The sequence below is a fragment of the Geodermatophilus sp. Leaf369 genome (assembly GCF_001424455.1).
Taxonomy (GTDB): domain Bacteria; phylum Actinomycetota; class Actinomycetes; order Mycobacteriales; family Geodermatophilaceae; genus Klenkia.
The window spans coordinates 57,672-114,432 of the sequence record NZ_LMQA01000001.1; the positions used below are offsets into that span (position 1 = coordinate 57,672).

General features: G+C 74.6%; 58 protein-coding genes and 1 pseudogene (2 of these 59 only partly in view). 10 read left to right on the forward strand and 49 right to left on the reverse strand.

The annotated features are described in order from the left end of the window. Positions 1-170, forward strand: the 3' end of a protein-coding gene (gene malQ, locus ASG36_RS00265; protein WP_055757907.1) for a 4-alpha-glucanotransferase. 1,675 nt of this gene lie to the left of the window's left edge; the window shows 170 of its 1,845 coding nt (coding positions 1,676-1,845); the start codon falls outside the window, past its left edge; the stop codon is at positions 168-170. Between the two features lie 38 nt (positions 171-208). Beyond that, positions 209-547 (forward strand): hypothetical protein, encoded by a 339-nt coding sequence (locus ASG36_RS00270; protein WP_235494434.1) that lies wholly within the window; start codon positions 209-211, stop codon positions 545-547. Here the strand turns inward: ASG36_RS00270 and ASG36_RS00275 are convergent. Then, positions 534-1,193 (reverse strand): dihydrofolate reductase family protein, encoded by a 660-nt coding sequence (locus ASG36_RS00275; protein ID WP_055757910.1) that lies wholly within the window; start codon positions 1,191-1,193, stop codon positions 534-536. The genes ASG36_RS00270 and ASG36_RS00275 overlap by 14 nt on opposite strands. 66 nt (positions 1,194-1,259) lie before the next feature. After that, positions 1,260-2,495, reverse strand: a complete 1,236-nt coding sequence (locus tag ASG36_RS00280; protein WP_235494436.1) for an MFS transporter — start codon at positions 2,493-2,495, stop codon at positions 1,260-1,262. A gap of 80 nt (positions 2,496-2,575) precedes the next feature. On the opposite strand from ASG36_RS00280, the gene ASG36_RS00285 reads away from it, so the two are divergent. Together ASG36_RS00285 and ASG36_RS00290 are read left to right on the forward strand one after the other, a co-directional pair. Next, positions 2,576-3,532, forward strand: a complete 957-nt coding sequence (locus ASG36_RS00285; protein ID WP_055757913.1) for a WcbI family polysaccharide biosynthesis putative acetyltransferase — start codon at positions 2,576-2,578, stop codon at positions 3,530-3,532. Next, positions 3,529-3,954 carry a hypothetical protein gene (locus ASG36_RS00290; protein ID WP_055757916.1) on the forward strand — a complete coding sequence of 142 codons (426 nt, stop codon included), beginning with the start codon at positions 3,529-3,531 and terminating at the stop codon, positions 3,952-3,954. The genes ASG36_RS00285 and ASG36_RS00290 overlap by 4 nt, the downstream gene beginning before the upstream one ends. Here the strand turns inward: ASG36_RS00290 and ASG36_RS00295 are convergent. From ASG36_RS00295 to ASG36_RS00305, 3 genes are all read right to left on the reverse strand, one after another. Further along, entirely contained in the window at positions 3,935-5,077 is a 1,143-nt protein-coding gene (locus ASG36_RS00295) for a glutathione-independent formaldehyde dehydrogenase (protein ID WP_055757919.1), read from the reverse strand. The genes ASG36_RS00290 and ASG36_RS00295 overlap by 20 nt on opposite strands. Before the next feature lie 179 nt (positions 5,078-5,256). Beyond that, positions 5,257-5,589, reverse strand: coding sequence for a YnfA family protein (locus ASG36_RS00300; protein WP_055757922.1), 333 nt, complete (start codon positions 5,587-5,589; stop codon positions 5,257-5,259). Further along, a complete protein-coding gene (locus ASG36_RS00305) occupies positions 5,586-5,978 on the reverse strand; it encodes a GntR family transcriptional regulator (RefSeq protein WP_055757927.1) in 393 nt (130 codons plus the stop codon). Before ASG36_RS00305 ends, ASG36_RS00300 begins: the two co-directional genes overlap by 4 nt. Before the next feature lie 37 nt (positions 5,979-6,015). On the opposite strand from ASG36_RS00305, the gene ASG36_RS00310 reads away from it, so the two are divergent. Continuing rightward, positions 6,016-6,867, forward strand: a complete 852-nt coding sequence (locus ASG36_RS00310) for a DUF998 domain-containing protein (RefSeq protein ID WP_235494438.1) — start codon at positions 6,016-6,018, stop codon at positions 6,865-6,867. On the opposite strand, the gene ASG36_RS00315 is transcribed toward ASG36_RS00310, so the two are convergent. Together ASG36_RS00315 and ASG36_RS00320 are read right to left on the reverse strand one after the other, a co-directional pair. Then, positions 6,864-8,075 carry an amidohydrolase family protein gene (locus tag ASG36_RS00315; RefSeq protein ID WP_235494440.1) on the reverse strand — a complete coding sequence of 404 codons (1,212 nt, stop codon included), beginning with the start codon at positions 8,073-8,075 and terminating at the stop codon, positions 6,864-6,866. The two genes, ASG36_RS00310 and ASG36_RS00315, sit on opposite strands and share 4 nt — an antisense overlap. 25 nt (positions 8,076-8,100) lie before the next feature. Next, positions 8,101-9,978 carry a PucR family transcriptional regulator gene (locus ASG36_RS00320; protein ID WP_235494441.1) on the reverse strand — a complete coding sequence of 626 codons (1,878 nt, stop codon included), beginning with the start codon at positions 9,976-9,978 and terminating at the stop codon, positions 8,101-8,103. Between the two features lie 268 nt (positions 9,979-10,246). On the opposite strand from ASG36_RS00320, the gene ASG36_RS00325 reads away from it, so the two are divergent. Both ASG36_RS00325 and ASG36_RS00330 read left to right on the forward strand, forming a co-directional pair. Beyond that, complete coding sequence (locus ASG36_RS00325) at positions 10,247-11,239, forward strand: DUF2877 domain-containing protein (RefSeq protein ID WP_055757933.1); 993 nt, start codon at positions 10,247-10,249, stop codon at positions 11,237-11,239. Positions 11,240-11,380: 141 nt separating this feature from the next. Continuing rightward, the gene (locus ASG36_RS00330; protein ID WP_235494443.1) at positions 11,381-12,613 is read left to right on the forward strand and encodes an MFS transporter; all 1,233 of its coding nucleotides are present in this window, start codon (positions 11,381-11,383) and stop codon (positions 12,611-12,613) included. 72 nt (positions 12,614-12,685) lie between these two features. Here the strand turns inward: ASG36_RS00330 and hisG are convergent, their stop codons facing one another. The 12 genes from hisG to def are packed head-to-tail and all read right to left on the reverse strand — an operon-like array spanning position 12,686 to position 24,711. Then, positions 12,686-13,549, reverse strand: a complete 864-nt coding sequence (hisG, locus tag ASG36_RS00335; RefSeq protein WP_055757936.1) for an ATP phosphoribosyltransferase — start codon at positions 13,547-13,549, stop codon at positions 12,686-12,688. 25 nt (positions 13,550-13,574) lie between these two features. Further along, complete coding sequence (locus tag ASG36_RS00340; RefSeq protein WP_055757938.1) at positions 13,575-13,859, reverse strand: phosphoribosyl-ATP diphosphatase; 285 nt, start codon at positions 13,857-13,859, stop codon at positions 13,575-13,577. Beyond that, the gene (ribH, locus tag ASG36_RS00345; protein ID WP_055757941.1) at positions 13,856-14,368 is read right to left on the reverse strand and encodes a 6,7-dimethyl-8-ribityllumazine synthase; all 513 of its coding nucleotides are present in this window, start codon (positions 14,366-14,368) and stop codon (positions 13,856-13,858) included. Before ribH ends, ASG36_RS00340 begins: the two co-directional genes overlap by 4 nt. Then, positions 14,365-15,669: a bifunctional 3,4-dihydroxy-2-butanone-4-phosphate synthase/GTP cyclohydrolase II gene (locus ASG36_RS00350; protein ID WP_055757944.1), complete on the reverse strand. Its 1,305-nt coding sequence runs from the start codon at positions 15,667-15,669 to the stop codon at positions 14,365-14,367. The genes ribH and ASG36_RS00350 overlap by 4 nt, the downstream gene beginning before the upstream one ends. Continuing rightward, a complete protein-coding gene (locus ASG36_RS00355; RefSeq protein WP_055757947.1) occupies positions 15,666-16,274 on the reverse strand; it encodes a riboflavin synthase in 609 nt (202 codons plus the stop codon). Before ASG36_RS00355 ends, ASG36_RS00350 begins: the two co-directional genes overlap by 4 nt. A gap of 1 nt (position 16,275) precedes the next feature. After that, positions 16,276-17,403: a bifunctional diaminohydroxyphosphoribosylaminopyrimidine deaminase/5-amino-6-(5-phosphoribosylamino)uracil reductase RibD gene (gene ribD / locus ASG36_RS00360; protein WP_235494445.1), complete on the reverse strand. Its 1,128-nt coding sequence runs from the start codon at positions 17,401-17,403 to the stop codon at positions 16,276-16,278. Next, positions 17,400-18,077 carry a ribulose-phosphate 3-epimerase gene (gene rpe / locus ASG36_RS00365; protein WP_055757950.1) on the reverse strand — a complete coding sequence of 226 codons (678 nt, stop codon included), beginning with the start codon at positions 18,075-18,077 and terminating at the stop codon, positions 17,400-17,402. The genes ribD and rpe overlap by 4 nt, the downstream gene beginning before the upstream one ends. A 9-nt stretch (positions 18,078-18,086) precedes the next feature. After that, the gene (gene acs / locus ASG36_RS00370) at positions 18,087-20,024 is read right to left on the reverse strand and encodes an acetate--CoA ligase (protein WP_055757953.1); all 1,938 of its coding nucleotides are present in this window, start codon (positions 20,022-20,024) and stop codon (positions 18,087-18,089) included. Next, positions 20,021-21,736 carry an alpha/beta-hydrolase family protein gene (locus tag ASG36_RS00375; RefSeq protein WP_055757956.1) on the reverse strand — a complete coding sequence of 572 codons (1,716 nt, stop codon included), beginning with the start codon at positions 21,734-21,736 and terminating at the stop codon, positions 20,021-20,023. The genes acs and ASG36_RS00375 overlap by 4 nt, the downstream gene beginning before the upstream one ends. 52 nt (positions 21,737-21,788) lie before the next feature. Continuing rightward, the gene (locus ASG36_RS00380) at positions 21,789-23,231 is read right to left on the reverse strand and encodes an RsmB/NOP family class I SAM-dependent RNA methyltransferase (protein WP_082522687.1); all 1,443 of its coding nucleotides are present in this window, start codon (positions 23,229-23,231) and stop codon (positions 21,789-21,791) included. Next, entirely contained in the window at positions 23,228-24,211 is a 984-nt protein-coding gene (fmt, locus tag ASG36_RS00385) for a methionyl-tRNA formyltransferase (protein WP_369794072.1), read from the reverse strand. Before fmt ends, ASG36_RS00380 begins: the two co-directional genes overlap by 4 nt. Next, complete coding sequence (def, locus tag ASG36_RS00390) at positions 24,154-24,711, reverse strand: peptide deformylase (RefSeq protein WP_055757958.1); 558 nt, start codon at positions 24,709-24,711, stop codon at positions 24,154-24,156. Before def ends, fmt begins: the two co-directional genes overlap by 58 nt. A gap of 65 nt (positions 24,712-24,776) precedes the next feature. Here def and ASG36_RS00395 point away from each other — a divergent pair, with 65 nt between their 5' ends. Next, complete coding sequence (locus ASG36_RS00395; protein WP_055757962.1) at positions 24,777-25,283, forward strand: hypothetical protein; 507 nt, start codon at positions 24,777-24,779, stop codon at positions 25,281-25,283. 1,674 nt (positions 25,284-26,957) lie between these two features. Here the strand turns inward: ASG36_RS00395 and ASG36_RS23035 are convergent. The 15 genes and pseudogenes from ASG36_RS23035 to pyrR all read right to left on the reverse strand — a co-directional run. Beyond that, positions 26,958-27,251: pseudogene (locus ASG36_RS23035) on the reverse strand (primosome assembly protein PriA); the annotation flags it as partial. A gap of 44 nt (positions 27,252-27,295) precedes the next feature. Beyond that, positions 27,296-28,501: a methionine adenosyltransferase gene (gene metK, locus ASG36_RS00405; RefSeq protein WP_055757968.1), complete on the reverse strand. Its 1,206-nt coding sequence runs from the start codon at positions 28,499-28,501 to the stop codon at positions 27,296-27,298. 118 nt (positions 28,502-28,619) lie between these two features. After that, entirely contained in the window at positions 28,620-29,840 is a 1,221-nt protein-coding gene (gene coaBC / locus ASG36_RS00410; protein WP_055757971.1) for a bifunctional phosphopantothenoylcysteine decarboxylase/phosphopantothenate--cysteine ligase CoaBC, read from the reverse strand. Positions 29,841-29,976: 136 nt separating this feature from the next. After that, entirely contained in the window at positions 29,977-30,240 is a 264-nt protein-coding gene (gene rpoZ / locus ASG36_RS00415) for a DNA-directed RNA polymerase subunit omega (RefSeq protein WP_014741310.1), read from the reverse strand. Between the two features lie 57 nt (positions 30,241-30,297). Further along, positions 30,298-30,840, reverse strand: a complete 543-nt coding sequence (gene gmk / locus ASG36_RS00420) for a guanylate kinase (RefSeq protein WP_055757974.1) — start codon at positions 30,838-30,840, stop codon at positions 30,298-30,300. Between the two features lie 65 nt (positions 30,841-30,905). Continuing rightward, a complete protein-coding gene (gene mihF, locus ASG36_RS00425) occupies positions 30,906-31,232 on the reverse strand; it encodes an integration host factor, actinobacterial type (RefSeq protein ID WP_055757977.1) in 327 nt (108 codons plus the stop codon). Between the two features lie 351 nt (positions 31,233-31,583). Beyond that, the gene (locus tag ASG36_RS21685; RefSeq protein WP_055757980.1) at positions 31,584-31,862 is read right to left on the reverse strand and encodes a hypothetical protein; all 279 of its coding nucleotides are present in this window, start codon (positions 31,860-31,862) and stop codon (positions 31,584-31,586) included. Continuing rightward, the gene (gene pyrF / locus ASG36_RS00435) at positions 31,859-32,689 is read right to left on the reverse strand and encodes an orotidine-5'-phosphate decarboxylase (RefSeq protein ID WP_055757983.1); all 831 of its coding nucleotides are present in this window, start codon (positions 32,687-32,689) and stop codon (positions 31,859-31,861) included. The genes ASG36_RS21685 and pyrF overlap by 4 nt, the downstream gene beginning before the upstream one ends. Beyond that, positions 32,686-33,684 carry a dihydroorotate dehydrogenase gene (locus ASG36_RS00440; RefSeq protein WP_235494447.1) on the reverse strand — a complete coding sequence of 333 codons (999 nt, stop codon included), beginning with the start codon at positions 33,682-33,684 and terminating at the stop codon, positions 32,686-32,688. The genes pyrF and ASG36_RS00440 overlap by 4 nt, the downstream gene beginning before the upstream one ends. After that, the gene (locus tag ASG36_RS00445; protein ID WP_235494449.1) at positions 33,681-34,640 is read right to left on the reverse strand and encodes a dihydroorotate dehydrogenase electron transfer subunit; all 960 of its coding nucleotides are present in this window, start codon (positions 34,638-34,640) and stop codon (positions 33,681-33,683) included. Before ASG36_RS00445 ends, ASG36_RS00440 begins: the two co-directional genes overlap by 4 nt. Then, positions 34,637-37,957 carry a carbamoyl-phosphate synthase large subunit gene (carB, locus tag ASG36_RS00450; protein ID WP_055757985.1) on the reverse strand — a complete coding sequence of 1,107 codons (3,321 nt, stop codon included), beginning with the start codon at positions 37,955-37,957 and terminating at the stop codon, positions 34,637-34,639. The genes ASG36_RS00445 and carB overlap by 4 nt, the downstream gene beginning before the upstream one ends. Then, positions 37,944-39,059, reverse strand: a complete 1,116-nt coding sequence (carA, locus tag ASG36_RS00455) for a glutamine-hydrolyzing carbamoyl-phosphate synthase small subunit (protein ID WP_055757989.1) — start codon at positions 39,057-39,059, stop codon at positions 37,944-37,946. Before carA ends, carB begins: the two co-directional genes overlap by 14 nt. Next, positions 39,056-40,339, reverse strand: a complete 1,284-nt coding sequence (locus ASG36_RS00460) for a dihydroorotase (RefSeq protein WP_055757992.1) — start codon at positions 40,337-40,339, stop codon at positions 39,056-39,058. Before ASG36_RS00460 ends, carA begins: the two co-directional genes overlap by 4 nt. Then, positions 40,336-41,253 carry an aspartate carbamoyltransferase catalytic subunit gene (locus ASG36_RS00465; protein WP_055757995.1) on the reverse strand — a complete coding sequence of 306 codons (918 nt, stop codon included), beginning with the start codon at positions 41,251-41,253 and terminating at the stop codon, positions 40,336-40,338. The genes ASG36_RS00460 and ASG36_RS00465 overlap by 4 nt, the downstream gene beginning before the upstream one ends. Beyond that, complete coding sequence (pyrR, locus tag ASG36_RS00470; RefSeq protein WP_055757997.1) at positions 41,250-41,846, reverse strand: bifunctional pyr operon transcriptional regulator/uracil phosphoribosyltransferase PyrR; 597 nt, start codon at positions 41,844-41,846, stop codon at positions 41,250-41,252. Before pyrR ends, ASG36_RS00465 begins: the two co-directional genes overlap by 4 nt. 225 nt (positions 41,847-42,071) lie before the next feature. Here pyrR and ASG36_RS00475 point away from each other — a divergent pair, with 225 nt between their 5' ends. Further along, a complete protein-coding gene (locus ASG36_RS00475; RefSeq protein WP_082522689.1) occupies positions 42,072-42,617 on the forward strand; it encodes a transcriptional regulator in 546 nt (181 codons plus the stop codon). A 54-nt stretch (positions 42,618-42,671) separates the two neighbouring features. Here the strand turns inward: ASG36_RS00475 and nusB are convergent, their stop codons facing one another. The 15 genes from nusB to ASG36_RS00550 form a co-directional block, all read right to left on the reverse strand. After that, the gene (gene nusB, locus ASG36_RS00480; protein WP_055758000.1) at positions 42,672-43,079 is read right to left on the reverse strand and encodes a transcription antitermination factor NusB; all 408 of its coding nucleotides are present in this window, start codon (positions 43,077-43,079) and stop codon (positions 42,672-42,674) included. Positions 43,080-43,082: 3 nt separating this feature from the next. Then, positions 43,083-43,643, reverse strand: a complete 561-nt coding sequence (efp, locus tag ASG36_RS00485) for an elongation factor P (RefSeq protein ID WP_055758002.1) — start codon at positions 43,641-43,643, stop codon at positions 43,083-43,085. Beyond that, positions 43,644-44,723, reverse strand: coding sequence for a Xaa-Pro peptidase family protein (locus ASG36_RS00490; protein WP_055758006.1), 1,080 nt, complete (start codon positions 44,721-44,723; stop codon positions 43,644-43,646). Beyond that, positions 44,723-45,157, reverse strand: coding sequence for a type II 3-dehydroquinate dehydratase (aroQ, locus tag ASG36_RS00495; protein ID WP_055758009.1), 435 nt, complete (start codon positions 45,155-45,157; stop codon positions 44,723-44,725). The genes ASG36_RS00490 and aroQ overlap by 1 nt, the downstream gene beginning before the upstream one ends. After that, on the reverse strand, positions 45,154-46,230 hold the full coding sequence (aroB, locus tag ASG36_RS00500) for a 3-dehydroquinate synthase (RefSeq protein WP_055758011.1): 1,077 nt from the start codon (positions 46,228-46,230) through the stop codon (positions 45,154-45,156). The genes aroQ and aroB overlap by 4 nt, the downstream gene beginning before the upstream one ends. Beyond that, the gene (locus ASG36_RS00505) at positions 46,227-46,769 is read right to left on the reverse strand and encodes a shikimate kinase (protein ID WP_055758014.1); all 543 of its coding nucleotides are present in this window, start codon (positions 46,767-46,769) and stop codon (positions 46,227-46,229) included. Before ASG36_RS00505 ends, aroB begins: the two co-directional genes overlap by 4 nt. Then, positions 46,766-47,947 carry a chorismate synthase gene (aroC, locus tag ASG36_RS00510; RefSeq protein WP_055758017.1) on the reverse strand — a complete coding sequence of 394 codons (1,182 nt, stop codon included), beginning with the start codon at positions 47,945-47,947 and terminating at the stop codon, positions 46,766-46,768. Before aroC ends, ASG36_RS00505 begins: the two co-directional genes overlap by 4 nt. 36 nt (positions 47,948-47,983) lie before the next feature. Continuing rightward, positions 47,984-48,616, reverse strand: a complete 633-nt coding sequence (locus ASG36_RS00515; protein WP_055758019.1) for an A24 family peptidase — start codon at positions 48,614-48,616, stop codon at positions 47,984-47,986. A 4-nt stretch (positions 48,617-48,620) separates the two neighbouring features. After that, complete coding sequence (locus ASG36_RS00520; protein WP_082522690.1) at positions 48,621-49,427, reverse strand: shikimate dehydrogenase; 807 nt, start codon at positions 49,425-49,427, stop codon at positions 48,621-48,623. Further along, entirely contained in the window at positions 49,424-51,220 is a 1,797-nt protein-coding gene (gene mltG, locus ASG36_RS00525) for an endolytic transglycosylase MltG (RefSeq protein WP_055758027.1), read from the reverse strand. Before mltG ends, ASG36_RS00520 begins: the two co-directional genes overlap by 4 nt. Next, positions 51,217-51,711 carry a Holliday junction resolvase RuvX gene (gene ruvX / locus ASG36_RS00530; RefSeq protein ID WP_055758030.1) on the reverse strand — a complete coding sequence of 165 codons (495 nt, stop codon included), beginning with the start codon at positions 51,709-51,711 and terminating at the stop codon, positions 51,217-51,219. Before ruvX ends, mltG begins: the two co-directional genes overlap by 4 nt. After that, positions 51,708-54,377 (reverse strand): alanine--tRNA ligase, encoded by a 2,670-nt coding sequence (alaS, locus tag ASG36_RS00535; protein WP_055758034.1) that lies wholly within the window; start codon positions 54,375-54,377, stop codon positions 51,708-51,710. Before alaS ends, ruvX begins: the two co-directional genes overlap by 4 nt. A 63-nt stretch (positions 54,378-54,440) precedes the next feature. After that, a complete protein-coding gene (locus ASG36_RS00540) occupies positions 54,441-54,746 on the reverse strand; it encodes a hypothetical protein (RefSeq protein ID WP_055758038.1) in 306 nt (101 codons plus the stop codon). Next, the gene (locus ASG36_RS00545) at positions 54,746-55,162 is read right to left on the reverse strand and encodes a DUF948 domain-containing protein (protein WP_055758041.1); all 417 of its coding nucleotides are present in this window, start codon (positions 55,160-55,162) and stop codon (positions 54,746-54,748) included. Before ASG36_RS00545 ends, ASG36_RS00540 begins: the two co-directional genes overlap by 1 nt. A 95-nt stretch (positions 55,163-55,257) precedes the next feature. Continuing rightward, the gene (locus tag ASG36_RS00550) at positions 55,258-56,595 is read right to left on the reverse strand and encodes a replication-associated recombination protein A (protein WP_055758044.1); all 1,338 of its coding nucleotides are present in this window, start codon (positions 56,593-56,595) and stop codon (positions 55,258-55,260) included. Positions 56,596-56,659: 64 nt separating this feature from the next. On the opposite strand from ASG36_RS00550, the gene ASG36_RS00555 reads away from it, so the two are divergent. Then, positions 56,660-56,761, forward strand: the beginning of a protein-coding gene (locus ASG36_RS00555; RefSeq protein ID WP_055758048.1) for an aldo/keto reductase. The gene runs 768 nt beyond the window's last position; only the first 102 of its 870 coding nucleotides appear in the window; its start codon is at positions 56,660-56,662; the stop codon falls past the right edge of the window.

A 56,761-nucleotide genomic window follows, 5' to 3' on the forward strand; every position in this document is an offset into this window, starting at 1 on the left:
CGGCCACCCTGGACGACGCGCTGGCCGTCGAGCGGCGGCCCAACGTGCCCGGTGCGATGGAGCGGCCGAACTGGCGGCTGCCCCTCCCGGTGCCGGTCGAGGAGCTCGCCGGGCACCGCGGGGTGCGCTCCGTGGCACGCGCGCTCGGCACGGGAATTCCACCGTTGTAGTTCGAACACCTGTTCGAGGGACGTGCCATGCTGTCCTCATGGCCGGTGGGATGAACCTGGGACGACGGGGGCCCTCGCTCGCCGAGCGGGCGGCGAGCTCGGGCGTGCCGCCCTCGACGGCGCCGTCCACGCTGCGCGGCGGGCTGGGCGGTCCGGTGCGCGAGCAGCTGCCCGGCCGGCCCGCGGGCGCCGGGCACGGCCGGCACTGCTGGGTGCGCGACCCACCCGACGCCCCGGGCATCTGGCCGGGCCTGCTGGTCGAGTGGCGCCAGCGCGAGGACGGCTGGCACGGCCGGGTCGCCTACGCGGTGGTCGGCGAGCACGGACCGGTGCTGGTGGAGGCCTGGCTGTCGGCCGAGCAGCTCAAGCAGGGCTGACCCGGCGCCAGAACAGGTGGTGCACGGCCAGACCGGACGGGCTGGGCACCTCCTCGTGGTGGAACCGGTCCTCCAGCTCAGCCGGGGACCCCCACAGTCGGCTGCCGCCGCCCAGCACGACCGGGGAGACCGCGACGTGCAGCTGGTCGACCAGGTCGGCGTCCAGGAAGGCACGGACCGTCTGCGCCCCTCCCCCCAGCCGGACGTCGCGACCACCGGCGGCCTCGAAAGCCAGCGCCAGCACCTCGGCCGGCGTCCCGGACACGAAGTGGAACGTCGTGTCCGCCAGGGTGAACGAGGGCCGCTCGTGGTGGGTCATCACGAAGACCGGGGTGTGGAACGGCGGGTCCTCGCCCCACCAGCCCTGCCACGCGTGGTCGGTCCACGGACCGCGGTGCGGGGCGAACTTGTTCCGGCCCATGATCTCGGCACCGATGCCGTTGCCGAAGTCGCGCACCAGCCGGTCGTCCAGTCCGCGGCTGCCGTCGGGGCGGGACATGCCGGGCATGCTCGCCGTCCCCAGTGCCCAGGCCATCAGCTCGCCGGGGTCGGCGTGGCCGAACGGCCGCTCCAGGCTCTGCTCCTCCCCCGCCGCGTAGCCGTCCGCGGAGACGGTCAGGTTCTGCACCCGCACCAGCTGTGTCATCGGTCCTCCGTGTCCTGGGGTCTGTGTCGAGGAGGACCCTCGCGCACCCCCGGACTCATCGGGGACTCAGCGCGCGTGCGGGTCCAGCGAGCGGGTGCGGCCCAGCGCCAGGGTGAGCAGCAGGGTGGCCAGGGTGAAGCCGCCGGCCAGCAGGGCGACCGCCGTCCAGCCCGAGCCCTGCCAGGCCCGCCCGGCGAGCGTGCCGCCGACCGAGGACCCCACGTAGTACCAGAACGAGTACAGCGAGGCGGCCTGCCCGACCGGCCGCCCACCCAGGGACGCCCGGGCGGCCACCCACGCGCTGCCCACCGCGTGTGCGGAGAAGAACCCCACGGTCAGCACGCACAGCCCGAGCACGAAGCACCACAGCGGCTCCAGCAGGGTCAGGGCCAGCCCGCCGCCCATCACCACCACCGACACCGGGACGACGAGGCGCCGGCTGGTCCGGTCGGCCAGCCACCCCGCGGTGGGCGAGCTGGCCGAGCCCAGCAGGTAGGCCAGGAACACCAGCGAGGCCAGCGACGGCGTCAGGTCGTAGGGCGGGGACTCCAGCCGGAAGGTGCCGGCGTTGTAGACCGCGACGAACGCGGCCATCAAGAACGCCGCGACCGCGTAGAGCATGAGCAGCGCGGGATCGGTGAACACGCTGCCCAGCGAGCGCAGCAGCGACCCCTGCCGGTCGACGGGCACGAAGCGGCGCGCCGGGGGCAGCAGCAGCCGGACGGCGACAGCGCAGCCCACCCCGAGCACCGCCACCCCGCCCAGGGCCAGCCGCCAGCCGCCGAGGTCGGTGAGGAACCCGCCCAACAGCCGTCCGGTCAGCCCGCCGATGGCGTTGCCGGCGATGAACAGCCCGATCGCCCGCGAGCTGACCGTGGGGTGCAGCTCCTCCCGGAGGTAGGCCACCCCGACCGAGGAGAGCCCGGCCAGGGCGAACCCCTGGAACCCGCGCAGCACGAGCAGCAGCTCCCAGGTGGGGGCCAGCGCGATGAGCACGGCCAGCACCGCCGAGGTGGCCAGGCTCAGCTGGAGGATCCCGGTCCGGCCGCGCCGGTCGGACACCGGCCCGAGCACCAGCAGGCCCACCGCGAGCGACACGGTGGACACCGAGATCGACAGCGTCGACCCGGCGGGACTGACGTCGAAGGCGCGCGCCAGCTCGGGCAGCAGCGCCTGCGGCTCGTAGAGCATCGCGAAGGTGGCCAGGCCGGCGAGGAACACCGACAGGGACGCACGCTGCAGCCCGCGGTCCCCCGCCCGGTGCCCGTCCGGCAGCTGCGGGGTCGACGGGGTCGCAGGCACGTGCCCCACCTTCTGTCAACGACCGGCCCCGGGGCCAGCCGGGGTCGGCGATGTCACGTCCGGACCCTCATGCTGGGTCGGTGACGACACACGAGGTCGAGGCACCGTCGGTCCCCGAGCACCTGCGCCGCTGGTCCGAGCTGGACCCGGACACCGTCGAGCCGGGCAGCGTCGGGTTCGTCTGGGGCAACTGCCAGGCCGAGTCGATCCGCCGGATGGTCGCCCCGGCCGGCGCCGGGCACGGGGTGGAGTTCGTCCGGCTGCCCCCGGTGTTCGAGATGGACGAGGCCGAGGTCGGCCGGCTGCACGCGCTGATGGGCGTGGCCGGGGTGCTGGTCACCCAGCCGGTGAAGGACGAGTACCGGGTGCCCGGCTGCGGCAGCGAGCAGCTGGTCGCGCTGCTGCCGGCCAGGGCCCGCGTCGTCCGGGTGCCGACGACGTACTACGAGGGCCTGTTCCCCTGGCAGGTGCACGCCCACGACGAGGCCGGCGCCCGGGTGGACGCCCCGCTGACCGACTACCACGACCTGCGGCTGCTCGACGCCGCCGTCCGCGGCTGGTCCACCGAGCAGGCGGTCGCCCGGATCGAGTCGCACGAGGCCACCGGGGACGGCGTGCGGGACCTGGCCGCCCGCTCCCAGGCCGAGCTGCGCCGGCGCAACGCCGACCTCGACGTGGACACGACCGACGCGGTCGTGGCCGGGGGCGCCGAGGCGATGTGGACGGTGAACCACCCGGCGAACGCCACGCTGCACGCGGTCGGCGCGGGGGTGCTCGACACGCTGGACTGGGCCGTGGAGCCCGCCGTCCCCGAGCACCAGATGCTCGGCTCGAGCCTGTCGCCGCTGGACGCCGCCGTCCTCACCGCCCTGGACCTCGACCCCACGGCGGCGCGCCCGGGCTGGTCGCTGGCCGGCCGGGACGTGCCGTGGGCCGAGATCGCCGACGCCCAGCTCGCGCTGTACGCCGCGCAACCGGGCGTGGCCGAGCGGGCGGTGGCCAGGTACGCCGACAGGCTCACGTCGCTGGGCCTGTGACGCCGCGGCTGACCGCCGCCGACATCGCCTGCTGGGTGCTGAAGTCCGCCCGGCTCCCCGACCTGATGGCCGAGGGCTGGGTGCCGGGCGGTGAGGTGGAGCTGGCCCGCTGTGTGCGGCCCTCCTACCGGCTGGACCTGGTGGAGCCGGGCCAGCCGGTCCTGCTGTGGTGCAGCGGCCGGCTCGATCCCGGCGTGCACGCGACGGGGACCGTCGCCGGGCCCGTGGAGGGCTCCGACGACGGTCCCGTCGTGGTCGTGCGGTGGCGCCGCCTGGCGACGCCGGTGCCCCGCGAGGCGCTGCTCACCGACCCGGTCGCCCGGACCGCCGAGGTGGTCCGGATGCCGGCGGGCAGCAACCCGTCGTGGCTCTCACCGCCCCAGTGGCAGGCGGTACGCGCGCTCAGCCCTTCGTGGGGTTGAGGACGACCTTCGTCCAGCCCTGGTCGCGGGCGTCGAAGTGCCGGTACGCCTCGGGCGCTTCGTCCAGACCCAGGTTGTGGCTGACCAGCTTCGAGGGCTGGGCCTTGCCCTGGTGGATGAGCCGGGCCAGCGCGCGGTTGTAGTTCTTCACGTTGGCCTGGCCGTTGCCGACCGTCTGGCCCTTGAACCAGAACTTGCCGTAGTCGAAGGCCAGCTGGCCCTTCTTGGCGAGCTCGTCGGAGGCACCCGGGTCCTCGGGCAGGAACAGCCCGACCACGCCGATGGTGCCGGTGGCCTTCACGACCTCGACCAGGCCGTTCATCGTCATGTTGGGCTGCTCGACGCCCTGGCTGTCGTGCGCCTGGTAGCCGATCGCCTCCACGCCACGGTCGGTGCCGCGGCCCTTCGTGGCGTCCTTGATCTGCTCGATCGGGTCGCCCTTGCTCGAGTTGATCCCGATCGCACCGAACTCCTCGGCCAGCGCGAGACGCTCGGCCAGGTGGTCGATCACGTAGACCTCGCTGGCGCCCTGGAGCACCGCCGAGTAACCGGCCATCAGGCCGACCGGGCCACCGCCGTAGACGGTGACCGAGTCACCGGGAGCGACCTTCGCGAGCCGGGTGCCGTGCCAGCCGGTGGGGAAGATGTCGGCCAGCATGACGTAGTCGTTCTCCTTCTCCACGCTGTCCTCGGGGAGCTGGAGGGCGTTGAAGTCGGCGAAGGGCACCCGCAGGTACTCGGCCTGGCCGCCGCTGTAGCCGCCCATGCCGGCGAACCCGTAGGCGCCGCCGGCGACGCCCGGGTTGACGGTGAGGCAGAAGCCGGTGCGGCCCTGCTCGCAGTTCTCGCAGAACCCGCAGCCGATGTTGAACGGCAGGACGACGCGGTCGCCGACGCTGAGCTTGGTCACGCCGGCCCCGACCTCGATCACCTCGCCGAGGTTCTCGTGCCCGATGACCATGCCGGTCTCCAGGTCGGTGCGGCCCTCGTACATGTGCAGGTCCGAACCGCAGATGTTGGTCGCGGTGATGCGGATGACGGCGTCGGTGGGATGCTCGACCTTCGCGTCGGGCACCTCCTGGACCGAGACGTCGTGGGGGCCGTTGTAGACGAGTGCGCGCATGGGGGTCCTCCGGGAGATCGGTGGGTGCGTCCGGGAGGGGGGCCCGGGTCTCGACCGCCTCGCCACCCACAGGGGTGGCATGCCGCCGGACGCATGTCGTGCACAACCGACATGCCCGGGGCGCCCGGGGGCTCAACCGTCCGGCAGCGGTGGGACTGCCGGGAGTCGCAACCGGCCGGTCAGCCCGAGCGGGGCGCGTACATGATCAGGCCCACCCCGACCAGGCAGACCAGCGCGCCGGTGACGTCCCAGCGGTCGGGCCGGAACCCGTCGGCCACGGCCGCCCACACCAGCGAACCCACGATGAAGACCCCGCCGTAGGCGGCCAGCACCCGCCCGAAGGTCCCGTCCGGCTGCTGGGCGGCAGCCAGCCCGTACAGCCCGAGAGCGACCACCCCGGCCCCGATCCAGAGCCAGCCGCGGTGCTCGCGCACGCCCTGCCAGACCAGCCAGGCGCCGCCGATCTCCAGCACCGCCGCCAGGACGAACAGCGCGATCGAGCGGACGGTCACCGGGCGGTCAGCGCGTCGTGCACGACGGCGAGCACCGTGGCGTCGTCCAGGTCGTCCGCCCGGGCCGCGGTCACCAGCCGGTTCGCCGCGGCGCGGAGCCGGGCGCGCGCCGGGTCGCCGTCCACCCCTGTGACCACCGTGCCGGCCCGCCCACGGCCCTCGACCAGGCCGTCGGTCTCCAGCTCGGCGTAGGCCCGGGCCACCGTGCCCGCGGCGATCCCCAGGTCGGCGGCCAGAGCGCGCACCGGGGGCAGCTTGTCCCCCTCGACGAGCCGGCCTGCGTGCACGAGGTCGGCCACCTGGGCGCGGACCTGCTCGTAGGGCGGGGTGCCGTTGCCGACGTCCACGGTCAGCTGCGCTGCCAGGTCGGGAGCGGGGTGGGCGGCCATGCGCACAGTGTGCCGCGCCCTGGGACCATGGCTCCTCGTGAGCGACAGCCCGGCACCGACCCCCGCCCCCACGACCTCGGTGAGCCGCACCCGCTACCTGGTCGGCTGCCTGGCCTGGCTGCTCACGCTGCAGTTCTTCGTGCTGGAGACCGTCGCGGTCAGCCGCTTCCCCGGGTACAGCCGGGTCGACCAGGTGATCAGCGACCTGGGCACCGAGACCTCCCCCGGCGCTGCGCTGATGAACGCCTCCTTCATCGCCCAGGCCGTGCTCATCGTCCTCGGCGCCGTGCTGCTGCTCCCGGCCCTCATCGGGCTGGGCGGCCGGCTGGCCACCGTGCTGCTCTCGGCGGCCGGGGTCGGCACGCTGCTGGTCGGGCTGTTCCCCTCCGACACCGGCGGCACGCTGCACACCGTCGGCGCGATCCTGTACCTGCTGGTGGGTGGCCTGGGGCTCATCGCGCTGGCCTACGGCATCCGGCCGCGTTCGGAGCCCGTCGGCACGGCCGTCGCCCTGCTCGGCCTGGTCGGCGTCATCGGCACGGTCTTCTTCGGCACCGGGGTGCACCAGCTGCTCGGCGAGGGCGGCACCGAGCGGCTGGCCGCCTACGTGCTGCCGGTGGCACTGGCGGTCACGGCCGTGCTCCTGTGGCGCCAGCAGGACGACTGGCGGGTCGCCACCCCCGACGGGGACGACGGCACGCTCACCCGCCGGCAGCGCCGCGAGCTGGAGCGGGCCGAGGCCTTCGACCGGGCCCGCGAGCGGGACGAGGCGCTGGAGGCCCTCGCCCGCAAGAAGGAGCAGGACCGGGTGGCCGCCACGGCCGAGGACACCGACGAGGACGACGACTTCGACGAGGACCGCGCCTGGCGCACCCCCCGCCAGCGCTAGCCCCCGAGGAGCACCCGTCCGCCGCGGACGACCACCCGCGGCGCGGCGTGCCGGGCCAGCAGGTCCACGGTCCGCTCGGCGTCGTGCACCAGCAGGTCGGCCGGGCCGCCCACCCGCAGCCCGTGGTCGGTCAGGCCCAGCACCCGGGCCGCCGACGTCGTCACCAGGTCGACGAGGGTCTCCAGCTGCGGGGCCGAGCGCATGTCCAGCAGGTGCGCGGCCAGGAACGCCACCTCCAGCAGGTTGTGCCGGCCGAACGGGTAGTAGGCGTCCTCGATGTCGTCCTGGCCGAGACCCACGGCCACCCCGGCGGCCAGCGCCCGCTCCACCGGCAGGGCCACCGACCCGGTGTGCGGGTCGCTCACCAGGCCCAGCCCGACCTCGCGGGCCAGCGCCAGGAACGCGTCCTGCCGGGCGGTGTCGTAGTGCCCGATCGCCCGGGCGTGGCAGGCCACCCCCCGCCCGCGCAGGCCGTGCCGGTCCATCGCGTGAACCAGCATCGTCGTGGTCGCGTAGGAGGGGTCGGGGGCGTCGTCGGTGAGCATCGCCACCCGGGTGCCCAGCCGGGCGGCCAGCGCGCACGCCCACTCGACGTGCGCGGCCTGGTCGTCCTCGCCGTCCTCGATCCAGGGGATGCCGCCGACCACGTCGGCCCCCAGTGCCATGGCCTGCTCGACCAGCTCGGCGGCGCCGGGGTCGCGCAGCAGCCCGTCCTGCGGGAAGGCCACCACCGAGACGTCGACCCGGTCGCGGAACTCCTCGCGGGCGGTGAGCACGGCCTGCACCCCGGCCAGACCGGCGGCGGTGTCGACGTCGGCGAAGGCCTGGACGTGCAGGACCCCGTGGGTGACCCCGAGCTCCAGGGCCTCGCGGACCCCGGGCAGCAGCGCCTCGACGGAGTACCGGTCCTTGACCGCGCTGGCCAGGTCGATGCTGGCCGCGGACTCCGCCATCCCGCCGGCGGTGTAGGCCTGCAGGGCGGCGTCCCCGATCCAGGGCAGCGTGCGCACCTTGTCCAGGTGCAGGTGACCGTCCACGAACGGCTCGGTCACCAGTCCGCCGGCGGCGTCCACCACCGGGACGCCGGTCGGGGGCGGCAGCTCCCCGGCCGGGGCCAGGGCGGTCACCCGCCCCCCGGCGGTGTGGACGTCGACCACCCGCCCGTCGCGGAGGCGGGCGGCGGTCACGACGAGGTCCGGGTTCAGCACGGGGGCATCCCACCCCACCCGTGTTTCAGAACTGCGTCAGGGCCTCCAGGCCGTCGTCGAGCACGAGCGGGCCGACCTCCACCGGCGGCCGGTGCGACTGGTCCAGCCCGCGCATCCGGGCCGCGTGCAACGCCAGCAGCAGGTTCAGCCGCAGCGTCGGGTCGGAGGTGAACGGGCCGAGCATCCGTTCCAGCTTCCCGATCCGGTACCGCATGGTGTTGTAGTGGAAGTGCAGCCGACGGGCGGACTCCGCGACGTTGAGGTTGGTCTCCAGCAGCACCCGCAGCGTGTCCCGCAGGTCGGCGGAGTCGGCGTCGGAGGCGTCGGCCAGCGGGCCGAGCACCTCGTCGACGTAGGACCGCAGCTCGTTGCTGTCCGGGATCAGCGACAGCAGCCGGAACACCCCGAGCTGGTCGAAGTGCGTCGCGGTGGCCTCGCCGTGGATCTCCTGGCCGACCTGCAGGGCCCGCTGGGCCTGCTGGTGGGCGTCGCCCAGACCCGACAGGGAGGCGGCGGGGCGGCCGATCCCGGTGGCCAGCACCCGGCCGACCCGGCGCAGCCGGGCGTTGACCCGGCCGGTCACGGCCGAGACCAGGGCGGTGAGCTCGTCGGCGGTACGGCCGTCCAACGGCAGCACGGTCACGATCTCGGTGGCCAGACCCGCGACGGCGGCCCCGGCGACCTCGCCGTCGATCGCCGACCGCCAGCCGTCGGCCAGCCGGTCCAGCACGTCTAGGGCTCGGGTGGGGTCGGCGGAGGCGTCGGCGACGGTCTCGGTGGCGGTGACCAGGACGACGACCGGGCCGTCCAGCCGCCAGCCGAAGGACCGGGTGTAGGCAAGGGTCCGCTCGGTGTGCCCGACGGTGCCGCTGACCAGGCGGCGCACCAGGTCGCCCTGGAAGCGCAGCTCGACCGAGTGCACGGCCTGGTGCCGGATCTCCGACAGCGCCGCGATGACCGCGCCGCGCTCCAGCACCGCCCCGGCCCCGACCAGCATCGGTCCGCGCCGGTTGACCGCGACCAGCCAGCCGTGCCGCTGGTCCCCGGCCATGATCGGGGCCACCGCGTACTCACCCACCCCGCCGGGCAGCTCGTGGTGGCCCGGGACGAGCAGGATGCCGTCGGCCGGGGAGAGGTCGGCGTCGGCGAGCACGTCGGCCGGGGTGACGATGGCCTGGTCGGCCCGGTTCTCCGACAACCGCCGGGACGGCGCGAGGTCGGCGAACGCGTCGTCGGCGGCCGCGTCGAGCAGCCACAGCCAGTCCCGGACCTCGACGACGTCCTCGGCGGGGCCGGCGCTGGTGACGATCTCGCGGTCCGGCCCCAGTCCGAGCACCGCGGCACCGTCCAGGAAGGACGCGGCCTGGGTGGTGACCTCGGTCAGCCCCCCACCGGTGAGCGCGACGTCGATGAACTGGTTGTGCATCCGGTTGGCCAGGTCCAGCGCCTGGGCCTGCTTGCTCACGATCGCGCCGAAGACCTCGGCGACGACGAGGTCCAGCCGGGACGCCCGGGGCAGCGCGACCACGGGGAACCCGCGCCGGTCGGCCTCGGCACGCACCTCGGCGGGCACCGCCGGGGGTCCGTCGGCGTCCCGGTAGGCCAGCGCGGCGGTGCCGAGGGCCTGGAGCCGCTCGATCAGCGCCCGGCACTGGGCCGGGTCGGCCGGGGGCAGCCGGGCACCGAGGACGACCAGCACGTCCGGTCCGGCGCCGGCCAGCGGGTCGGCGGGGTCGTCGACGACGACCTGGCGGACCACCCGGCCGGCCCCGGAGGACCCGGCGACGAGGGTGCCGTCGGTGAGCGCGAGGAGCTGGGTGACCGACAGCCCCATGCTGTCCTCCAGGGCGGTCCGCTCACCGGGTGCGACCCGGGAGAGCACCGGCTCCAGCCGCTCCCGCACCTCACTCAGCGGAGCCGTCCGATGACCCATCGATGATGGCGTCACCCAGGACTCACGTTCTGTCACTGGTCGTCTCCCCCATGTCGCCACACCTGCCCCGATCAGGGGTGATCCTGTCAGAGCTGCCCGGTCTACCCGAACCATTCTTGGCGACTTCCGCCATACAGAGGCGCTCGACGCGCCGCATAGGTTCGAGACCCGGGCGGCGTCACCGTGCCCGGATGGTAGGCCGTGCCCCCGGCCGCCGGTCACCCACGGAGGGTCCTGCATGCGCACCGCCGACACCGTCGCCGCCCAGTCACCCCCGACGCGGCCCGGCCGGGCAGCGCGGGTGGGGGTGCCCACCTTCGCGCTCCCGCACGACTCGGCCCAGGCCACCGCCCGCACGGGCCGGCCGGCCCGCGGTCCCGGACCCACCGTCCCGGCCGCCGCCAGCACCGGCGTCGCCGAGCTGCTGCGCGGTCCGGTCCGCCAGGCCCGGGTGCTGCTCAGCGTCCCGGCCGCGGTCTACCTGTCGGTGACCACCCCGCAGGGCACCGACGTCGTGGGCGTGCTGACCTCCGACGCCGCCCGGCTGCCGCTGGGCCTGGTGCTCTCCCGGCCCTCCAACGGCCGTCCCCTGGTGTCGGTCCCGTCCGGGGCGCCGGCGACCGTGGGCGCCGGCCGGCTCACCGTCGGCGACCTGACCGTGTCCGCGGCCGCCTGGTGGGACCCCCGCCCGAAGCTGCCCGGTGCCACTCCGTCCCTGCTCCCCGAGGGCGTCCGCACGCTGCGCACCACCCTCTACGGCGACGGCCCGCACAGCTCCTTCACGCTCCCCGGCCTGCCCGGGGGGCCCAGCGGGCCGCTGGCCGCACTGCGCGGTGCCGTCCGCCGGGCCGACCTGGACGCCGCGCTGCGCACCGCGACCCGGCTCGTGGGTCTCGGCCCGGGCCTGACCCCCGCGGGGGACGACGTCCTCGCCGGCACCGTCGCCGGTCTGGTCCTGCTGGGCCACCCCGCCGCCGAGCGCTTCGGGGCCGGCGTGCACGCACTCGCCGCCGGCCGCACCACCGAGCTGTCCCGGGCGCTGCTCAAGCACGCCGCCGCCGGCCGGGTCAGCGGGGAGTTCGCCGCCGTGGTCCGCGGGCTGGTCGGGCACGGCGCGCTGGAGCCTGCGATCGCCACGCTGCTGACCACCGGGTCGACCAGTGGCCGTGCCATGGCGCTGGGCCTGTGCACCGCGATCGACCTGGCCGAACGGACCACCCGGGTCCGCTGAGGTGCGGCACCGCCGTGGTCATCCACGGCGGTGATGCCACGGGTCGGCGGATCTATTTCCGCCTCGATCCCCTGCTCTGCACACTCCTGCTCCAGTGATGCCGGTCACCGACGACCGGCACCCGACACCTGGAGCCAGCCCGTGTCCGAGACCATCGACGCCCCCGTCCCGGGGGCCGCGGCCATCGCCGTACCGGCCGCCACCGGTGCCCTGCACCCGGCGACCGGCCGCCCGGCGGGGCGCACCGAGATCGCCCTGCTCATGGCGGCCAGCTGCATGCCCATCCTGGGCGCGGTGCTGCTGTCCCCGGTGCTGCCCACCCTGCAGCGGGCCTTCGCCGACACCCCCGGGGTCGACGCGCTGGCGCCCCTGGTGCTCACCGCCCCGGCCCTGCTGATCGCACTGCTCGCCCCGATCGCCGGGCGGCTGGTGGACGCGGTGGGCCGCAAGCGGCTGCTGGTCGGCGCGCTCGCCGTCTACGCCGTCGTCGGCACCGCGCCGGTGCTGCTGGACTCCCTCCCGGCGATCCTGGCCACCCGGGTCGGAGTCGGCATCACCGAGGCCGCGATCATGACCTGCTGCACCACGCTGATCGCCGACTACTCCGCCGGTGCCCGCCGGGCCAAGCTCTTCGGCCTGCAGACCATCGTCACCACGCTGGCCGCCACCGTGTTCTTCGGCCTGGGCGGGGCGCTGGGCAGCAACGACTGGCGCACCCCGTTCTGGCTCTACCTGGTCGGCCTGCCGCTCGCCGCGCTGGCCGCCTGGCGGCTGTGGACCCCCACCGCCCCGGTGCGCACCACCGCCGACGCCGCCCTGCCGCCGCTCCCCTGGCGCCCGATGCTGCTGCCGCTGGGCGTGACCCTCGTCGGTGGCGTGGTCTTCTACACCCCGATCGTCGAGCTCTCCTTCGTTCTGGACGCCCTGGGCGTCACCGCCACGGCCACGATCGGCGGACTGGCCGCCCTGGCCTCGCTGGCCACCGCGGCCGGGGCCGCGTCCTTCTCCCGGGTCGTGCACCGCGGCCCCGGCTTCCTGCTGCCGGTCGCGTTCGGCCTGGCCGGTCTCGGCCTGCTCGTCATGGGCCTGGCGCCCGTCGTCCCGGTCGCGGTGCTCGGCGCAGTCGTCGCCAGTGCGGGCACCGGGCTCATGCTGCCCAGCCTGCTCACCTGGGTGGTCTCCCGGCTGTCGTTCGCCGAGCGGGGCCGGGGCACCGGCCGTTTCACCGCCGCGCTGTTCCTGGGTGAGTTCGTCTGCCCGCTGCTGGTGATCGCGCTGTCCGGCGCGCTGTCGGGCATCCCGGCCGCCGTGGCCGTCGTCGGCGGCATCGCCGTCGTGCTCGCCGTCGGCGTCCGCCGGCTCCGCGTCAGCTGACCCCGCACGAACGACAAGCGCCCTTCTCGTCAGGAGTCCTGACGAGAAGGGCGCTTGTTGCAGGTGGTGGGGTCAGATGCGGCAGGCGTGGATCGAGGTCACCAGGATGGCGCGGGCTCCGAGGTCCCAGAGCTCGTCCATCAACCGGTTGGTGTCGCCCTGGGGCACCATCGCCCGGACGGCGGACCAACCCGGGGTCTGCAGCCGGCTCACCGTGGGGCCCTCGAGCCCGGGGGTGATCGCGGTGGCCCGCTCCAGCAGGTCGTCGGGGCAGTCGTAGTCGAGCATCACGTACTGCCGGGCGACCAGGACGCCCTTGAGCCGGCGCTGCAGCTGCGCCACGGCCGGGTTCTCCTCCGCGCCGGCCCGGCGCACCAGGATCGCCTCGCTGGTGAGCACCGGGTCACCGATCACGTGCAGGCCGGCCTGGCGCAGCGTCGTCCCGGTCTCGACGACGTCGCAGACGGCGTCCGCGACACCGAGCCGGCAGGCGGTCTCCACCGCACCGTCGAGCTTGACCACCGCGGCGTCGATGCCCGACTCGGCCAGGAACCGCTCGAGCACCACCGGGTAGGCCGTGGCGATCCGCTTGCCCGCGAGCGCCGCGATGCTCTCGATCCCGGCGTCCAGCGGGCTGGCGAACCGGAAGGAGGAGCGGCCGAAGCCCAGCGGCATGACCTCGACCGCGGGTGAGTCGGTGTCGGCCGGGGTGGTCTCCAGCAGCATGTCCCGGCCGGTGATCCCGACGTCCAAGGTGCCGGCGGCGACGTAGACGGCGATGTCCCGCGGGCGCAGGTAGAAGAACTCGGTGTCGCTGTCGGGGTCGTAGACCGCGAGGTCCTTGGTGCTCCGGCGCTGGCGGTAGCCGCTCTCGGACAGCATCTCGGCTGCGGGTTCGGACAGGACGCCCTTGTTCGGGACGGCGACGCGCAGCACTGCAGGAGCTCCTAGAGGTGGTGGATCAGAGGTGGGAGTAGACGTCGTCCAGGGTGAGTCCCCGGGCGATCATCATGACCTGCACCCAGTACAGGAGCTGGCTCAGCTCCTCGGCGGCCCGCTCGGGGCTCTCGTGCTCGGCGGCCATCCAGCTCTCGGCGGCCTCCTCGACGAGCTTCTTGCCCACCGTGTGCACCCCGCTCTGCACGGCGCGCACGGTGCCCGAGTCCGGGTCACCGGCCTCGACCTTGGCGGCGAGGGCGGCGAACAGGTCGTCGAACGTCGTCCCGCTGCCCGGGGTCGCGCTCACGAGGAGGACCCGATGCCGAAGCCGGTGTCCCGGCGGGGGGTGCGGATCGAGCGCAGGGTGAGTGCGGTCTGCAGGGCGGCCGAGCAGGCTTCCCAGCCCTTGTCCTCGGCGGAGTCGGGCAGCCCGGCGCGGTCGCGGGCCTGGTCGTCGTCGTTCACGGTGAGCACGCCGTTGCCGACCGGCACGCCGGCGTCCAGGGAGACCCGGGTCAGGCCGGCGGTGACGGCGTCGCAGACGTACTCGAAGTGCGGGGTGCCGCCGCGGACGACGACCCCCAGCGCGACGACGGCGTCGTGGTCGGCCGCCAGCGCCTGAGCGACGACCGGCAGCTCGACGGCCCCGGGGGCCCGGACCACGGTGGGCTCGGGGATGCCGGAGGCGTGCGCGCAGGCTATCGCGCGGGCCAGCAGCTGCTCGGTGACCTCGAGGTGCCAGGTGGTGGCCACGATCCCCAGCCGCAGGCCGGCGGCGTCCACCGGGGCCAGCTGCGGTGCTCCCGCGCCGCTCACAGCTGCTGCTCCGTCGTTCGGATCGGGGTGTGCGTGCCCACGGGCACCGGGACGTCGTCCTCGGGCTCGACGATCTCCAGCAGGTGGCCCATCCGGTCGCGCTTGGTGCGCAGGTAGCCGATGTTCTCCGGGGTGACGTGGCTGGGCAGCCCGACCCGTCCGGTGATGGTGAGGCCGTAGCCCTCCAGGCCCGCCCGCTTGGCCGGGTTGTTGGTCAGCAGCCGCATCGAGTGCACGCCCAGGTCGACCAGGATCTGCGCCCCGGTGCCGTAGTCGCGGGCGTCGGCGGGCAGCCCCAGGTCGAGGTTGGCGTCGACGGTGTCCACCCCGGCGTCCTGCAGCTGGTAGGCCTGCAGCTTGTGCAGCAGGCCGATGCCGCGGCCCTCGTGCCCGCGGATGTAGAGCACGATCCCGCGCCCCTCCTCGGCCACGGCGGCCAGCGCGGCCTGCAGCTGCGGGCCGCAGTCACAGCGCAGCGAGCCGAACACGTCGCCGGTGAGGCACTCGGAGTGCACCCGGACCAGCACGTCCTCGCCGTCGCTGATGTCGCCGTAGACGAAGGCCACGTGCTCGCGGTCGTCGTAGGAGCTGGAGTAGCCGACCGCGGTGAACAGGCCCGGGGCCAGCGGCACCTGGGCCTCGGCGACCCGCTCGACCAGCTTGTCGAAGCGCTTGCGGTAGGCGATCAGGTCGGCGATGGAGCACATGACGAGGTCGTGCTCGTCGGCGAAGACGCGCAGCTCCTCCCCGCGGGCCATCCCGATCGGGTCCTTCTCGCTGACGACCTCGCAGAGGGTGCCCGAGGGGCGCAGCCCGGCCAGCACGGCCAGGTCGACGGCGGCCTCGGTGTGCCCGGGACGCCGCAGCACACCGCCGTCGCGGGCCCGCAGCGGCACGATGTGCCCGGGCCGGGAGAGGTCGGCGCTGGAGGTCTCGGCACCGGCCAGCAGCCGGATGGTGTGCGCCCGGTCGGTGGCCGAGATGCCGGTGCTGATGCCCTCGCGGGCGTCGACGGTGACCGTGTAGGCGGTGCCGCGGCGGTCCTGGTTGACCCGGAACATCGGCGGGAGGTCCAGCCGGTCGGCGTCCTCCTCGGTGACCGCGACACAGATGTAGCCCGAGGTGTAGCGGACCATGAAGGCCACCAGCTCGGGGGTGGCGAGCTCGGAGGCGAAGATCAGGTCGCCCTCGTTCTCCCGGTCCTCGTCGTCGATGACGACGACGGGCTTGCCGCTCTTGATCGCGGCGATCGCGTCCTCGATCGAGTCGAGGTGGCTGCGACCGGTGTCGACAGCGGTCATGCCCGGGCTCCCAACAGTCGTTCGACGTACTTGGCGATGACGTCCACCTCCAGGTTGACCGGGTCACCCGGGGCGCGCGTGCCGAGGGTCGTCTCGCGCAGGGTGGTGGGGATGAGGGAGACCTCGAGCCAGGGCTCGGGGTCGGTGGCCGCGGACAGCGCGCTCACCGTGAGGGAGACGCCGTCCAGGGTGATCGAGCCCTTCTCGACGACGTAGCGGCTGATGTCGGCCGGCAGCGCGATGCGCACGACGGTCCAGTGCTCGCTGGGGCTGACGCTCGCGACCGTGCCGACGCCGTCGACGTGGCCCTGCACGATGTGGCCGCCCAGCCGGGTGTCGGCGGTGACCGCACGCTCGAGGTTGACCGGGTCGCCGTCGGTGAGCGCGCCCAGGCTGCTGCGCTTGAGCGTCTCGGCCATCACGTCGGTGGACCACACGTCGTCGGTGACCCCGGTGACGGTCAGGCAGACGCCGTTGACCGCGATGGAGTCCCCGAGCGCGACGCCCTGCAGGGTCTTCGCCCCGCGGACCTGGAGTCGTGCGGAGTCGCCCTGGTCGTCGCGGACGACGAGGGTGCCGACCTCCTCGACGATACCGGTGAACACGTCAGCTGCCTTCTTCCGTCTGGTCCGGTCCACCAGTGTGCCGGGTGGGCCGGAGTCGTACCTGCACGTCCCTCCCGAGAGGGGTGACGTCCAGGGTCTCGAGCTGCAGCGCCGCGGCCATCGTGGTGATTCCCAGGTCGCCGACCAGGGAGGGCCCGGCGCCCAGCAGCTGCGGCGCCAGGTGCAGCACGAGCTCGTCGACCAGCCCTGCCTGCAGGAAGGCCGCGGCGAGCGTGGGGCCGCCCTCCAGCAGCACCCGCCGGACGTCGAGGTCCCAGAGCTCGGCGAGGAGTGCGGCCGGGTCGGTGGCGGCGCTGAGGTGGGTGCGGGCGGCGTCGTCGCGCACCCGGGCGTCGGCGGGCACCCGGCCGCGGCGGTCCAGCACGACCCGCAGCGGCTGGTGCGCCACGTCGTGCCCGTCGTCGTCGCGCACGGTGAGCTGGGGGTCGTCGGTGAGCACGGTGCCCGACCCGACGAGGACGGCGTCGCAGGTCGCCCGCAGCCGGTGCACCGCGGCGCGGGCCACCGGACCGGTGATCCAGCGGCTGGTGCCGTCGGCGGCCGCGACCCGGCCGTCCAGCGTGCTGGCGGTCTTCCAGACCACCTGGGGCCGGTGCTCCCGGACGCCGACCAGCCACGGGGCGAGGGCGCCGTCCTCGGCCTGCTGCTGCTCGACCCCGACGACGACCTGGACGCAGGCGTCCCGCAGCCGCTGCACCCCGCCGCCGGCCAGCGACGTCGGCTCCGGGACGGCGACCACGACGCGGGCGACGCCGGCGGCCAGCAGCGCGTCGACGCAGGGGCCGGTGCGCCCGGTGTGTGCGCACGGCTCGAGGGTGACCACGGCGGTGCCGCCGCGGGCCCGGTCGCCGGCCTGCGCGAGCGCGACGACCTCGGCGTGCGGGCCGCCCGGGGGCCGGGTCGCGCCCTCCCCCACCACGGCACCGCCGGCGTCCAGGACGACGGCGCCCACCGCGGGGTTGGGGCTGGTGGTGCCCAGCGCGCCCCAGGCCAGGGCCCGGGCACGGGCCATGGCGGTCAGCTCGCGGGCGGTGGTCGAGCCGGCCCGGCCGGCGGCGGCGGCCCGGCTCGCGGCGGCGGCCTGCTCGGCGGTGACCGGGTCGGTCACGACGCGGGGAACGAGCGAGCGGCCTGCGCCCGCAGCGCGGCGATAGCTGCGGCGGGGTCGTCGGCGCCGTAGACCGCGGAGCCGGCCACGAAGACGTCGACACCGGCCTCGGCAGCGGCCTCGATGGTGTCGGCGTTGATCCCGCCGTCGATCTCCACGAGCAGCTCGAGGTGGCCGGTGTCGACGAGCCGGCGGGCCTCGCGCACCTTGCTGAGCACGTCGGCGATGAAGGACTGGCCGCCGAAGCCGGGCTCGACGCTCATCACCAGCAGGGTGTCGAAGTCGCGCAGCACCTCGACGTAGGGCTCCAGCGGGGTGCCCGGCTTGACCGCCAGCCCGGCCAGGGCGCCGGCGGCGCGCAGGTCGCGGGCCACGGCGCGGGGGTCGCCGGTACAGGCCTCGGCGTGCACGGTGACGTTGCGGGCACCCAGCTCGGCGTAGGCAGGGGCCCAGCGCTCGGGGTCGGTGATCATCAGGTGGCAGTCCAGTGGCACCGGGCTCACCCGCTGGATCGCCTCCACGACGGGGGCTCCCAGGGTCAGGTTGGGCACGAAGTGGGCGTCCATGACGTCGACGTGCACCCAGTCCGCGTCGGCGATCCGGGCGGTCTCCTCGGCGAGCCGGGCGAAGTCCGCGGACAGCAGGCTGGGCGCGATCAGGGGGCGGCGGGGCACCGGGTGATCCTAGGTCCGGTCCCGGAGGGCGGCGTGGGCGTCCCAGGCCCGCTCGACCGTGGTCATCGAGCCCGGGTCGGTCAGCGAGGTGGTGTCCCCGCCCCCGCGGCCGGCGGTCATGTCCGCCATCAACCGGCGCATGATCTTCCCCGACCGGGTCTTGGGCAGGTCGGTGACGACGACGACCTCGCGCGGCTTGGCGATCGCGCCCACCCGCCGGGCCACGTGCGCCCGCAGCTCCTCGGTGAGCCCGGTGTCGTCGGCGCCGGCGTCGTCCCGGGTGATCACGAAGGCCACGATCCGCTGGCCGGTGACGTCGTCGGGGGCACCGACGACGGCGGCTTCGGCGACCCGTGGGTGGGACACCAGCGCCGACTCCAGCTCGATGGAGGACAGCCGGTGCCCGGACACGTTGAGCACGTCGTCGATCCGGCCGCCGATCCACACGTAGCCGGCCTCGTCCACCGAGGCGGAGTCCCCGGCCAGGTACCAGCCCTGCTCGGCGTAGGGCGCCCAGTAGGAGGCCACGAACCGGGCGTGGTCGCGCCAGACGGTGCGGGCCATCGCCGGCCACGGCCGGGTGATCACCAGGTTCCCCTCGACCCCGGGCGGGGTGGGTCGGCCGGCGTCGTCCACCACCGCGGCGGCCAGGCCGGGCAGCGGCACGGTGGCCGACCCGGGCTCCAGCACGGTCACCCCGGGCAGCGGGGCGATGACCGCGGCCCCGGTCTCGGACTGCCACCAGGTGTCCACGATCGGGCAGCGGCCGCCACCGACGTGCTCGTGCAGCCAGCGCCAGGCCTCGGGGTTGATCGCCTCGCCCACCGAGCCGAGCAGCCGCAGCGAGGACAGGTCGTACCCGGCCGGGAGCTCGGGGCCGTGCTTCATGAACGTGCGCACCAGCGTCGGCGCCGTGTAGTAGACGGTCACCCCGAGGCCGGCGATGACCTCGAAGTGCCGGCCGGGGTGCGGGGTGAGCGGGCTGCCCTCGTAGAGCACCTGGGTGGTGCCGTTCGACGTCGGTCCGTAGAGCACGTAGGTGTGCGCGGTGACCCAGGCGAGGTCGGCCTGGCACCAGTAGACGTCGTCGTCCTTGGCGTCGAAGAGCGCCCAGTGGGTCCAGCTGGCCTGGGTCAGGTAGCCGCCGCTGGTGTGCACCAGCCCCTTGGGGCGGCCCGTCGTGCCCGAGGTGTAGACGATGAACAGCGGGTGCTCGGCGTCGAAGGACGCCGGCTCGTGCACCGGGGACTGCTCGGCCAGCAGCTCGTGCCACCACAGGTCCCGGCCCGGGGTCCAGGGGACGTCGGTCTCCCCGGTGCGGCGGACGACGAGCACGTGCTCGACGTGGTCCAGCCCCGCGACGGCCTCGTCCGCGGTGGCCTTGACCGCGACGGCCGAGCCCCGGCGGAACTGCCCGTCGGTGGCGATCAGCAGCTTCGCCCCGGTGTCGGCGACCCGGAAGCGCAGCGCGTCGGCGGAGAAGCCACCGAAGACCAGGCTGACCACGGCGCCGATCCGGGCGCAGGCCAGCGTCGCGACGACGGTCTCCACGAGCACCGGCAGGTACAGCACCACCCGGTCACCGGCCTCGATGCCCAGAGCGGTCAGCGCGTTGGCCAACCGGCACACGTCGTCCTGCAGCTGGGCCCAGGTGACGGTGCGACCGTCGCCGGGCTCCCCCACCCAGTGCAGCGCGACGTCGTCCCCCCGGCCGGCGGTGACGTGCCGGTCGACGCAGTTGACCGCCACGTTGAGCCGACCCCCGGTGAACCAGCGCGCGGTCGGCATCTCGCCGTCGTCGAAGACGGTGTCCCAGGGGGTGTCCCACTGCAGCCGGCCGGCCTGCTCGGCCCAGAAGGCGAACGCGTCGGCCTCGGCGTGGGCGTGGGCGTCGGGGCCCACGTTGGCCCGGGCGGCGAACTCCGGTGGCGGCGGGTAGCCGGTCATCCGACGACCTCGCGGGCGCGGTCGGTGTCGGCGTCGGTCCAGCCCTCGGGGGCGGAGATCAGCAACCAGGCGTCCAGCATCATGCTCCCGTAGTTGTGGCCGTAGCCGTCCGGCGGTGACTGGGCGTTGGCCATGTCCACCGTGACCTGCCAGAAGGTCACGACGGGGTACCAGCTCATCGCCGGTGACACGCCCTCGCCGCGGGGTTCGACCAGCCAGTCGGGTCGGGAGAAGAGCAGGTCCGGCGACCACCAGACGATCGGGTCGCTGGCGTGCATCAGGTACACCACCCGGGGCTCCAGCCACGGCTCGTCGGGCTGCTCGAGCTCGGCCACGTCGGAGCCGAACCGCACCGCGAGGCCACCGGCGTACTCCGGGTCGACCTCCGGGGAGCCGGGGTCGCGGCGCTCGACGAAGGCCGACCACAGCTCGTTGCTGTTGGGTGGCCCGACCCACAGCACCCCGTCGGCCCGGGCCCGGATGTCGGCCAGCCCGTCGAAGGCGGCCTCCGACCCGGCCGACCCCAGGCTCTCCCCGTAGACCAGCAGCTGCGGGCGCTCGGCCTCGGGGATCTGCTGCACCCGGTCGTACACCGCGTCGAACAGCGTGCGGCCGGCCGCGGCGGCCCGGGAGCGGTCGACGATGAAGGACAGCCAGCTCGGCAGGTAGGAGTACTGCGTGGCCACGGTCGCGGTGTCGCCGCCGTGGACCAGCTCGAGGGCCTGCGGGGAGGCGCTGTTCACCCAGCCGGTGCCGGTCGTGGTGACCACGGCCAGCACCTCGCGGTCGAAGGCCCCGGTGCGCTCCAGCTCGGCGACGGCGAGGTCGGCGCGCTCCTCGGGCGAGTCGGCGGACTCCAGCCCGACGTAGGCCCGGATCGGCACCGTCACGTCGTCCTCGGCGATGCCGGCGGCCTCGGCGATCCGGGCGCGCGACGGGCCACCGGCCACGAACTTCTGCCCCTCGGAGCCCAGGGTGTCCCACGGCGCCAGCGACTCCGGCGACCCCGACCGCTCCTCGAGCTGCGGCGCGCTGAGGCCCTCGGGGGTCTCGTCGTTGGCCACGCTGAAGCTGGCGTCGGCCGCCGAGAGCGCCCAGCGCAGCACCACGCCCTCGACCAGCCCGACCACCAGTGCTGCGGCGACCAGCACGCCGACGACCTGCGCCGGCCGCTGGGGCACCCGCACCCGGCGGCGCAGGAAGCGGGTGGTCACCCGGGCGATCCAGCGCACCCCGCGGGCCAGCAGCACCAGCAGGACGGCGACGACCACGATGGCCGGGGCCGCGCGCAGCCACCCGGCCGAGGTCTCCGGCGGCATCCCGATGAGCAGCCGCACCTCGCGCTGCCAGTCCGAGGCGATGGTCAGCACCACCAGCAGCGACACCGGGACGGCGACGATCAGCAGCACCCAGCCGGCCAGTCGCACCCGGCGGTGGGTGTGCTCGACCAGCCAGGCCGACCAGCCCTGCCACCGGCCCCATCGGCGCAGCCCCCAGAGCACCAGGCAGGTGAGCCCGTAGCCGATCGCCGCGCTGATCCCGCTGACCACGGCCTGGAAGTACCAGCTCCGGGGCAGCAGGGACGGCGTCATCGCCAGCAGCGCGAACAGCGTGGCGACGACGAGCGCGATCGGCTCGACCCGCAGCCACCGCCAGCCCCGGCGCTCCAGCAGCGGCGGCCGCGTGTCCTCCGGCGCTGCTGTGCTCCCCATTCCGGTCATGGTCCGGGGGGACCCGCAGGTCCGCCCTGTGGCACGCCCAGGATCACACCCGGCGCAGCAGCTGCACGAACATCGCGTCGGTGCCGTGCCGGTGCGGCCACAGCTGCAGGGCGTCCCCCCGCGCGGCGTCGGGCACCTCGGGAAAAAGCCCGGCGACCGGGAGCAGCTCGACGTCGTCCCGCCCGGCGACGGTCGCCACCACGTCCACGGTCTCCACGGTGTGCGGTGAGCAGGTCACGTAGGCCACCACTCCCCCGGGCCGGACGGCGGCCAGCGCGGCGTCGAGCAGCTCGCGCTGCAGCTCGGCCAGCGGGGCGACGTCCTCGGCCGTGCGCCGCCAGCGCACCTCGGGACGACGGCGCAGCGCGCCCAGCCCGGTGCACGGTGCGTCCAGCAGCACCCGGTCGAAGGAGCCCGGCTCCCACGGGCCCTCGCGGCCGTCGGCGACCAGCAGCTCGACGTCGGGCTCCTGGCCCAGCGCAGAACGGACCAGCTCGACCCGGTGCTCGGACCGGTCGGCCGCGGTGAGGTGGACGCCCGCGGGCCGGACGGCCGCCAGCAGTGCCGCCTTCCCGCCCGGCCCGGCGCACAGGTCCAGCCAGCGGGTGTCGGTGCCCTCCAGCGGTGCGCGGGACAGCGCGAGGGCGGCCAGCTGGGAGCCCTCGTCCTGCACCGCGGCCGTGCCGTCCTTCACCGCGGTGAGCTTCCCGGGGTCGCCGCCGTGCAGCCGGACCGCGTACGGCGACCACGGGCCGGGGTCCCCGCCGGAATCGGCGGCCAGGGCGTCCCGGTCGGTGTGCCGGGCGACCAGGTGCACCTCGGGGGCGGCGTCGTCGGCCAGCAGGGCGGCCTCGAGCTCGGCATCGGCGCCCAGCGCCTCCCGCCAGGCCTGCACGATCCACAGTGGGTGGTCGGTCAGCAGCGCCAGCCGCTCGTCCCCGGTCACCCCGAGGGCGGTGATCCACTCCTCGCGCGAGCCGCCGGCGGCGACCTTGCGCAGCACGGCGTTGACCAGCCCGGAGGCGCCGGTGCCCACGATGGCCCGGGTGAGGGCCACGGTGGTGTCGACCGCGGCGTGCGAGGGCACCCGCAGGTCGACCAGCTGGTGGGCGCCGAGCCGCAGCAGGTCGAGCACCCGCGGGTCGAGCTCGGCCAGCGGGCGGCTGACCAACCCGGTGAGGACGGCGTCCAGGGTGCCGGTGGCGCGCAGCGTGCCGTAGGCGAGCTGGGTGGCGAACCCGGCGTCGCGGGGCTCCAGCCGGCGCTCGCGCAGCAGCTGGGGCAGCAGCAGGTTGGCGTAGGCGGCCCGGGAGGAGACGCCGTCGAGCACGTCGTAGGCGGTCAGCCGCGCGCCGTCCAGCACCGGGCGGACCCGGCGGGACTCCGGACGGGCCTGCACGGTGCGCGGGCCGGCCGGGCGGCCGGTGCCGCGGTTGCCGCCGCCCCGACCGGTGCCGCGGCCGGTGCCCTTGCGGGGGCCGGTCACGCGCCCACCTGCTCGCCGTCGGCCGGCCGGGCGCCGCGCGCCCAGTCGACGGCTGGCAGCATCTTCTTCCCCGCCGGCTGGACCTCGCCGAGCCGGACGGCACCGCGACCGGTGCCCACGAGCACACCGGTCGGTCCGACCGACACCTCGCCGGGGGCCAGGGCCAGGGAGCTGTCCAGCGGCTCGACCGGACCCAGCCGCAGCCGGTCCCCGCGCCACGTCGTCCAGGCGCCGGGGGCGGGGGTGACCCCGCGGACCCGGCGGTCGACCACGTGCGCCGGCAGCGACCAGTCCACGCGGGCATCGGCGGTCTCGACCTTGGGGGCCAGCGAGACACCCTCGGCGGGCTGCGGTTCGGGCACCAGCGAGCCGTCGGCGATGCCGTCCAGGGTGGCGACCAGCAGCCGGGCGCCGGTGACGGCGAGCCGGTCGAGCAGCTCCCCGGCGGTGTCGCGCGGGCCGATCGCCTCGGTGACGACGCCGAAGACCGGCCCGGTGTCCAGGCCCGCCTCCAGCTGGAAGGTGGCCGCGCCGGTGACCTCGTCACCGGCCATCACCGCGTGCTGCACCGGGGCGGCGCCCCGCCAGGCCGGCAGCAGCGAGAAGTGCAGGTTGACCCAGCCGTGCCTCGGGACGTCGAGGGCGACCGGGGGCACCAGCGCCCCGTAGGCGACCACCGGGGCGCAGTCGACGGCGAGGTCGGCGAGCTGCTCGAGGAACTCGGGCTCCCGGGGCGAGCGGGGCTGCAGCACCGGGATGCCCGCCTCGTCGGCGTGCTGGGCGACCGGGGAGCGCACCTCGCGGCGGCCACGGCCGGCGCGGGCGTCGGGGCGGGTGAGCACCGCGACCACCTCGTGGTCGCTGGCGAGCAGGGCGGTGAGCGACGGGACCGCCGGTGACGGCGTCCCGGCGAAGAGCAGCTTCAGTGCGGGCTCACCTTCACGACGGGGGCGGGTGCCGGGCTGCCGTCGGGCAGCCAGGCGGCATGGCCCTGCCACTCGGCGTCGCCGAGCACGGACAGGGCGGCCGCACGGGCCTCGGCGTCGAGGCGGTCGACGAACAGCACGCCGTCGAGGTGGTCGGTCTCGTGCTGGATCGCCCGGGCCAGCTTGTGCGAGCCCTCCACCCGGATCGGCTCCCCGTGCACGTCCCAGCCGGAGGCCGCGACGTAGAGGTGCCGGCGGCAGTCGAAGCGGTAGCCGGGGATGGAGAGGCACCCCTCGGCGTCCTCCTCGGTCTCCTCGCCCACCGGGACGACGTCGGGGTTGACGATGTGCCCGACCTCGCCGTCGACGTACCAGGTGAAGACCCGCAGACCCACGCCGATCTGCGGGGCGGCCAGACCGGCACCGCCGGCGGCGTGCATGGTCTCGGTCAGGTCGGTGACGAGCGTGCGCAGCTCGGCGTCGAAGTCGACGACGGGGGCGGCCACGGCGCGCAGCACCGGGTCGCCCATGATCCGGATGGGGGTGACGCTCACCGGGCGAGGATACGGGCCCCGGGAGGACGACGACGCCGCCTGCTCCGGCCCGGTAGCGTTCCGGCATGGCCCGCCATGCACAGCACCGCGCCCGCGCCCTGCTCAGCAGCGCCCTGGACGGCGTCGTCGTCGGCGCCGCCCAGGCTGCCCTGGACCACCCCCGCCGGTCCCCGGGCCGCCGCCGGCTGTACGCCGGCATCGCCACCGCCGTCGCCACCGACGCCCTGGCCGCCGAGCTGCCCACCCTGCAGGCCGTGGCCGCCGGGCGACCGCCCCGTCCGGCACACCCGGAGGAGCAGCAGCTCAGCGTCACCGCCGGGCTGATCGCCGTCGGCTGGGGGCTGACGGCCACCGTGCTGGACGGGCCACTGGCCCGGGTGCTGGCCCGCCGCGGCCACGACCGACCGCACCTGGCGCTGGGCATCGGGGTGGGGCTGCTCACCGCGGCGTCGACGCTGCCGTTCTGGTGGCGACGCTCGACGGTGCGGATCGCCGACGACGTGGCCCTGGCCGCCGAGGAGGCCGACCTCGCCGCGTGGGAGGCCGAGCTGGCCGCGGCCGACCAGCACTGACCTCGTCCCCGGCTAGAGCTCCGGGGGGTCCAGTTGCACCCGGACGTGCTCGGTGACCTTCCTGGCCGACCGCACGCCCTGCACGTCGTGCAGCGCGCGGGCCAGCGCGACGCCGTCCTGACGGGGCACCCGCACCAGGAACCGCTCGCGCTCCTCGTCGGCGGGCTGACCCGGCCGGTACGGCTCGGGCACCGGACCCAGCACGTCGGCACCCGGGGGCAACCGCAGCGCGTCGAGGAACTCCGCCAGCGCGGCCGGTGAGGCACTCAGCGCGGCCAGCCGGGTCACCGGCGGGAAGCCCAGCTCGCGGCGGTCGGCGAGCTCCCGGGCCGCCAGCCCGGCCGGGTCCCAGCGCACCAGGGCCTGCACCACCGGGTGCCCGGCGTCGGCGACGACCACCACCTGACCGCCCGCAGGCGCCGGGCGCACCAGGGCCGCGGCGTTCGCCCACCGCCGCATGGTCTCCTCCCCCGCGCGCAGGTCGGCCCGGCCCAACAGCGCCCAGGAGTCCAGCAGCAACGCCGCCCCGTAGCCGCCGGGGACGACGGGCTCGGCGCCCGGGGTGGCGACGACGATGGCCGGCCCCGGCTCGACCTCGGCCAGCACCGACCCCCGGCCGCTGACCCGCACCGGTGCACCGGCGAACGCCCGGCCCAGCTCCTCCGCCGTGCGGGAGGCACCGACGACCGAGGCGCGCAGCTTCGTGCCGTGGCAGTGCGGGCAGTCGAAGACCGCCGCGGGCCGGGCGCACCACCGGCAGGCCGCGACCCGGGCACCGGAGGCACCGGGCGAGGCCGCGACCCCCAGCGGGCCGGCGCAGTGCACGCACCGGGCCGGTGCCCGGCAGCGGTCGCAGACCAGCCCGGGGGCGTACCCGGCGCGCGGGACCTGGACCAGCACCGGGGCACCGGCGGCCAGGGCCTCCCGGGCGACCCGGAACGCCAGCGAGGGCAGCCGGGCGCTGCGGGCGGCGGGGTCGCGGGCCAGCTCGGAGTCCTCGCCCAGCGCCTGCACCCGGGGCGCGGCCTGGCGGACCGTGGCCCGGTCGGCGACCAGCTCGTGCGCCCAGCCGGACTCCACCAGCAGTGCCGCCTCCGCGGTCCGCGCGGTGCCGGCCACCACCGCAGAGCAGCCGGCCAGGTGGGCGCGCTGGACCACGACGTCCCGGGTGTGCGGGTAGGGCGCGCGGGGCTCGGCGTGCAGGTCGTCGCCGTCGTCCCAGACCACGACGAGGCCCAGGTCGCGCACCGGGGCGAACACCGAGCCCCGGGTGCCCAGCACGACCTGGGCAGTGCCGCGGGAGACGGTGAGGAACCGGCCGTAGCGGGTGTCGGGCGAGGAGTCCGCGCGCAGCACCGCGACCGAGCCCTTGGGCAGCTGGGTGGCCGCGGCCGCGGCGAGGCGGTCGAGGTCCTTGCCGTCGGGGACCACGACGAGTGCACCCCGGCCGCCGGACAACGTGGCCCGGCACAGCTCGACCAGCCGGGTCGGCCAGTCCTCCCCCGGCAGCGCCGTCCAGACCGCCCGGACCGGACGGCCGAGGGCGAGGGCCTCCAGGAAGGCCTCGCCGGTCGGGTAGCGGGCGAACCCCGTGGGGTCCGGCGGCTCCGGGGCCGGCGGCGGGTCGGCGACCGGCCGCTTCTCCGGGGCACCGCGGCGCGGCGGGAGGGCCAGCCGCAGCACGTCGGTCATGACCCCGCCGTGCCGGTCGGCGACCGCGCGGGTCAGCTCGGCCACCTCGGGGGTGAGCACGGGCTCGGACGACACGACCTTCGCCAGCGCGGCGAGCTTCCCGGTGTGCGTCGTCGTCGAGCCGACCTCGAGCACGACGCCGTCCACCAGCTGGCCGGAGAACCGCACCCGCACCCGGCAGCCGGCCACCACGGCCTCGGCGAGGTCGTCGGGGACGGCGTAGTCGAAGGGCCGGTCCAGGTGCGCCAGGGGCACGTCGACGACGACCCGGGCCACCCGCAGCTGCGGGCGACCCGGGTCGTCGGGGATCGGGAGGGTGGTCAGACGGCTGACTTCAGCGCGTCGACGCGGTCGGTCTTCTCCCAGGGCAGGTCCAGGTCGGTGCGACCGAAGTGCCCGTAGGCCGCGGTCGGCCGGTAGATCGGCCGGAGCAGGTCCAGGTCGCGGACGATGGCACCGGGGCGCAGGTCGAACACCGAGGTGATCGCCTTCTCCAGCACGTCGTCCGGGACGGTGCCGGTGCCGAAGGTCTCCACGAACAGACCCACCGGGCTCGCGGCGCCGATCGCGTAGGCGACCTGCACCTCGCAGCGGCGGGCCAGACCCGCGGCGACGACGTTCTTGGCCACCCAGCGCATGGCGTAGGCCGCCGAGCGGTCCACCTTCGACGGGTCCTTGCCGGAGAACGCACCGCCACCGTGGCGGGCCATGCCGCCGTAGGTGTCGACGATGATCTTGCGGCCGGTCAGGCCGGCGTCGCCCATCGGGCCGCCGATGACGAACTTGCCGGTCGGGTTGACCAGCAGCCGGTGCCCGGTGGTGGGCAGGCCGAGCGCGGCGAGCTCGGGCTGGACCACCAGCTCCTCGATGTCAGGGGTCAGCAGCGTGTCGATGCTGATGTCCTCGGCGTGCTGGGAGGACACGACCACGGTCTCCACGCCCACCGGACGGTCGTCCTCGTAGACCACGGTGACCTGGGTCTTGCCGTCGGGACGCAGGTAGGGCACCGAGCCGTCCTTGCGCACCGCGGACAGCCGCTTGGAGAGCCGGTGGGCCAGCGCGATCGGCAGCGGCATGAGCTCGGGGGTCTCGTCGCTGGCGTAGCCGAACATCAGGCCCTGGTCGCCGGCGCCCTGGCTGGCGATGAGGTCCTCGGCGGCCGCGGCGCGGTCGGCGGCACCGGTGCGGGTCTCGTACCCGACGTCGACGCCCTGCGCGATGTCGGGCGACTGGGCGCCGAGGGAGACGCTGACGCCGCAGGAGGCGCCGTCGAAGCCCTTGCGCGAGCTGTCGTAGCCGATGCCCAGGATCGTCTCGCGGACGACCTTGGCGATGTCGACGTAGCCGCCGGTGGTGACCTCACCGGCGATGTGCACCTGGCCGGTGGTGATCATCGTCTCGACGGCGACCCGGCTGCGCGGGTCCTGGGTGAGCATCTCGTCCAGGATCGCGTCGCTGATCTGGTCGGCGATCTTGTCCGGGTGTCCTTCGGTGACCGACTCGGACGTGAACAGACGACGTGACACTCGGGACTCCCTGGGCGGACTGAGGTGAGCTGCGCGGCTGCGCACTCCGGTGGTGCTGGGTCCTGCTGACGGTCTTCGGCGCCTCCGGTCCGGTCGGACGGGGCACCGGTCGACGAGGTTACCGGCGCGGACCCAGTCGGTCTGCAACGGCGTGCCAGATCCCGGCCGCGACGACGTCCTTGGGTCCGGTGGGCACCTCGGTGGCCGACCCGTCGGCCGCCAGCACGGTGACCGCGTTGTCCGGCCGGCCGAAGACCTGCCCGCCGGAGACGTCGTTGACCACCAGGAGGTCGCAGCCCTTGCGGGCGAGCTTGGCGCGGGCGTGGGTGAGCACGTCGGCCTCGGCGTCCCCGGTCTCCGCGGCGAACCCGACGACCAGCTGCCCCGCCGGTCGGGCGGTGACCAGCCCGGCGAGGACGTCGGGGTTGCGGGTGAGCGCGACCTCGCTGGGCTCGCTCCCGCTGCCCTTCTTGAGCTTGGTGGTCGCGACCGCGGTGGGCCGGAAGTCCGCGACCGCGGCGGCCATGACGACGACGTCGGCAGCGGGGGCGTGCTCGACCATCGCCGTCTGCAGCTCCTCGGCGGAGCCGACCGGCACGACGCGGCAGCCGAACGGGGCGCCGTCCTCGACGTTGGCGGCGACCAGGGTGACCTCGGCGCCGCGGGCAGCGGCGACCCGGGCCAGTGCCCAGCCCTGCCGGCCCGAGGACCGGTTGCCCAGGTAGCGGACCGGGTCCAGCGGCTCACGGGTGCCGCCGGCACTGACCAGCACGCGGCGTCCGGCCAGGTCCGGGGCCAGGGCCGCGGCCCCGCCGGCGAGCACGACCTCGGCCAACGCGGCGACGTCGGCGGGCTCGGGGAGCCGGCCGGGCCCGGAGTCCGGGCCGGTGAGCCGGCCGACCGCGGGCGGGAGGACGACGGCACCGCGCCGGCGCAGGGTGGCCACGTTGTCCTGGGTGGCCGGGTGCAGCCACATCTCGGTGTGCATGGCCGGCACGAAGACCACCGGGCAGTGTGCGGTGAGCAGGGTGGCGGTGAGCAGGTCGTCGGCCCGACCGGACGCCGCGCGGGCCAGCAGGTCGGCGGTCGCCGGGTTGACCAGCACCAGGTCGGCGGTCTGGCCGATCCGGACGTGCGCGACCTCGGGGACGTCGTCCCAGACCTCGGTGCTGACCGGGTTGCCGGAGAGCGCCTCGAAGGTCGCCGCGCCGACGAACCGCAGCGCCGACGCCGTCGGCACCACCCGCACGTCGTGCCCGCGCTCGGTGAGCGCGCGCAGCAGCAGTGCCGACTTGTAGGCGGCCACGCCGCCCCCGACGCCCAGCACGATCCGGCTCATGGGCTCAATACTCCCCAGCAACGACAGAACCCCCGACACCGGTCGGGGGTTCGATCACCATCCCGGGGGATGGAACGGCCTGGGTGCAGGGTCCCGCCGCGCGCGGAGCGTGCGGTGGGGGGCACCCAGGTCCTCTTTAGTTCTCGCCGGCGGTGTGGGTCAGCAGGCCCTCGTTGATCTCGCGCAGGGCGATGGAGAGGGGCTTCTCCTGGGGGGCGGTGTCGACCAACGGGCCGACGTACTCCAGCAGGCCCTCGGAGAGCTGGCTGTAGTAGGCGTTGATCTGGCGGGCCCGCTTGGCCGCATAGATGACCAGGCCGTACTTGCTGCTGGTGCGCTCGAGCAGCTCGTCGATCGGCGGGTTGGTGATGCCCTCGGGGGCAGGTGCGACTCCGGACACGGGCGTGGGACTCCTCGGTAGGACGGTGCGCTGGGGGCCGATCGCAGGGTGCTGCGCTCAGGCCGGTGGTGGCGCAGTCAGCAAGACTACCAACTGGTCGGCGGCCCGGGCGACGTCGTCGTTCACCACGACCACGTCGTAGTCCCCGACGGACTCCAGTTCGGCCCGCGCGATGGCCAGCCGACGCTCGATCACGTCGGCCGGTTCGGACCCCCGACCCGACAGCCGCAGGGTCAGCTCCTCGAACGACGGCGGGGCCAGGAAGACCAGCTGGGCGTCGGCGGCGCGGCTGCGCACCTGGCGGGCGCCCTGCATCTCGATCTCCAGCAGCGCCGGGTTGCCGGAGGCCAGCTGCTCCTCGACGGGGGCCCGGGGGGTGCCGTAGCGGTTGCCGGCGTACTCCGCCCACTCCAGCAGCCCGTCGTTGTCGATCAGCCACTGGAAGGCCTCGTCGTCGAGGAAGAGGTAGTGCTCCCCCTCGACCTCGCCGGGTCGGGGCTTGCGGGTGGTCACCGAGACCGACACCCACACGTCGGGGTGCCGTCGTCGTACCTCGGCGACGACCGTCCCCTTCCCGACCCCGGAGGGTCCCGAGAGCACCGTCAGTCGGGCAGGCGGTCGAGCCACTCTCGGCAGTCCTCGGGGTCGGGTCGGGGGGGTGCGGGTCAGGCGGACTGGTCGCCGGCGAACTCGGCCTCGAGGGCCTTGCGCTGGTTGGCGCCCAGGCCACGCACGCGGCGGGTCGGGGAGATCTCCAGCCGCTCCATGATCTTCGCAGCGCGGGCCTTGCCGACACCCGGGAGGGACTCCAGGACGGCGGAGACGCGCATCTTGCCGATGATCTCGTCGGTGTCGCCCTGCTTGAGGACGTCGCCGACGGAGGTGCCCTTGCTCTTGAGCTTCTCGCGGAGCTCGGCGCGGACCTTGCGGGCGGCGGCGGCCTTCTCGAGGGCAGCAGCGCGCTGTTCGGGGGACAGCTCGGGGAGAGGCACGGTGAACCAATCGTGTCGTGCCGGCGGCTCTCCCGCCGGCGGGGGATCTCGGGTGTGGGGGGTGGACGAGCAGGGGGTGCGGGGGTGGCCCGTCTGCTAGAGCCTGGCGGCCAACCTAGTCACCGTGAACGCGCAGGTCACGTGCCCCCCGGGGGCCCGTGGGCGGACCCGTTGTGCTGCTCCACCAAACGACACGCCCCCGTCCGGCTACTCAGCGTGATGACTGCTGGTCGCGCCGGGGGCCACCTCGGCGTCACCTGTCGTCCACCGGGGATCCGGTCACGGCCGGGATCGGAACCCGACCAGGACGCACCTGCCGGCCCCGGCCTGCTCAGCGGTCCGGCGTGGGCCTCAGGGCCGGCCGCGACGGCCCAGCGCGAACCCGGCGACACCGGCGAGCACCAGGAGGCCGGTCACGAGCAGGGCGAGCCCGACCAGGTGTCCGGTGTCCCAGGAGACCGTGAACGGCGGGTCGTCGAGCTGCAGGGTCAGCGTGCTCCCGTAGGCCGGCGACGGCTCATAGGACCCCGCGTAGGAGACCGACGGGTGGGTGTTCGTCCACCAGAACGTGGCCACCCCCGACAGCACGACCAGCAGGCCCACCGCCGCAGCCACCCGCAGCCGGGTCACCGCTGCAGGGCGTGCGCCCACCGGGCGGCCGCGGACCGCAGGCCCGGGACGTCCGGGCCGGCGGCCAGCACGTCCCGCGAGACGGTGGGGACGACGGCCTGGGTGTCACCGAAGAGCCGCCGCAGGTCCTCCGGCGTCCCGCCCTGGGCGCCCAGGCCGGGTGCCAGCACCGAGCCGCCGACACCGGTCAGGTCGACGTCGAGCTCGGGCAGGGTGGCACCGACGACGACACCGCACGCGCCCAGCTCCGCCCCCCAGGACCGGGAGGCCGGGCCGTTCCACCGGCAAACCGTGTCCACGACGGCCTGCGCCACCGACCGCCCCTCGACCACGGCGTGCTGAAAGGTGCCCGCATCGGGGTTCGACGTGCGGGCCAGCACGTAGAGCCCGCCGCCGTGCCGCTGCGCCGCGTCGACCGCCGGCTGCAGGGAGTCCGGGCCCAGGTAGGGGCTGACGGTGAGCGCGTCGACGTGCAGCGGGTGGCCCGGCTCGAGCACCGCGGCGTAGCCGGCCATCGTCGAGCCGATGTCACCCCGCTTGGCGTCCAGGAGCACCAGCGCCCCGGCCGACCGGGCCGCAGCCACGGCGTCCTCCAACACCGCCAGACCGCGGGAGCCGTGGCGCTCGTAGAACGCCGACTGGGGCTTGAGCACCGCGACCGACCCGGCGAGCGCGTCGACCACGGCGTCGGTGAACCGGCGCAGCCCGTCGACGTCGTCGGTGAGACCCCAGGACAGCAGCAGCTCGCGGTGCGGGTCGATCCCGACGCACAACGGGCCGCGCTCGGCGACCACGGCCGACAGCCGCGCACCGAAGGCGGCGCTCACCGGCCGTGCCGTCCGGAGGACTCCTCGGGTGCCCGGTGGGCGTAGCCGATGGCATCGGCGAGCCGGCCGAAGCCCCGCTCCCCCAGCGCCTCGGCCAGCTCGGCGTGGATCCGGGCCGGGGCGGACGGGTCGTTGAACACCGCGGTGCCCACCGAGACCGCCCCGGCACCGGCGAGCACGAACTGCAGGGCGTCCAGACCGGTGCGGATGCCGCCCATGCCCAGGATCGGCACGTTGGGCAGCGCCTGGTGCACCTGCCACACGCAGCGCAGGGCCACCGGCCGGACCGCCGGGCCGGACAGCCCGCCGGTGACCCCGCCCAGCACCGGGCGCATGGTGTCGGTGTCGATCACCAGCCCGAGCAGGGTGTTGATCATCGACAGGCCGTTGGCGCCGGCATCGGCACAGGCCCGGGCCACCGAGACGATGTCGGTGACGTCGGGGGTGAGCTTGGCGTAGACCGGGTGCGCGGGGTCGGCGGCCGCGCGCACCGCGGCGAGCACCTCGGCCGAGGCGTCGGGGTTGCAGGCGAAGACCTCGCCACGGCTCTCCACGTTCGGGCAGGAGATGTTGACCTCCAGGCCCAGCACCCCGGGGGCGCCGCGCAGCCGCTCGGCGAGCTCGGCGAAGTCCTCGGTGCGCGACCCGGCGATCGACACGAACGCCTGGGCGCCCCGCGCGGCCAACCACGGCAGCTCGTCGGCCAGCAGGCCCTCGATGCCCGGCCCCTGCAGCCCGATCGAGTTGATCATCCCGCTGGGCGTCTCGGCCATCCGCGGGGTGGCCCGGCCCGACCGGGGGCGCAGCTGCACCGACTTGGTCACCACCGCCCCGATCGACGCCAGGTCGAAGAACGGGTCGAGCTCCCGGCCGAAGGACGAGCAGCCCGAGGCGGTGAGCACCGGGCTGACCACGGGCCTCCCGCCGATCGAGGCCTGCATGTCCACACTGGGGGCCTCCAGGTCGAACCCGGCCAGCTCCGATGCGGCGGTCACGGCGTCTCCCCCTCGATCGCGGGCGTGTGGGCCACGCCCATCGCGTCGGCGCCGACCACGTCGGGGGGCAGCGTGCCCACGTCGCGGAACCGGACACGGTCCCCGGCGAAGACCGGGCCCTCCACGCAGGACCGGGCGAACCGGCTGCGTCCGTCGGCGCCGACCACCGGCAGCACGCAGGTCATGCAGACCCCGATCCCGCAGGCCATCGACTCCTCGACCGCCACCCAGGACGGCACGCCCCGGTCGGTGGCCAGGCCGGCGACGGCCTCCAGCATCGGCATCGGGCCGCAGGCGTAGACCACCCCGGCACCACTGACCAGCTCCGCGACCGGACCGGTCACCCGCCCCTGGCGTCCGACGCTGCCGTCGTCGGTGGTGACCACGAACGGCGCGGCCACCTCGGTGAGCTCGTCGACCGAGCACAACCGGGCCTCGTCACCGGCCCCGACGACCGCGGCCACCTCGTGCCCGCGCGAGCGCAGCAGCCCGCCCAGCCCGACCAGGGCGGCCGCGCCGTACCCCCCGCCGACCAGCAGCGCGGGCGTGCCCGGCGCGGGCAGCGGGAACGGCCGGCCGAGCGGGCCGACCACGTCGACCTCGTCGCCGGGCCGCAGCCCCGCCAGCCAGGTGGACCCGGCGGCCCGGGCGGACACGACCACGGAGAACCGGCCGCCACCCACCCCGGCGATCGCGATGGAACGGCGCAGCAGCATCGCCGAGGTGGGCCCACCGACGGCGAAGGCGACGAACTGCCCGGGCTGGGCGACGTCGGCGATGTCCGGCGCCTCCAGGGTCAGCTCGGTGTAGGCACTGACCGGCCGGCTGCCGACCACCACGGCCAGCCCCTGGACCGGGTCGTGCTCGGGCGGCGGGGCCGGCTGACCGAGCTTCTCCCGCACCGTGCCGGGCACCGGGGGCAACACCCGTTCACCGGTCGAGGTCTCGTCGGTCACCGGGCGGCCTCAAGCGCCGCGGCCCGCGAGACCGCCAGGGCGGCGTGCAGGTCCTGCAGGCTCCGCACCCCGATGTCGCCCCGGCGCAGGGCCTCCACGCCCTGCACCGCTGCCGCCATGCCCTGCACGGTGGTGATGCACGGGATGCCGGCGGTGACCGCTGCGGTGCGGATCTCGTAGCCGTCCAGCCGCGGACCGGAGTTGCCCGGGGCGCCGAACGGGGTGTTGACGACCATGTCCACCTCCCCGGCCAGGATGGCCTCCACGACGTTGCCCGGCCCGTCGGAGTACTTCCCGACGACGGTGCAGGCGACCCCGTTGCGGCGCAGCACCTGCGCCGTGCCGGCGGTGGCCAGCACGGTGAACCCGAGGTCGGCCAGCCGCTTGACCGGGAAGACCGCCGAGCGCTTGTCCCGGTTGGCCAGCGACACGAACACGGTGCCCTCGGTGGGCAGCGAGCCGTAGGCGGCGGCCTGGGACTTGGCGAACGCGGTGCCGAACTCGGCGTCGAGGCCCATCACCTCGCCGGTGGACTTCATCTCCGGGCTCAGCACGGTGTCCACGCCCAGGCCCTCGGCGGTGCGGAACCGGTTGAAGGGCAGCACCGCCTCCTTGACCGCGATCGGGGCGTCGTCGGGGGTGTCGGTGCCGTCGCCCTGCACGGGCAGCACGCCGGCGGCCCGCAGCTGCACGATCGTCTCCCCCACCGCGATCCTGGCCGCGGCCTTCGCCAGCGGGACCGCGGTCGCCTTGGACACGAACGGCACCGTGCGGCTGGCCCGCGGGTTGGCCTCCAGGACGTAGAGCACGTCGTCCTTGAGCGCGTACTGCACGTTCATCAGCCCGCGCACCCCGATCCGGGCGGCCAGCTTCTCCGTCGCCGCGCGGATCGCCCGCAGGTCGGTGGAGCCCAGCGTGATCGGGGGCAGCGCGCACGCGGAGTCACCGGAGTGGATGCCGGCCTCCTCGATGTGCTCCATGACCCCGCCGAGGTACAGCTCGGTGCCGTCGTAGAGCGCGTCGACGTCGATCTCCACGGCGTCCTCGAGGAACCGGTCGATGAGCACCGGGTGGTCGGGGCTGACGTCGGTGGCCTTGGCCAGGTAGGCCTCCAGCGTGGCGTCCTCGTAGACGATCTCCATGCCGCGCCCGCCCAGCACGTAGGAGGGCCGCACGAGCACCGGGTAGCCGATGGAGGCCGCGATGGCCCGGGCCTCGTCGAACCGGAACGCGGTGCCGTGCTTGGGGGCGGGCAGCCCGGTGTCGGCGAGCACCCGGGAGAACTCCCCGCGGTCCTCGGCGGCGTCGATCGCCTCCGGGGCGGTGCCCAGCACCGGCACACCGGCGTCCTTGAGCCGCTGGGCCAGCGCCAACGGAGTCTGCCCGCCCAGCGTGCAGATGACCCCGGCGACCGGGCCGGCGGCGCGCTCGGCCTCGACGACCTCGAGCACGTCCTCGAAGGTGAGCGGCTCGAAGTACAGCCGGTCGGCGGTGTCGTAGTCGGTGGAGACGGTCTCGGGGTTGCAGTTGACCATCACCGCCTCGTAGCCGGCGTCCTGCAGGGCCATCACCGCGTGCACGCACGAGTAGTCGAACTCGATGCCCTGCCCGATGCGGTTGGGCCCCGAGCCCAGGATCAGCACCGCGGTCTTCTCCCGCGGCGCCACCTCGGTCTCCTCGTCGTAGGTCGAGTAGTGGTAGGGCGTCGTGGCCTCGAACTCCGCGGCACAGGTGTCCACGGTCTTGTAGACCGGCCGGATGCCCAGCCGCCACCGCAGCGTCCGGACGCCGTCCTCACCGGCCAGCTCGGGCCGCAGCGAGGCGATCTGCCGGTCGCTCAACCCGTGCCGCTTGGCCCGGCGCAGCAGCTCCGGGGTGAGCGAGGGCGCCTCGCGCACGGCGGTGCCGATCTCGTGCACCTGCAGCACCTGATCGACGAACCACGGGTCGAAGCCGGACGCCTCGGCGACGGCCTCGACGCTCGCCCCGGCGGCCAGCGCCCGCTCGGCCACGTACAGCCGACCGTCCAGCGGGGTGCGCAGCTGCTCCACCAGCTCCTCGGCGGTGGCCTCGGGCTGCACGGGGCCGGTCCAGAAGCCCACCTGCGGGGTCTCCGTGGACCGCATCGCCTTGCCCAGGGCCTCGGTGAAGTTGCGGCCCATGCTCATGACCTCGCCGACGCTCTTCATCGTCGTGGTCAGCCGGGGGTCGGCGCCGGGGAACTTCTCGAAGGCGAACCGCGGGATCTTCACCACGACGTAGTCCAGCGTGGGCTCGAACGCCGCCGGGGTGACCCGGGTGATGTCGTTGGTGATCTCGTCGAGGGTGTAGCCGATGGCCAGCTTGGCGGCGATCTTGGCGATCGGGAACCCGGTGGCCTTGGAGGCCAGCGCGCTCGAGCGGCTCACCCGCGGGTTCATCTCGATCACGACCAGCCGCCCGTCGGCCGGGTTGACCGCGAACTGGATGTTGCAGCCACCGGTGTCCACCCCGACCGCGCGGAGCACGGCGATGCCGACGTCGCGCATGTGCTGGTACTCGCGGTCGGTGAGCGTCATCGCCGGCGCCACGGTCACCGAGTCACCGGTGTGCACGCCCATCGCGTCGATGTTCTCGATCGAGCAGACGACCACCACGTTGTCGGTGTGGTCGCGCATCAGCTCGAGCTCGTACTCTTTCCAGCCCAGCACCGACTCCTCGACGAGCACGGTGTGCACCGGTGAGTCGGCCAGGCCGTGGCCGGCCATCCGGCGCAGCATCTCCTCGTCGGTGGCGAAGCCCGAGCCCAGCCCGCCCATGGTGAAGCTGGGCCGGATGACCACCGGGTAGCCGACCTCGGCGGCGGTGGCCAGTGCCTCCTCGACGGTGCCGCAGACCGTGGAGCGCGGGGCGTCGGCGCCGATGGAGCGGACGATGTCCTTGAACAGCTGCCGGTCCTCGCCCCGGTTGATGGCCTCGGCGTCGGCCCCGATCAACCGGACGCCGTAGCGCTCGAGCACGCCGTTCTCCTGCAGCGCGAGCCCGAGGTTCAGCGCGGTCTGCCCGCCCAGGGTGGCCAGCAGCGCGTCGGGACGCTCCTTCGCGATCACCTTCTCGACGAACTCCGGGGTCAGCGGCTCCACGTAGGTGGCGTCGGCGACCTCGGGGTCGGTCATGATCGTGGCCGGGTTGCTGTTGACCAGGCTGACCCGCAGGCCCTCGGCCTTGAGCACCCGGCAGGCCTGGGTGCCGGAGTAGTCGAACTCGCAGGCCTGGCCGATGACGATCGGCCCGGAGCCGATCACCATCACGTGCTGGATGTCGTCACGCCTGGGCACGGTCGGCCTCCATCATGTCCACGAAGCGCTGGAAGAGCGGTGCGGCGTCGTGCGGGCCGGCGGCGGCCTCGGGGTGGAACTGGACGCTGAACGCGGGGACGTCGAGGCAGCGCAGGCCCTCGACGACCTGGTCGTTGAGCCCGACGTGGCTGACCTCGACCCGCCCGTAGGGGGTGTCGGAGGCCCGGTCGAGCGGGGCGTCGACGGCGAAGCCGTGGTTCTGGCTGGTCACCCGCACCGAGTCGGTGACCCGGTCGAGCACCGGCTGGTTGAGCCCGCGGTGGCCGAAGGGCAGCTTGTAGGTGCCCAGGCCCAGGGCGCGGCCGAGGATCTGGTTGCCGAAGCAGATGCCGAACAGCGGCCGGCGGGCGTCGAGCACGCCCTTGACGGCGTCGACGGCGTAGTCGCTGGCCGCCGGGTCGCCGGGCCCGTTGGACAGGAAGACCCCGTCGGGGCCGGCGGCCAGCAGCTCGGCGGCGGTGGCCGTGGCCGGCAGCACGTGGGTCTCCACGCCGAGCTCGGCCAGGTGCCGCGGGGTGGCGGCCTTGATGCCCAGGTCCAGCGCCGCGATCGTGTACTTCCGCTCCCCCACCGCCGGGACGACGTAGGCCTGCTCGGTGGTGACCTCGGGGGCGAGGTCCGCGCCGCTCATCGAGGGTGCGGCGAGCACCCGGGCCAGCAGCTCGTCGGCGTCCAGCAGCTCGGTGGAGATGCCCACCCGCATGGCGCCGCGGTCGCGCAGGTGCCGGGTCAGCGCCCGGGTGTCCACCCCGCTGATGCCCACGACTCCGTTGTCGACCAGCTCGGCGTCCAGGGTGCCGGTGGACCGCCAGTTCGCGGGGCGGCGGGCGGGGTCGCGCACGACGAAGCCGGCCACCCAGATGCGGCGGGACTCGTCGTCCTCGTCGTTGACCCCGGTGTTGCCGATGTGCGGGGCGGTCATCACCACCACCTGGCGGTGGTAGCTGGGGTCGGTCAGCGTCTCCTGGTAGCCGGTCATCCCGGTGGAGAACACCGCCTCGCCGACCGTCGTCCCGGTGGCCCCGTAGGACTCGCCGCGGAACGTCCGGCCGTCCTCGAGGACGAGCAGCGCTTCACTCACTTCTGCACCTTCCCATCGAGCACCGACAGTTCTCCGCGCAGCAGCGTGTGCACCACGCGGGCGGGCAATTCGCGCCCGGCGTACGGGCTGTTGCGGCTCTTGCTGGCCAGCGCGGCCGGGTCGACCACGGCGCGCGCGGTGGGGTCGAGCAGCACCAGGTTGGCCGGCTCCCCCACGGCGATCGGGCGGCCCTGGTGGGTCAGCCGGCCGATCTCGGCGGGCCGCACCGACATCCGGTCGGCCACCTCGCGCCAGGTGAGCAGCCCGGTGTCGACCATCGTGTCGACGACGACGGACAGCGCCTGCTCCAGCCCGAGCATCCCGGGCCGGGCGGCCGCCCACTCGCACTCCTTGTCCTCACCGGCGTGCGGGGCGTGGTCGGTGGCGACGGCGTCGATCGCGCCGTCGGCCAGACCGGCCCGCAGCGCCGCGACGTCCTCGGCCGTGCGCAGCGGCGGGTTGACCTTGAACGTGGCGTCGTAGCCCTCGGCCTGCGCGTCGGTGAGGAGCAGGTGGTGCGGGGTGACCTCGGCGGTGACCTGCACCCCGCGCGACTTCGCCCAGCGGATCAGCTCCACCGAGCCCGCGGTCGAGACGTGGCAGACGTGCAGCCGAGCGCCCACGTGCTCGGCGAGCAGGACGTCGCGGGCGATGATCGCCTCCTCGGCGACCGCGGGCCACCCGGTGAGCCCGAGCCGGGCCGATCGGTCGCCCTCGTGCATCTGGGCGCCGACGGTCAGCCGGGGCTCCTCGGCGTGCTGGGCGACGACGCCGTCCAGCGCCTTGACGTACTCCAGGGCGCGGCGCATCAGCGCGGGGTCCGAGACGCACTTCCCGTCGTCGGAGAACACCCGCACGGTCGCGGCGCTGTCGGCCATCGCGCCGAGCTCGGCGAGCTGGGTGCCGCCCAGGCCGACGGTCACCGCCCCGACCGGGACGACGTCGACCAACCCGGCCTGCTGGCCCAGCCGCCACACCTGCTCCACCACGCCCGCGGTGTCGGCGACCGGGTCGGTGTTGGCCATCGCGTGCACCGCGGTGTAGCCGCCCAGCGCGGCAGCCCGGGAGCCGGTGAGGACGGTCTCGGTGTCCTCCCGGCCGGGCTCCCGCAGGTGGGTGTGCAGGTCGACCAGGCCGGGCAGTGCGATCAGCCCGGTGGCGTCGATGGTCTGCGCGGTCGAGGACAGGTCGGCGCCGATCGCGGCGACGACGCCGTCCTTGACCAGGAGGTCGACGGCGTCCTCGCCGTAGGGCCGGACGTTCTTCAGCAGGACGGTCACGCGGGGCCTCCGAGCAGCAGGTAGAGGACGGCCATGCGCACGCTGACGCCGTTGCCGACCTGCTCGACGATCGTCGAGCGGGGTGAGTCGGCCACGTCCGCGGCGATCTCCATGCCGCGGTTCATCGGGCCGGGGTGCATGACGATGGCGTCGTCGGAGAGGCGGGCCATCCGCTCGGCGTCCAGGCCGTAGCGGCGGCTGTACTCCCGGGCCGAGGGGAAGAACGAGGCGTTCATCCGCTCGCCCTGCACGCGCAGCATCATCACGACGTCGGCGGCGGGCAGCACGGCGTCCAGGTCGTAGGACACAGCGACCGGCCAGGACCCGACGCCGACCGGGAGCAGCGTGGGTGGCGCGACGAGGGTGACCTCGGCGCCCAGGGTGTGCAGCAGCCAGACGTTGGAGCGGGCCACCCGGCTGTGCAGCACGTCGCCGGTGATCACCACCTTCACGCCCTCGAGCCGGCCCAGCCGCTGCCGGATCGTGTAGGCGTCCAGCAGCGCCTGGGTGGGGTGCTCGTGGGTGCCGTCGCCGGCGTTGACCACGCTGCCGGCCACCCAGGTGGCCAGCCGGTGCGGTGCCCCGGAGGCCCCGTGCCGGACGACGATGCCGTCGGCGCCCATCGCCTCCAGGGTGAGCGCGGTGTCCTTGAGGCTCTCGCCCTTGGAGACGCTGGAGCCCTTGGCGGAGAAGTTGATGACGTCGGCGGAGAGCCGCTTGGCGGCCAGCTCGAAGCTGATCCGGGTGCGGGTGGAGTCCTCGAAGAAGAGGTTGACCACCGTGCGGCCGCGCAGCGTGGGCAGCTTCTTGACCTCGCGGCCGGCCAACGCGGACTCGATCTGTGCGGCGGTGTCCAGCACCAGGGTGGCGTCGGCACGGTCGAGGTCGGCGGCCTCCAGCAGGTGGCGCTTCACTGCTCGCCCCCGGTGATCGTCACGCCGTCCTCGCCGTCGACCTCGGCCAGCCGGACCCTGACCTGCTGGCTGCGCGAGGTCGGCACGTTCTTCCCGACGAAGTCGGCCTTGATCGGCAGTTCCCGGTGCCCGCGGTCCACCAGCACCGCGAGCTGGACCGCCCGGGGGCGACCGACGTCGCGCAGCCCGTCCAGCGCTGCCCGGACCGAGCGGCCGGAGAAGAGCACGTCGTCCACGAGCACCACGAGCCGGCCGTCGATGCCGGCGTCGGGCAGCCGGGTGTCCTCCAGGGCGCGGACCCCGCGGGTGCGCAGGTCGTCCCGGTAGAGGGTGATGTCCACGGTGCCGACGTCGACCGCGGTGCCGGTGAAGGCCTCGATGCGGGCGGCCAGCCGGCGGGCCAGCGGGGCGCCGCGGGTGGGGATGCCGATGAGCACCAGGTCGGCGAGGCCGTCGCCGGAGGAGGTGGAGCTGGCCGCCCGCTCGATGAGCTGGTGCGCGATCCGGTCCACCACGCGGGGGACGTCGTCGGCGGAGAGCAGCTGCTGGGGGTCGCCGGGGCCGGCGGATGACAAGGTCGATGGCGGGGCCATCAGGCCTCCTTCCCCGCCTCACGGGACGGGTCGTTAAAGGAGTGGTTCTGGTCCGGCGAGCACGCTAGCGCACCCCCCGGTGTGACCTGCGCCCGACGACGCACCCCCGATCGGGGTGGTAGCGGTGTCGCGCAGGCCCGCTACCGCGTACTCTCCGTGACCAGAAGGCCGTACTCAGCGTGACCAGCACGACCGACCCCCCGATCTCCAGTGAGCAGGACACCGATGAGCACCGACTACTCGCGGGCGCTGGGCGCCCGACTGCGGGCGATCCGCAACCAGCAGGGCCTGTCGCTGCAGGGCGTCGAGGACAAGTCGCACGGCCGCTGGAAGGCCGTCGTCGTCGGGTCCTACGAGCGCGGCGACCGCGCGGTGACCGTGCAGCGGCTCTCCGAGCTGGCCGTGTTCTACGGCGTCCCGGTGGCCGAGCTGCTGCCCGACCCCCGGCCGAGCTCGGCGGTCACCAAGACCACCAAGATCGTGCTGAACCTGGAGTCGCTGGGCTCGTTGCCCGCCGACGAGGCCGGCCCGCTGGCCCGCTACGCCTCGACCATCCAGGCCCAGCGGCACGACTACAACGGCAAGGTGCTGTCCATCCGCGCCGAGGACCTGAAGTCGCTGGCGATCATCTACGACATGAGCCCCGACGAGCTCACCAGCCGGCTCATCGAGTGGGGCGTGCTCTCCCCCGGCGCCGACGGCACCGGCTACGCCACCTCCGAGGAGGAGGACGAGCCGCTGGACTGGGAGCGTCGCCGCTCCCCGCGCTGACACCGCACGCAGAAGGGCCCCTCCCGCACCGCGGGAGGGGCCCTTCTGCGTCGGTCAGGCGGTGGGGATCTCCCGGCGGATGATGCCGCCGAGCACGCCGTTGACGTAGGACGACGAGTCGTCGGTGGACAGCGCCTTGGCCAGCTCCACCGCCTCGTCGATCACCACGGCGTCCGGGACGTCAGGCACCCAGAGCAGCTCGAAGACCGCCATCCGCAGGATCGCCCGGTCGACGTCGGGCAGCCGGTCCAGCGTCCAGCCGTCGGCGTGCTCGCCGATCAGCCGGTCGATCTCGGTGGCGTGCTCGTGCGCGCCCTCGACCAGCCGGACGGCGTGCTCGGAGACCGGCGGGTTGCTGTCGGCGACGCGCTCACGCAGCAGCTCGATGACGTCCCTGCTGCGCAGGTCGGCCTCGTAGAGCACGTCGACCGCGCGCTTGCGGGCCTTGGAGCGGGCAGCCACAGGTCAGCTGACCCGGCCGAGGTACCGGCCGTCGCGGGTGTCGACCTTGAGCTTCTCACCGGTGGTGACGAACAGCGGCACCTGGATCTCGGCACCGGTCTCCAGGGTCGCGGGCTTGGTGCCCCCGGTGGAGCGGTCGCCCTGCAGGCCCGGGTCGGTGTGCTGGACGACGAGCTCCATCGTGACCGGCAGCTCGACGAACAGCGGGACGCCCTCGTGCACGGCGACCATGGCCTCGGTGTTCTCCAGCAGGTAGTCCGAGGCGCTGCCCAGGGTGGCCGCGGAGACCGGGATCTGGTCGAAGGTGTCGCCGTCCATGAAGACGTAGTCGGCGCCGTCCTGGTAGAGGTAGGTCATCGTCCGCTTGTCGACGGTGGCCGTCTCGACCTTCAGGCCGGCGTTGAACGTCTTGTCGACGACCTTGCCGCTCAGCACGTTCTTCAGGGTCGTGCGCACGAAGGCGCCGCCCTTGCCCGGCTTCACGTGCTGGAAGTCGGTGACGGTCCACAGCTGACCGTCCAGCTTGAGGACGATGCCGTTCTTGAGGTCGTTGGTGGTTGCCATCTAGAGGACCAGCAGTTCCTTGCTCGTGAGGGTCAGGAGGTCGGCCGCGCCATCAGCCACGATCAGGGTGTCCTCGATCCGGACACCCCCGTGACCGGGGAGGTACACACCGGGTTCCACGGTGACGGCCATGCCGGCGGCCAGACTACCCGCGCCCAGCGCCGAGATGCCCGGAGCCTCGTGGATCTCCAGCCCCACCCCGTGCCCCAGGCCGTGGGTGAAGTGCTCCCCGTGGCCGGCCGCGACGATGACGTCGCGAGATGCGGCGTCCACCGCGGTGACCTCGACACCGACGCCCAGCGCTGCCCGCCCGGCCGCCTGGGAGGCCGCCACCAGCTCGTAGACCTCGACCTGCCAGTCGGCGGCGTGGCCCAGCACCAGGGTGCGGGTCATGTCGGAGTGGTAGCCGTCGACGGTGGCGCCGAAGTCCAGCTTGAGGAAGTCCCCGCCGCGCAGCTCGGTGCCGTCGGGCCGGTGGTGCGGGATCGCGGAGTTGGCTCCGGCGGCCACGATCGTCTCGAAGGACGGCGCCTCCGCCCCCAGGGCCAGCATCCGGGCGTCCAGGTCGCGGCCGACGGCGAGCTCGGTGCGGCCCGGGCGCAGCGCGCCCTCGGCGGCGAGCTCGGCCAGCGCCTGGTCGGCCACGGTGCAGGCCCGGCGCAGCGCGTCGACCTCGTCGTCGTCCTTGACCGCGCGCAGCGCCTCGACCGCACGGCGGACGCTGACCAGCTCGGTGCTGCTCCCCTCGAGCGACTGCTCCAGGGCGCGCAGTCCGTCGACGGTGACCTCGTGCGACTCGTACCCCAAGCGGCCGGTGCCGGCGGCCGCGCGGGCCAACGCGCCGACCGTGCCCCGGTCGACCAGCAGCTCGACGTCGGGCACCTGCGTGCCGGCCTGGGTGGTGTACCGGCCGTCGGTGCCGAAGAGGTCGGCCCCGTCGGTGCGCACCAGCAGCGCTCCGTTGGAGCCGGTGAAGCCGGTCAGGTACCGGACGTTGAGCAGGTTGGTGACCAGCACGGCGTCCAGTCCGGCCTCCGCGGCCCGGGCCTTCAGCCGGTCGCGCCGTCCGGCGTGGTCCATCACCGCACCCCCTTCTCGGCCAGGTAGCGCAGCGCCGCCTCGTAGCCGAAGACACCGAGCCCGGCGATCACCCCGTCGGCGACGGCGGAGACGTAGGAGTGGTGCCGGAAGGGCTCGCGGGCGTGCACGTTGGTGATGTGCACCTCGACGACCGGGGCGTCGACCTGGGCGAGCGCGTCGCGCAGCACGACCGAGGTGTGCGTCCAGCCGGCGGCGTTGACCACCACGGCGGTGCCGGTGTCGGCGGCCTGGTGCACCCAGCCGAGCAGCTCGGCCTCGCTGTCGGTCTGCCGGACGGCGACGTCCTGCCCCAGCTCGGCGGCGACCGCCTCGATCCGGGCGACCAGGTCGGCGTAGGTGGTCGAGCCGTACTTCTCCGGCTCCCGGGTGCCCAGGCGCCCCAGGTTGGCGCCGTTGAGGACGACGATGCTCATGCGCTCTGCTCCACTGCTGCCCAGGCTGTCCGCAGCCAGGCCTCGTCGGGGTCGGTGAGGATGCCCGGTCGGCCGAGCCCGTCGAGCACCACGAACCGCAGGCTCGACCCGCGGGACTTCTTGTCCACGGCCATCACGGCGCGCAGCTCGGCGAAGTCCCCGGCGTAGGTCACCGGCAGGCCCATCGCGGCCACCAGGTCGCGGTGCCGGTCGGCCTCGGCCCGGGACAACCGCCCCGCCGCGGCACCGAGCTCGGCGGCGAAGACCAGGCCCACGGCGACCGCGTCGCCGTGCCGCCAGCCGAAGTCCTCCACCTTCTCGATGGCGTGGGCCAGCGTGTGGCCGTAGTTGAGGAACTCCCGGCGGCCGGTGTCGTAGAGGTCCTCGCCCACCGCGTCGGCCTTCACCTGCACGGCGCGGGCGATGAGCTCGGTGGTCGAGGACCGGCCGGTGGGGTCGGCGGTGAGCAGGTCGAGCACCGCGGCGTCGGCGATGAACCCGCACTTGACCACCTCGGCGAGCCCGGACCGGAACTCCTCCTCCGGGAGGCCGTCGAGGGTGTCGGTGTCGATCAGCACGGCGACCGGCGGGTGGAAGGCACCGACCAGGTTCTTGCCGGCCGCGGTGTTGATCCCGGTCTTGCCCCCCACGGCGGCGTCGACCATCCCCAGCAGGCTGGTGGGCACCTGCACCACCCGGACACCGCGCAGCCAGGTGGCCGCGACGAAGCCGGCCAGGTCGGTGACCGCTCCCCCGCCGACCCCGACGACGACGTCGGAGCGGGTCAGCCCGAGCCGGCCGAGCTCGGCCCAGAGACCCGCCGCGACCCCGGCGGTCTTGGCCTGCTCGCCGTCGGGCACCACCAGCGCCTCGGCGGCCAGCCCGGCCTGCTGCAGGGTCTCGACGACCCCGCCGGCCACCGCCGCGAGCGACGCGGTGTGCACCACGGCGGCCCGGGTGGCCCCGGCGATCGCGCCCCCGGTGAGGAGGGCGAGCTCGGCGGTGGCCCCGGGGCCGATGACGACCTCGTAGGGCACCGGGCCGGCCACGGTGATCCGCTGCAGCTCGGTCACGGCGCGCTCTCCTGGCCCACCCCGGCGAGCACGTCGGCGACGACGTCCTCGACGGTCCGGCCGCCGGTGCGCACGTGCAGCGTGGAGACCTCGGTGTAGAGCGGCGCCCGGGTCTCCAGCATCTGGCGCAGCATCTGCCGCGGGTTGATGCCCAGGATCGGCCGGTCACGGCTCAGGCCGACCCGCTGGGCGGCCGAGGGCAGGTCGACGTCCAGCCAGACCACGGTGACGCCCTCGGCGACGAGGTCGACCAGCAGCGCCCGGGTGTGCGCGCTGAGCACCGCGCCGCCCCCGAGGGCGAGGACCCCGGTGTGCTCGGCCAGCGCGCGGGCGACCGCCCGCTCCTCCAAGGCGCGGAAGTGCGGCTCGCCCTGGGTGACGAACAGGTCGGCGATCGTCGTGCCGGCCTCGGCCTCGACGTCGTGGTCGGTGTCCCGGAACACCACGCCCAGCCGCTGGGCCAGCGCCGTCCCCACCGTGGTCTTGCCCGACGAGGGCGGCCCGACGAGGACCACCAACCCGGTACCCGGTGTGCTCACCGCCAGGTCAGCGCGTCGAGGTAGCCGGTGACGTTGCGCCGGGTCTCGGCGACCGAGTCGCCGCCGAACTTCTCCAGCACGGCGTCGGCCAGCACCAAGGCCACCATCGCCTCCATCACGACCGAGCCGCGGGGCACCGCGCAGGCGTCGCTGCGCTGGTTGATCGCCACCGCGGCCTCGCCGCTGGCGGTGTCCACGGTGTCCAGCGCGCGGGGCACGGTGCTGATCGGCTTCATCGCGGCACGGACCCGCAGCACCTCGCCGTTGGTCATCCCGCCCTCGATGCCCCCGGCGCGGTCGGTGCGGCGGCGGACGGCGCGGTCCCCGGTCAGCTCGATCTCGTCGTGGGCGACCGAGCCGCGGCGGCGCGCGGTCTCCAGGCCGTCCCCGACCTCGACGGCCTTGACCGACTGCACGCCCATGAGCGCACCGGCCAACCGGGAGTCCAGCCGACGGTCCCAGTGCACGTGGCTGCCCAGGCCCGGCGGCAGGCCGTGGACCACGACCTCGATGACGCCGCCGAGGGTGTCGCCGGTCTTCCGGGCGTCGTCGACCTCGGCGACCATCAGGCCCGAGGTGTCGGGGTCGGCGCAGCGCACCGGGTCGGCGTCGATCCGCTCGTTGTCGTCGGCGCCGGGCAGCACGCCGTCGGGGACGGTCACCGGGCCGATGCCCACCACGTGGCTGACCACGTGGACGCCGAGGGCCTGCTCCAGGAACGCGCGCGCCACGGTGCCCAGCGCCACCCGGGCGGCGGTCTCCCGGGCGCTGGCCCGCTCCAGCACCGGTCGGGCGTCGTCGAAGCCGTACTTCTGCATGCCGGCCAGGTCGGCGTGACCGGGGCGGGGCCGGGTGAGCGGGGCGTTGCGGGCCTGCCCGGCGAGCACCTCGGCGTCGACCGGGTCGGCGGCCATCACGGTCTGCCACTTGGGCCACTCGGTGTTGCCGACCTGCACGGCGATCGGCCCGCCCTGGGTGCGGCCGTGCCGGACGCCCCCGGTGAGGGTGACGGTGTCGGTCTCGAAGCTCATCCGGGCGCCGCGGCCGTGGCCGAGCCGACGCCGGGCCAGCTGGTGGTCGAGGTCGGAGGTCTGCACCTCCACCCCCGCCGGGAGCCCCTCCAGGATGGCGGTGAGCTGCGGACCGTGCGACTCACCAGCGGTCAACCAGCGCAACATGGGGGTGAGTCTGCCAGCCGGGTACGACGGTCCTGACTACAGCGGCCCGGCCACCGCCCAGGCCGCTGCCGCGCCCACCAGCAGCGGCGGGCCGAACGGGATCGCGGTGCGCCAGCCGGCCCGTCGGGAGGCCAGCAGCACCAGGCTGACGACGGCGCCGACCAGCAGCCCGAGGAACACCCCGAGCACGAGCACGTCCCACCCCCGCCAGCCGAGCAGCAGCCCCAGCAGCCCGAGCAGCTTGACGTCGCCGAACCCCAGCCCGGACGGCGCTGCGAGCCGGGCCAGCGCCGCGACCCCGAACGCGATCCCGGCGGCCGCGGCAGCCCGGCCCAGATCGGACCAGCCGCCCTCGACCGCGGCGTCCACGACGAACGCGACCAGCAGCACGCCCACCGCGGGCCCGGTGACGACGTCGGGGAGCCGGTGCACGGCGAGGTCGACCCCGGCGAGCACGACCGCGGCCCCCGCCACCCACAGCACGCCGACCAGCGCCGGTCGGGTGCCGGTGGTGGCTGCCGCCCCGGCGAGCGCAGCGGCGACGCCGGCGGCCGTGACCACGACCCGGCGGCGGGAGACCGCCGGGCCGCGCCGGGCGAGCCGGACGGTGGCCCGGGCGAGCCGGGGACCCAGTGCGAGCCCCAGCAGGGCCGCCGCGGCCGCCAGCACCGGTCTAGCGGGCGAGGACCGCGTCGAGCGCGGTGCGCATGGCCTCGATCGGGGCGGGCCGGCCGGTGATGAGCTCCACCTGCACGGTGGCCTGCCAGAAGAGCACCTCGATGCCGTGTACGGGGGTGCCACCGGCCGCCTGCACCGCCGAGGCCAGCGGGGTGGGCCAGCCTGCGTAGAGCACGTCGAGCACGGTCTGGCCGGCCGTCCAGTGCAGCCCGGCGACCGTGGTCTGCCCGTCGACCGGGACGGTGCTGACCACCACCGGGGCGGCGACCTCGGGGGTGTCGGCGAAGAGCCGGACCCGGCCGGTGACCTCCAGGGCGTCCAGCACGTGCAGCACCCCGGCCGCCCGCTCGGCATCGCGGACGACGACGTCCACGGTCTGGGCGCCCAGGCTGGCCAGCGCGACCGCGGCGGCTGCCGCGGTCCCGCCGCCGCCCAGTACCGCGGCGTGGTCCACCTGCTCGACGCCGGCCAGCTGCAGGGCCATGCCGACCCCGGTGACGTCGGTGTTCTCCGCCCGCCAGCCGGTGGGGGTGCGCACGAGGGTGTTGGCCGCCCCGAGCAGCCGGGGCAACGCGTCGGACTCGTCGGCGACCGCGGCGGCGGCCTGCTTGCACGGCATGGTGACCGAGAAGCCGCGCCACTCGTCGTCGAGCCCGGCCAGCAGCACCGGCAGCTCGTCAGCCCCCAGGTCGAGCGCCTCGTAGGTCCAGTCGGTCAGCCCGAGGGCGGCGTGGGCGGCCCGGTGCAGCACCGGGGACAGCGAGTGACCGATGGGGCGACCGAGGACGGCGGCCCGGTTCACCCGGCTCCGCAGCCGAGACCGGCGTCGGCACAGCGCTGCCGGGCGGCGTTGAAGTCGTCGATGTTGTTGGTGAAGAAGTGGTTGCCCTCCGCGTCCTCGAGGACGTAGAAGAGCAGGTCACCGGTACTGGGGGCCAACGCGGCCTCCAGGCTCGGCGCGCCCGGGGAGCTGATCGGGGTCGGCGGCAGACCCAACCGGTTGCGGGTGTTGAACGGGTTGTCGCTCTGCAGGTCCGCGGTGGTCAGGTCGTTGCCGTTCTTGCCCAGTCCGTAGGCGGTGGTGGCGTCGATGCCCAGCGGGATGCCCTGCGCCAACCGGTTGTAGATGACCTGGGAGACGTCCACCCGCTCGGCGTCCTGCAGGGTCTCGGACTGGATCATCGAGGCGATCGTGAGCACCTCGTAGGGCGTGCGGCCGATCGCCGCGGCCCGGTTCTCGAAGTCGATCGAGGCCGTCTCCTGGGTGAACTGAGCGACCATCCGCTGCAGCATCTCCGTGGGCGTGGTCTCGGGCTCGAAGTCGTAGGTGGCCGGGTAGAGGAAGCCCTCGAGCTGGCCGGTCGACCAGCTCGGCAGGCCCAGGCTCGCGGTGTCGGCCGCAGCGGCCTGCAGGTCGGCGATCGGGGTGTCGGTGGACTCGCTGAGCCGGTCCAGCACCTGGGTGACCGTGTACCCCTCGGGGATGGTGACCCGGGAGAACAACCGGGTGTCCGGGGCCAGCAGCAGGTCGAGCGCCGCCTGGCCGCTCATCTGCAGCCGCATGCCGTAGACGCCGGGCTGGATGCCGGTGGACGCCGGGTTGGCCTGCGCGGCGTCGACGAAGGGGCCGGTGGAGGCGATCACGTCGGCCTCGACCAGGGTGCGGCCGATGGCGGTGAGCGAGTCACCCGTGGCGACCCGGACCTGCACGTCGCCGGTGCCCTGGCCGGTGTAGTCCTCGGCGACGGGGTTGATCTTCGTGAACAGCCACTGGCCCCCGACGACGATGCCGCCGACGATCCCGGCCAGCACGAGCAGGGAGACCACGATGGTGATCGGCCGACGGGCACGGCGCTTGCGGGTCTTCCCGGCGCGGGCGCGGGCCTTCCGGCCCCGGCGGCCGCGCTCCTCCTCGGCGTCGGCGCCGATGACGTCCAGGCCACCGGTCTGGTCCCAGGCCGGGTGCGCGGGCGGCTCGTCGTGGTCTGCGTGGCCGTGGTCATCGGCGTGGTGGTCGGCGTGGTCGTCCGCGTGGTGGTCGTGGTGGACGACGGCCGCCGGCTCCGGGGCTGCTGGGGCCTCGTCCGTCAGGACCCGGCCGGTGTCGGCGTCGGGGTCCTCCACCGGGAGCGGGTCGCGCTCCTGGTCGTACAGCTCGGGGCCGCGGCCACCGACGCCTCCGGTGTCGCTGCGCGAGGCGCCCAGGATCAGCGCGGGGAGGGACGACGGCGCCGGACGGGACGCCACCGACCGGGCGGCCGGCGGGGTGGCCCGGATGCCGCCGGCCGGGGGCGCGGGCAGCTCGGTGGTGGCCGGCGCGGACAGCGGGGTGCGCCGGGTGACCTGGTCGTCCTCGTCGTCGCGGAGGGCGGCGAGCTGCGCACGCTCCTCGGCGCGGCGGGCGGCCTCGGCCTCCTCGGCGGCCCGGCGGCGCTCGGCCCGGGACTGACCGGCGACCGGGCCGGTGGGCTGCTCGTCGGTGATCGCGGCGAACTCGCCGGTGTGGTAGCTGGCGAGGAAGTCCGCGGCCGACGTGCCGCCCTCACCGGTGGTGTGGCGTCCGCGGCGACTCGGACGGTCGGTCGGGTCGCTCACGTGTGGCGCCGCCCGGCCGCGGCGCTGCCCGCAGCTCGTGCTCGGTCGAGGTGGCTCTGCAGGATGACCACGGCGGCCGCCTGGTCGATCACCGAGCGTTGCCGACGGGCGTCGATGCCGCCGGCACGCAGATGACTGGCTGCGGTCACGGTGGAGAGCCTTTCGTCGACGAGGCGCACCGGGACGTCCCCGATGCGCGCGGCCAGTGAACCAGCGTAGGCGCCGGCGTCTGCGGCAGAGGCCCCGGACGCACCGGACAGGTGCCTCGGGTCCCCCACGACCACCTCCACCACCTCGTGTTCCACCACGAGCGCGGCAATCCGGTCCAGGTCGGCCTCGTTCTTGGCCCGGTGCAGGGTCTGCAACGGGCTGGCCAGGAACCCGGTGGCGTCCGACATCGCCACGCCCACCCGCACGGTGCCGACGTCGATGCCGAGCCGACGGCCGGGCAGGAAGCCCGCCGCCGACCCGGCGCCGTCGGGAGCCGTCACGCGGAGGCGGCGGCCGTGCCCACGGCCTGCTCGACGGCGGTCAGTGCGGCCGGGATGCCGGCGGGGTCGGTGCCGCCGCCCTGGGCCACGTCGGGCTTGCCGCCCCCGCGGCCCCCGACCGGACCCGCCGCGGCCTTGAGCAGGTCGCTGGCCGACACGCCGCGCTCCTGCGCCGCAGGGTTGACCGCCGCGACCAGGGCGACCTTGCCGTCGTTCTCCGAGGCCAGCACCACCGCCGCCGGCCGCTCGGCGCCCAGCCGCCCGCGGACGTCGAGCACGAGCGTGCGGAGGTCGCCCCCGGCCAGGCCGGCAGGCGACCCGGTGACGAGCTGGACGCCACCGACGTCGCGGGCGGTGCCGGCCAGGTCGCCGGCCGCGGCCAGGGTCTGGGCACCGCGCAGGTCGGCGAGCTCCTTGTCGGCGTCCCGCTGCCGGGCGAGCATGCTGCCGACCCGGTCGAGGAGCCCGTCCTGCGGCGTCTTGAGCAGGTCGGACAGCTGACGGACCAGGTCCCGCTCGCGGGCCAGGTAGCGGAAGCCCTCGATGCCGACGACGGCCTCGACGCGTCGGGAACCCGACCCGACCGAGCTCTCCCCGGTCAGCGCCAGGGGGCCGATCTGGGCGCTGCCACGCACGTGGGTGCCACCGCAGAGCTCGCGCGACCACTCGCCGCCGATCTCCACGACCCGGACCTGCTCGCCGTAGGTCTCGCCGAACAGGGCGAGCGCGCCGAACTCACGGGCCTCGGGCAGCGTCATCCACAGCGCTCGCACGGCCTGGTCCTCCCGGACCGCGGCGTTGGCGACCTCCTCGATGTCGCCGCGCTGCTGGGTGGACAGCGCGCCCTGCCAGGCGAAGTCCAGCCGCAGGTAGCCCGGCCGGTTGTAAGAACCCGCCTGCAGCGCCTGCGGGCCGAGCACCCGGCGCAGCGCGGCGTGCACCACGTGGGTGCCCGAGTGCGCCTGGCACGCCGAACGGCGCCACTCCAGGTCGACCTCGGCGGTGAGCTCGACGCCCTCGCGCAGCTCCCCCTCCAGCACCCGCACCTGGTGCACGACCAGGCCCTTGACGGGGCGCTGCACGTCGACGACCTCGGCCCGTCCGCCGTCCCAGACCAGGTGGCCGGCGTCGGCGACCTGGCCACCGGACTCGGCGTAGAAGGGCGTGCTGTCCAGCACGACGCGGGTCAGCTCACCCGGGCCGGCGACCGGGGTGTCCCCGACCAGGCCGAGCACCCGGGAGGTGGTGGTCAGGGTGTCGTAGGCCCGCCAGTCGGTGGGCCCGTGCAGGCCGAGCAGCTCCTGGTACGCCGACACGTCGGCGCCCCCGCTGCGCTTGGCGCGGGCGTCGGCCCGGGCGCGGTCGCGCTGCTCGGTCATCAGCGCGCGGAACCCGGACTCGTCGACGGTGACCCCCTGCTCGGCGGCCATCTCCAGGGTCAGGTCGATCGGGAAGCCGTAGGTGTCGTGCAGGCTGAACGCCTGCGGACCGGTGAGCTGGGTGGTGCCGGCCGACCGGGCCGACGCGACCGCGGTCTCCAGCAGCGTGGTGCCCGAGACCAGGGTGCGGCGGAACGCCTCCTCCTCGGCGTAGGCCACCGAGGCGATGCGGTCGAAGTCGGTGGCGAGGTCGGGGTAGCTGGGGCTCATCGCGTCCCGGCTGACCGGCAGCAGGGTGGGCAGCACCGGCTCGTCGACCCCGAGCACCCGCATGGAGTAGACCGCGCGGCGCAGCAGGCGGCGCAGGATGTACCCGCGGCCCTCGTTGCCCGGGGTGATCCCGTCGCCGATGACCATCAGGCCCGACCGGACGTGGTCGGCGACCACACGCAGCCGCACGTCGGTGTCGTGGTCGGCACCGTAGGTCACGCCCGCGAGCTCGGCGGCCCGGCGCAGCACCGGGGAGACCTCGTCGATCTCGTACATGTTGTCGACGCCCTGCAGGAGGAAGGCGACCCGCTCCAGGCCCATGCCGGTGTCGATGTTCTTCTTCGGCAGGTCGCCGAGGATCGGGAAGTCCTTGCCCTCGCCGTCGCCCCGCTCGTACTGCATGAAGACCAGGTTCCAGATCTCGACGAACCGGTCCCCGCCCTCGTCGACCAGCGGCCCGCCGTCGGGGCCGTGCTCGGGACCACGGTCGAAGAAGATCTCCGAGCACGGCCCGGCCGGGCCGGCCGCGCCGGTGGACCAGTAGTTGCTCTCCTTGCCCAGCCGCTGGATCCGCTCGGCGGGCAGCCCGGTGAGCCGCGCCCACGCCTCGGCCGCCTCGTCGTCGTCGAGGTAGACGGTCACCCAGAGCCGCTCGGGGTCGAAGCCGAGCCCGCCGTCGTCGACGGAGGAGGTGAGCAGCGCCCACGCCGCCTCGATGGCGCCTTCCTTGAAGTAGTCGCCGAAGGAGAAGTTGCCGTTCATCTGGAAGAACGTGCCGTGCCGGGTGGTCTTGCCGACCTCCTCGATGTCGAGGGTGCGCACGCACTTCTGCACGCTGGTCGCCCGCGGGTAGGGGGCGGGCTCGCGACCGGTCAGGTACGGGATGAAGGGCACCATCCCGGCCACGGTGAACAGCAGCGAGGGGTCCGGGGAGACCAGCGAGGCACTGGGGACGACGGTGTGCCCGCGCTTCTCGAAGTGCTCCAGGAAACGGCGGCGGATCTCGGCGGTCTTCATCTCTGCTTCATCTCGTGGGGGTGGGCCCGCGCGGAGGTGCGGGGCCGGGGGTGACCGGTGGGGTCAGTGGTCGGCGGAGTGCGCGCCGCGACGGGCGGCGATCGCGGCCTGACCACCGGCGGTGGCGTCCTCGCGGGTGGGGAGCGGGGCGTCCAGGCCGGTGCCCGAGCGCAGCTCCTCCTCGCGGCCGGCGGCCGCAGCACGGACGTCGGCACCGAAGTCGGCGATCGCGTCACCGAGGTCGCGCAGACCGTCGGCCAACTGGCCGACGACCGACTGCGGGGTGAGCTTCTCGGCGGCCTGGGACATCTTGCGGACGACGAGCACGCCGATCGTGATGCCCATGGTCAGCCAGAACAGCCGGCGCATCAGGCGGCCCGCCGACGGGCGCGACGCTCGTCCTTGGCCGAACGCTGAGCGGTGGCGGCGGCCTGGCCCTCGCGCTTCTTGGTGACCGCGCTGCGCACGCCGTAGCTGAAGGCCGCGGCCTTGATCAGCGGGCTGCCCAGGGTCGCGGCGAACACGCTGGTCAGCGCAGCCACGTTGCTGGAGACGTTCGCGGCGTTGCCGGTGATGTCGTCGACCCGCTCGAGGTTGGCGTTCACGTGGGTCACCGTGGTGGAGGCCTGGCTCAGGATCGGCTGGCTCTGCTCACGGACCTGCCGGATGGTCAGCGTGGTCTCGTCCAGCGTGCGGCCCAGCTTCAGCACCGGGACGGCGAGCAGCAGCACCAGCACCACCAGCGCGCCGGCGGCGATGAGCCCGGCGATCTCTCCTGCGGACACGGGGTGGTCCCTCTCGTCGGTCGAACGCGTCACCCACCGGGGTGTCCGGCGGCTCGGGTCACCCTAACCGCGGGGTCGGACAGTCCGGCGGGAGTTCACCGGGTGCGCCGGACGATGGCCCGCAGCTTGGCCAGCCGGGCCCCGATCGCGGCCTCGGCGCCGCGGCCGGTGGGGCGGTAGTAGTCCCGGCCGACCAGCGCGTCGGGCGGGTACTGCTGGGCCAGCACGCCGTCGGGGTGGTCGTGCGGGTAGGCGTACGTGGCTCCGTGCCCGAGCTTCTTGGCACCGCTGTAGTGGGCGTCGCGCAGCCCGGGCGGCACCGGCCCGGCCAGCCCGGCCCGGACGTCGCCGACGGACTCCCCGATCGCGGTGGTCAGCGCGTTGGACTTGGGCGCCGTCGCCAGGTGCACGGTGGCCTGGGCCAGGGCGAAGTGCCCCTCGGGCATGCCGATGAACGCCACCGCGTCGGCCGCGGCAACCGCGACTCCCAGTGCGGTCGGGTCGGCCATCCCGATGTCCTCGCTCGCGCTGATCACCAGCCGCCGGGCGATGAACCGCGGGTCCTCCCCCGCCTCGACCATCCGGGCCAGGTAGTGCAGCGCGGCGTCGACGTCGGAGCCCCGGACGCTCTTGATCAGCGCGCTGGCCACGTCGTAGTGCTGGTCCCCCTGCCGGTCGTAGCGCACCGCGGCCTGGGCCACGGCGGTCTCCAGGGTGGCCAGGTCCAGCGTCGTCGTCCCCGCGGCCTTCGCGGCACCGGCGCCGGACTCCAGCGCGGTCAGCGCCTTGCGGGCGTCACCGCCGGCCACCCGGAGCAGGTGTTCCTCGGCCTCCTCGGTGAGGGTGATCGCGCCGTCCAGCCCGCGGTCGGACGCGATCGCCCGGTGCAGCACCTCGCGGACGTCCTCGTCGGACAGCGACTGCAGCGCCAGCACGAGGGAGCGCGAGAGCAGCGGTGAGACGACGGAGAAGAACGGGTTCTCCGTGGTCGCGGCGATCAGGCTGACGATCCGGTCCTCCACCGCGGACAGCAGCGAGTCCTGCTGGGTCTTGGAGAAGCGGTGGACCTCGTCGATGAACAAAACGGTGCGCCGGTTGCCGTGGGTCAGCTCGCGCTTGGCCGTGGCGATGACTGCGCGCACCTCCTTGACCCCGGCGTCCAGCGCGGACAGCTGCACGAAGGAGCGCTTCGTGGCCAGGGAGATGACGTGTGCCAGCGTGGTCTTGCCGGTGCCGGGCGGCCCGTAGAGCACCAGTGACATCGGCTCGTCGGCCTCGACCAGCCGGCGCAACGGGGCCCGCGGACCCAGCAGGTGCTTCTGGCCGACCACCTCGTCGAGCCCGCGCGGGCGCATCCGCACCGCCAGCGGCGCCCCGGGGTCGAACGCCGGACGGGCGCCCTCCTCGGGTTCGGGGTCGAACAGCGTGCTCACGCTTGCGACGCTACCGCCGGGGGCAGACAGTCCCGACCGAGATCCACGACGAGAGGACCACCCCGTGCAGCACCGCACCATCGGCAACGACGTCGTCGGTAGGGTCGACGTGTCCGCGATCGGGCTCGGCGCCATGCCGCTCTCCGTCGGCGACCGACCCTCCCCC

Coding starts and splice junctions, on each gene's coding strand:
- ASG36_RS00270 (WP_235494434.1), top strand. CDS start 209: ATGGCCGGTGGGATGAACCTGGGACGACGGGGGCCCTCGCTCGCCGAG.
- ASG36_RS00275 (WP_055757910.1), bottom strand. CDS start 1,193: ATGACACAGCTGGTGCGGGTGCAGAACCTGACCGTCTCCGCGGACGGC.
- ASG36_RS00295 (WP_055757919.1), bottom strand. CDS start 5,077: ATGCGCGCACTCGTCTACAACGGCCCCCACGACGTCTCGGTCCAGGAG.
- ASG36_RS00305 (WP_055757927.1), bottom strand. CDS start 5,978: ATGGCCGCCCACCCCGCTCCCGACCTGGCAGCGCAGCTGACCGTGGAC.
- ASG36_RS00325 (WP_055757933.1), top strand. CDS start 10,247: ATGCGCACCGCCGACACCGTCGCCGCCCAGTCACCCCCGACGCGGCCC.
- ASG36_RS00350 (WP_055757944.1), bottom strand. CDS start 15,669: ATGACCGCTGTCGACACCGGTCGCAGCCACCTCGACTCGATCGAGGAC.
- acs (WP_055757953.1), bottom strand. CDS start 20,024: ATGACCGGCTACCCGCCGCCACCGGAGTTCGCCGCCCGGGCCAACGTG.
- ASG36_RS00375 (WP_055757956.1), bottom strand. CDS start 21,736: ATGGGGAGCACAGCAGCGCCGGAGGACACGCGGCCGCCGCTGCTGGAG.
- ASG36_RS00395 (WP_055757962.1), top strand. CDS start 24,777: ATGGCCCGCCATGCACAGCACCGCGCCCGCGCCCTGCTCAGCAGCGCC.
- coaBC (WP_055757971.1), bottom strand. CDS start 29,840: ATGAGCCGGATCGTGCTGGGCGTCGGGGGCGGCGTGGCCGCCTACAAG.
- pyrR (WP_055757997.1), bottom strand. CDS start 41,846: ATGGCCCCGCCATCGACCTTGTCATCCGCCGGCCCCGGCGACCCCCAG.
- ASG36_RS00475 (WP_082522689.1), top strand. CDS start 42,072: ATGAGCACCGACTACTCGCGGGCGCTGGGCGCCCGACTGCGGGCGATC.
- efp (WP_055758002.1), bottom strand. CDS start 43,643: ATGGCAACCACCAACGACCTCAAGAACGGCATCGTCCTCAAGCTGGAC.
- ASG36_RS00490 (WP_055758006.1), bottom strand. CDS start 44,723: ATGGACCACGCCGGACGGCGCGACCGGCTGAAGGCCCGGGCCGCGGAG.
- aroQ (WP_055758009.1), bottom strand. CDS start 45,157: ATGAGCATCGTCGTCCTCAACGGCGCCAACCTGGGGCGCCTGGGCACC.
- aroC (WP_055758017.1), bottom strand. CDS start 47,947: ATGTTGCGCTGGTTGACCGCTGGTGAGTCGCACGGTCCGCAGCTCACC.
- alaS (WP_055758034.1), bottom strand. CDS start 54,377: ATGAAGACCGCCGAGATCCGCCGCCGTTTCCTGGAGCACTTCGAGAAG.
- ASG36_RS00540 (WP_055758038.1), bottom strand. CDS start 54,746: ATGCGCCGGCTGTTCTGGCTGACCATGGGCATCACGATCGGCGTGCTC.